Origin of the sequence: Streptomyces sp. CB02414 (genome assembly GCF_001905385.1) — a bacterium.
GTDB lineage: Bacteria > Actinomycetota > Actinomycetes > Streptomycetales > Streptomycetaceae > Streptomyces.
In genome coordinates this window covers 114,786-172,456 of sequence record NZ_LIPF01000009.1, presented here as the reverse complement: position 1 = coordinate 172,456, position 57,671 = coordinate 114,786, and the positions used below count along the sequence as shown (strand labels likewise).

53 protein-coding genes and 2 tRNA genes (2 of these 55 cut by a window edge) are annotated in these 57,671 nt (G+C 71.0%); 47 read left to right on the top strand and 8 right to left on the bottom strand.

Annotated elements, in window-relative coordinates:
- Positions 1-44, top strand: partial view of a hypothetical protein gene (locus AMK11_RS27940; RefSeq protein WP_073730850.1) — the end only. It extends 136 nt beyond the left edge of the window; 44 of the gene's 180 nt are visible here — the last part of the coding sequence; the start codon falls outside the window, past its left edge; its stop codon occupies positions 42-44.
- Positions 45-121: 77 nt separating this feature from the next.
- Here AMK11_RS27940 and AMK11_RS27935 read toward each other — a convergent pair whose 3' ends face one another.
- Complete coding sequence (locus AMK11_RS27935; protein ID WP_073730849.1) at positions 122-682, bottom strand: CGNR zinc finger domain-containing protein; 561 nt, start codon at positions 680-682, stop codon at positions 122-124.
- A 329-nt stretch (positions 683-1,011) separates the two neighbouring features.
- On the bottom strand, positions 1,012-1,425 hold the full coding sequence (locus AMK11_RS27930; RefSeq protein ID WP_004002642.1) for an SsgA family sporulation/cell division regulator: 414 nt from the start codon (positions 1,423-1,425) through the stop codon (positions 1,012-1,014).
- 191 nt (positions 1,426-1,616) lie between these two features.
- Here AMK11_RS27930 and AMK11_RS27925 point away from each other — a divergent pair, with 191 nt between their 5' ends.
- The 9 genes from AMK11_RS27925 (at position 1,617) to AMK11_RS27885 (ending at position 9,820) form a co-directional block, all read left to right on the top strand.
- Positions 1,617-2,072, top strand: coding sequence for a TIGR02611 family protein (locus AMK11_RS27925; RefSeq protein ID WP_073730848.1), 456 nt, complete (start codon positions 1,617-1,619; stop codon positions 2,070-2,072).
- Between the two features lie 79 nt (positions 2,073-2,151).
- Positions 2,152-2,223 (top strand) — tRNA-Val (locus tag AMK11_RS27920).
- A 355-nt stretch (positions 2,224-2,578) separates the two neighbouring features.
- Positions 2,579-3,868 carry an ABC transporter substrate-binding protein gene (locus tag AMK11_RS27915; protein ID WP_073730847.1) on the top strand — a complete coding sequence of 430 codons (1,290 nt, stop codon included), beginning with the start codon at positions 2,579-2,581 and terminating at the stop codon, positions 3,866-3,868.
- A complete protein-coding gene (locus tag AMK11_RS27910; protein WP_073730846.1) occupies positions 3,868-4,869 on the top strand; it encodes a carbohydrate ABC transporter permease in 1,002 nt (333 codons plus the stop codon). The genes AMK11_RS27915 and AMK11_RS27910 overlap by 1 nt, the downstream gene beginning before the upstream one ends.
- Entirely contained in the window at positions 4,866-5,756 is an 891-nt protein-coding gene (locus tag AMK11_RS27905) for a carbohydrate ABC transporter permease (RefSeq protein ID WP_073730845.1), read from the top strand. The genes AMK11_RS27910 and AMK11_RS27905 overlap by 4 nt, the downstream gene beginning before the upstream one ends.
- Before the next feature lie 12 nt (positions 5,757-5,768).
- Entirely contained in the window at positions 5,769-6,380 is a 612-nt protein-coding gene (locus AMK11_RS27900; RefSeq protein ID WP_073730844.1) for a hypothetical protein, read from the top strand.
- Positions 6,381-6,487: 107 nt separating this feature from the next.
- Complete coding sequence (locus AMK11_RS27895; RefSeq protein WP_073730843.1) at positions 6,488-9,223, top strand: exo-rhamnogalacturonan lyase family protein; 2,736 nt, start codon at positions 6,488-6,490, stop codon at positions 9,221-9,223.
- A gap of 39 nt (positions 9,224-9,262) precedes the next feature.
- Positions 9,263-9,709, top strand: coding sequence for an SRPBCC family protein (locus tag AMK11_RS27890; protein ID WP_073730842.1), 447 nt, complete (start codon positions 9,263-9,265; stop codon positions 9,707-9,709).
- A gap of 39 nt (positions 9,710-9,748) precedes the next feature.
- Positions 9,749-9,820 (top strand) — tRNA-Val (locus AMK11_RS27885).
- Between the two features lie 50 nt (positions 9,821-9,870).
- Here the strand turns inward: AMK11_RS27885 and AMK11_RS27880 are convergent.
- A complete protein-coding gene (locus tag AMK11_RS27880; RefSeq protein ID WP_073730841.1) occupies positions 9,871-10,596 on the bottom strand; it encodes a 3'-5' exonuclease in 726 nt (241 codons plus the stop codon).
- Between the two features lie 171 nt (positions 10,597-10,767).
- Here AMK11_RS27880 and AMK11_RS27875 point away from each other — a divergent pair, with 171 nt between their 5' ends.
- The 4 genes from AMK11_RS27875 to AMK11_RS27860 all read left to right on the top strand — a co-directional run bounded on the left by AMK11_RS27875 (position 10,768) and on the right by AMK11_RS27860 (position 15,313).
- Positions 10,768-11,334: a DUF4365 domain-containing protein gene (locus tag AMK11_RS27875; RefSeq protein ID WP_073730840.1), complete on the top strand. Its 567-nt coding sequence runs from the start codon at positions 10,768-10,770 to the stop codon at positions 11,332-11,334.
- Positions 11,331-12,605, top strand: coding sequence for a hypothetical protein (locus AMK11_RS27870; protein WP_073730839.1), 1,275 nt, complete (start codon positions 11,331-11,333; stop codon positions 12,603-12,605). The genes AMK11_RS27875 and AMK11_RS27870 overlap by 4 nt, the downstream gene beginning before the upstream one ends.
- Before the next feature lie 92 nt (positions 12,606-12,697).
- The gene (thrS, locus tag AMK11_RS27865) at positions 12,698-14,674 is read left to right on the top strand and encodes a threonine--tRNA ligase (RefSeq protein WP_073730838.1); all 1,977 of its coding nucleotides are present in this window, start codon (positions 12,698-12,700) and stop codon (positions 14,672-14,674) included.
- A 78-nt stretch (positions 14,675-14,752) separates the two neighbouring features.
- Positions 14,753-15,313, top strand: a complete 561-nt coding sequence (locus AMK11_RS27860; RefSeq protein WP_073730837.1) for an HIT family protein — start codon at positions 14,753-14,755, stop codon at positions 15,311-15,313.
- Positions 15,314-15,402: 89 nt separating this feature from the next.
- On the opposite strand, the gene AMK11_RS27855 is transcribed toward AMK11_RS27860, so the two are convergent.
- Both AMK11_RS27855 and AMK11_RS27850 read right to left on the bottom strand, forming a co-directional pair.
- A complete protein-coding gene (locus tag AMK11_RS27855; RefSeq protein ID WP_073730836.1) occupies positions 15,403-17,058 on the bottom strand; it encodes a hypothetical protein in 1,656 nt (551 codons plus the stop codon).
- A 229-nt stretch (positions 17,059-17,287) separates the two neighbouring features.
- Positions 17,288-19,486 (bottom strand): elongation factor G-like protein EF-G2, encoded by a 2,199-nt coding sequence (locus tag AMK11_RS27850; protein ID WP_073730835.1) that lies wholly within the window; start codon positions 19,484-19,486, stop codon positions 17,288-17,290.
- A gap of 262 nt (positions 19,487-19,748) precedes the next feature.
- Here AMK11_RS27850 and pgsA point away from each other — a divergent pair, with 262 nt between their 5' ends.
- The 15 genes from pgsA to relA all read left to right on the top strand — a co-directional run bounded on the left by pgsA (position 19,749) and on the right by relA (position 34,962).
- Entirely contained in the window at positions 19,749-20,417 is a 669-nt protein-coding gene (pgsA, locus tag AMK11_RS27845; RefSeq protein ID WP_073730834.1) for a phosphatidylinositol phosphate synthase, read from the top strand.
- Positions 20,414-21,343: a phosphatidylinositol mannoside acyltransferase gene (locus AMK11_RS27840; protein WP_073730833.1), complete on the top strand. Its 930-nt coding sequence runs from the start codon at positions 20,414-20,416 to the stop codon at positions 21,341-21,343. The genes pgsA and AMK11_RS27840 overlap by 4 nt, the downstream gene beginning before the upstream one ends.
- On the top strand, positions 21,340-22,503 hold the full coding sequence (locus tag AMK11_RS27835) for a glycosyltransferase family 4 protein (RefSeq protein WP_073730832.1): 1,164 nt from the start codon (positions 21,340-21,342) through the stop codon (positions 22,501-22,503). The genes AMK11_RS27840 and AMK11_RS27835 overlap by 4 nt, the downstream gene beginning before the upstream one ends.
- A 77-nt stretch (positions 22,504-22,580) precedes the next feature.
- A complete protein-coding gene (locus AMK11_RS27830; protein ID WP_073730831.1) occupies positions 22,581-23,123 on the top strand; it encodes a hypothetical protein in 543 nt (180 codons plus the stop codon).
- A gap of 112 nt (positions 23,124-23,235) precedes the next feature.
- A complete protein-coding gene (pdxS, locus tag AMK11_RS27825; protein WP_073730830.1) occupies positions 23,236-24,147 on the top strand; it encodes a pyridoxal 5'-phosphate synthase lyase subunit PdxS in 912 nt (303 codons plus the stop codon).
- A gap of 12 nt (positions 24,148-24,159) precedes the next feature.
- Complete coding sequence (pdxT, locus tag AMK11_RS27820) at positions 24,160-24,768, top strand: pyridoxal 5'-phosphate synthase glutaminase subunit PdxT (RefSeq protein WP_073730829.1); 609 nt, start codon at positions 24,160-24,162, stop codon at positions 24,766-24,768.
- A 47-nt stretch (positions 24,769-24,815) separates the two neighbouring features.
- Positions 24,816-25,568, top strand: coding sequence for a YebC/PmpR family DNA-binding transcriptional regulator (locus AMK11_RS27815; RefSeq protein WP_073730828.1), 753 nt, complete (start codon positions 24,816-24,818; stop codon positions 25,566-25,568).
- 104 nt (positions 25,569-25,672) lie between these two features.
- On the top strand, positions 25,673-26,230 hold the full coding sequence (ruvC, locus tag AMK11_RS27810; RefSeq protein WP_073731075.1) for a crossover junction endodeoxyribonuclease RuvC: 558 nt from the start codon (positions 25,673-25,675) through the stop codon (positions 26,228-26,230).
- Positions 26,227-26,832: a Holliday junction branch migration protein RuvA gene (gene ruvA / locus AMK11_RS27805; protein WP_073730827.1), complete on the top strand. Its 606-nt coding sequence runs from the start codon at positions 26,227-26,229 to the stop codon at positions 26,830-26,832. The genes ruvC and ruvA overlap by 4 nt, the downstream gene beginning before the upstream one ends.
- Positions 26,833-26,852: 20 nt before the next feature.
- A complete protein-coding gene (gene ruvB, locus AMK11_RS27800; protein ID WP_073730826.1) occupies positions 26,853-27,926 on the top strand; it encodes a Holliday junction branch migration DNA helicase RuvB in 1,074 nt (357 codons plus the stop codon).
- Positions 27,927-28,102: 176 nt separating this feature from the next.
- Positions 28,103-28,615 (top strand): preprotein translocase subunit YajC, encoded by a 513-nt coding sequence (yajC, locus tag AMK11_RS27795; protein WP_073730825.1) that lies wholly within the window; start codon positions 28,103-28,105, stop codon positions 28,613-28,615.
- Between the two features lie 133 nt (positions 28,616-28,748).
- Positions 28,749-30,563, top strand: coding sequence for a protein translocase subunit SecD (gene secD / locus AMK11_RS27790; protein WP_073730824.1), 1,815 nt, complete (start codon positions 28,749-28,751; stop codon positions 30,561-30,563).
- 1 nt (position 30,564) lies between these two features.
- On the top strand, positions 30,565-31,701 hold the full coding sequence (gene secF / locus AMK11_RS27785; RefSeq protein ID WP_073730823.1) for a protein translocase subunit SecF: 1,137 nt from the start codon (positions 30,565-30,567) through the stop codon (positions 31,699-31,701).
- A complete protein-coding gene (locus tag AMK11_RS27780) occupies positions 31,698-32,246 on the top strand; it encodes an adenine phosphoribosyltransferase (protein WP_073730822.1) in 549 nt (182 codons plus the stop codon). The genes secF and AMK11_RS27780 overlap by 4 nt, the downstream gene beginning before the upstream one ends.
- A 172-nt stretch (positions 32,247-32,418) precedes the next feature.
- Positions 32,419-34,962 carry a GTP pyrophosphokinase gene (gene relA / locus AMK11_RS27770; RefSeq protein ID WP_073730821.1) on the top strand — a complete coding sequence of 848 codons (2,544 nt, stop codon included), beginning with the start codon at positions 32,419-32,421 and terminating at the stop codon, positions 34,960-34,962.
- A 66-nt stretch (positions 34,963-35,028) separates the two neighbouring features.
- On the opposite strand, the gene AMK11_RS27765 is transcribed toward relA, so the two are convergent.
- Both AMK11_RS27765 and AMK11_RS27760 read right to left on the bottom strand, forming a co-directional pair.
- Positions 35,029-36,258, bottom strand: coding sequence for a DUF349 domain-containing protein (locus AMK11_RS27765; RefSeq protein ID WP_073730820.1), 1,230 nt, complete (start codon positions 36,256-36,258; stop codon positions 35,029-35,031).
- Between the two features lie 135 nt (positions 36,259-36,393).
- Entirely contained in the window at positions 36,394-37,227 is an 834-nt protein-coding gene (locus tag AMK11_RS27760; RefSeq protein ID WP_073730819.1) for a peptidylprolyl isomerase, read from the bottom strand.
- Between the two features lie 183 nt (positions 37,228-37,410).
- On the opposite strand from AMK11_RS27760, the gene AMK11_RS27755 reads away from it, so the two are divergent.
- The 5 genes from AMK11_RS27755 to rpsD all read left to right on the top strand — a co-directional run bounded on the left by AMK11_RS27755 (position 37,411) and on the right by rpsD (position 42,569).
- Entirely contained in the window at positions 37,411-38,118 is a 708-nt protein-coding gene (locus tag AMK11_RS27755; RefSeq protein ID WP_073730818.1) for an MBL fold metallo-hydrolase, read from the top strand.
- Positions 38,119-38,131: 13 nt separating this feature from the next.
- Positions 38,132-39,394, top strand: coding sequence for a histidine--tRNA ligase (hisS, locus tag AMK11_RS27750; protein WP_073730817.1), 1,263 nt, complete (start codon positions 38,132-38,134; stop codon positions 39,392-39,394).
- Positions 39,395-39,588: 194 nt separating this feature from the next.
- Complete coding sequence (locus AMK11_RS27745) at positions 39,589-40,251, top strand: vitamin K epoxide reductase family protein (RefSeq protein WP_073730816.1); 663 nt, start codon at positions 39,589-39,591, stop codon at positions 40,249-40,251.
- A gap of 56 nt (positions 40,252-40,307) precedes the next feature.
- A complete protein-coding gene (locus AMK11_RS27740) occupies positions 40,308-41,663 on the top strand; it encodes a replication-associated recombination protein A (protein ID WP_073730815.1) in 1,356 nt (451 codons plus the stop codon).
- Positions 41,664-41,954: 291 nt separating this feature from the next.
- Entirely contained in the window at positions 41,955-42,569 is a 615-nt protein-coding gene (gene rpsD / locus AMK11_RS27735; RefSeq protein WP_030185023.1) for a 30S ribosomal protein S4, read from the top strand.
- A 32-nt stretch (positions 42,570-42,601) separates the two neighbouring features.
- Here the strand turns inward: rpsD and AMK11_RS27730 are convergent, their stop codons facing one another.
- Complete coding sequence (locus AMK11_RS27730; RefSeq protein ID WP_073730814.1) at positions 42,602-44,791, bottom strand: ATP-binding protein; 2,190 nt, start codon at positions 44,789-44,791, stop codon at positions 42,602-42,604.
- Positions 44,792-44,963: 172 nt separating this feature from the next.
- Here AMK11_RS27730 and AMK11_RS27725 point away from each other — a divergent pair, with 172 nt between their 5' ends.
- From AMK11_RS27725 to nusB, 13 genes are all read left to right on the top strand, one after another.
- Positions 44,964-45,407, top strand: coding sequence for a DUF948 domain-containing protein (locus AMK11_RS27725; protein WP_073730813.1), 444 nt, complete (start codon positions 44,964-44,966; stop codon positions 45,405-45,407).
- A 7-nt stretch (positions 45,408-45,414) separates the two neighbouring features.
- Positions 45,415-45,771 carry a hypothetical protein gene (locus tag AMK11_RS27720; protein WP_073730812.1) on the top strand — a complete coding sequence of 119 codons (357 nt, stop codon included), beginning with the start codon at positions 45,415-45,417 and terminating at the stop codon, positions 45,769-45,771.
- On the top strand, positions 45,771-48,440 hold the full coding sequence (gene alaS / locus AMK11_RS27715; protein ID WP_073730811.1) for an alanine--tRNA ligase: 2,670 nt from the start codon (positions 45,771-45,773) through the stop codon (positions 48,438-48,440). Before AMK11_RS27720 ends, alaS begins: the two co-directional genes overlap by 1 nt.
- A gap of 89 nt (positions 48,441-48,529) precedes the next feature.
- Entirely contained in the window at positions 48,530-48,994 is a 465-nt protein-coding gene (gene ruvX / locus AMK11_RS27710; RefSeq protein ID WP_198941484.1) for a Holliday junction resolvase RuvX, read from the top strand.
- 125 nt (positions 48,995-49,119) lie between these two features.
- Positions 49,120-50,865, top strand: a complete 1,746-nt coding sequence (mltG, locus tag AMK11_RS27700) for an endolytic transglycosylase MltG (protein ID WP_073730810.1) — start codon at positions 49,120-49,122, stop codon at positions 50,863-50,865.
- Positions 50,865-51,689, top strand: coding sequence for a shikimate dehydrogenase (locus AMK11_RS27695; RefSeq protein WP_073731072.1), 825 nt, complete (start codon positions 50,865-50,867; stop codon positions 51,687-51,689). Before mltG ends, AMK11_RS27695 begins: the two co-directional genes overlap by 1 nt.
- A 187-nt stretch (positions 51,690-51,876) precedes the next feature.
- Positions 51,877-53,061, top strand: coding sequence for a chorismate synthase (aroC, locus tag AMK11_RS27690; protein WP_073730809.1), 1,185 nt, complete (start codon positions 51,877-51,879; stop codon positions 53,059-53,061).
- A complete protein-coding gene (locus AMK11_RS27685) occupies positions 53,058-53,573 on the top strand; it encodes a shikimate kinase (RefSeq protein ID WP_079187737.1) in 516 nt (171 codons plus the stop codon). The genes aroC and AMK11_RS27685 overlap by 4 nt, the downstream gene beginning before the upstream one ends.
- Entirely contained in the window at positions 53,570-54,661 is a 1,092-nt protein-coding gene (gene aroB / locus AMK11_RS27680) for a 3-dehydroquinate synthase (RefSeq protein WP_073730808.1), read from the top strand. The genes AMK11_RS27685 and aroB overlap by 4 nt, the downstream gene beginning before the upstream one ends.
- Before the next feature lie 167 nt (positions 54,662-54,828).
- Entirely contained in the window at positions 54,829-55,695 is an 867-nt protein-coding gene (locus AMK11_RS27675; RefSeq protein ID WP_073730807.1) for a Pro-rich N-terminal domain-containing protein, read from the top strand.
- A 165-nt stretch (positions 55,696-55,860) separates the two neighbouring features.
- Entirely contained in the window at positions 55,861-56,967 is a 1,107-nt protein-coding gene (locus AMK11_RS27670; protein WP_073730806.1) for an aminopeptidase P family protein, read from the top strand.
- A gap of 68 nt (positions 56,968-57,035) precedes the next feature.
- Complete coding sequence (efp, locus tag AMK11_RS27665) at positions 57,036-57,602, top strand: elongation factor P (protein ID WP_073730805.1); 567 nt, start codon at positions 57,036-57,038, stop codon at positions 57,600-57,602.
- Between the two features lie 2 nt (positions 57,603-57,604).
- A protein-coding gene (nusB, locus tag AMK11_RS27660; protein ID WP_073730804.1) for a transcription antitermination factor NusB crosses the window boundary here: on the top strand, positions 57,605-57,671 show its 5' portion. The gene runs 362 nt beyond the window's last position; only the first 67 of its 429 coding nucleotides appear in the window; it begins with the start codon at positions 57,605-57,607; the stop codon falls past the right edge of the window.

Genomic DNA, 57,671 nt, shown 5'->3' with positions numbered 1-57,671 from the left:
GTCTGCTGCTCATGGCTTCGTTGCACGATCTGCTGTTGCTGTGAGCCGTACCCGCGCTCCCCGGCGCCACCCGCCGGGGGCCGCGTCGCCACCGCTGTGTGCCCGGTGTCGCAGGCGGACGTCAGCCGGCCGCCTCCTTGCGCCGTGCCCGGTACGCGGCCACGTGCAAGCGATTTCCGCACGTGCGGCTGTCGCAGTACCGCCGCGAGCGGTTCCGCGAGAGGTCGACGAAGGCGCGTCGGCAGTCCGGGGCCTCGCACCGCCGCAGCCGCTCCTGCTCCCCGGCGACCACGAAGAAGGCCAGCGCCATCCCGCAGTCCGCGGCGAGGTGGTCGGCGACGGAGGCGCCCGGCGCGAAGTAGTGGATGTGCCAGTCGTACCCGTCGTGGTCGGTGAGCCGCGGTGTGGTGCCGGCGGCGGCGACCAGGTCGTTGATCAGGCCGGCGGCGGCCAAGGCGTCGGGTGCCGCGAAAACGGCCGCGAACCGGCCGCGGATCTTGCGCACCGCCGACAGGTCGAGCTCCGAGAGCACGCCGACGTCGCTGATTTCGTGCGTTCCCACAAATTCCTGGAGGGCCGCGACATCCGGCAGCCCGTCCGGCGCCGAATCGTCCTCCGGCACGGTGTTCACCAGATCCACCACGGTGTCGAGGGCACACCGGGTGTCGTGGGTGATCAGCACATCTCGCTCCCTGGCCTGGGGTCGGGCGGGCGCCCGCCGATGCTGGCCGATGGTAGTGGCTTCCACGAAGGGGGTACCGGCTCCGATGTGCCGGGCCCGGCCGAGGAACGCCCGTACCGCCGTCGGATGCCCGTACAACGGCCGCCGACCGCCCCCCGTTCCCGCAGGGACCCGCAGGGACCAAGGGGCGGCCCCGCGGCCGCACACGCACCGGCGCCGCCCCCGCGGAGGACCGCGGCGACGACGCCGGTGTGTGCCGTTATGCGGTTGTCCGGGCCCGTGCCGTCACCCCGAGTCGACGGCGACGGGCGGCTTCACGGAGCATCGCCCTAGCTTTCCGCCAGGATGTGCGACAGCTCCTGATCGAGATCGAAGTGCCGGTGTTCCGTGCCGGGCGGCACGGCGGCGTCTGTGCGCTTCAGGAAGGACTCCAGGGCCCGCGCCGGGGCCTCGAGCAGTGCCTCGCCCTCCGGGGAGCTCAGGGCGATGCACACGACCCCCTGGCCATGACTCCGGGACGGCCAGACACGGACGTCGCCGGTGCCGGTGGGGCGGTGGAGGCCTTCGGCGAGGAGGTCGCGGGCGAACACCCACTCGACGGTCTCCTCGGCTCCGGTGTGGAAGGTGGCGTGCACGGCGTAGGGGTCGGCCGTGTCGTACCGCAGGCCTGCGGGGACAGGCAGGGAGGACTCGCTCGACACAACGAGGCGCAGGTGCAGCTCGCAGCTGACCGTGGTGTTCATAAGCGCCAGGGCCTTTCGCTCAGTGTGCGCTCGGGGATTCGCACGTCGGCGAAATCGACATGCCACCTACGGTGCCGTTGTAAACCCCTCTGAGTGTTTTGCGTGCGTTTAGGTAACTCTTCCGGCCGAGTGGCCGTTCGGGTCCTGCGCCCATTCCGGTGACAGGTTTCGCTCCGGTAGTGTTTGGCCGTATGAACACGGGGAGTAACAAGCCCGGCGAGGCCGCCGTGGCGGAAGACCGTACGGGGACGGACGACGAGGCGGCGCCCGCGCAGGCGCTCGGTTCGCGTGCTCCGGACTTCATCAAGGCGCGCCGCGCCCTGCACCTGAGCTGGCAGGTCGGTGTCTTCATCGTCGGGCTGGCGGTCGTCGCGGCCGGCGCCGCCATGCTGGTGCTGCCCGGGCCGGGCTGGGTCGTGATCTTCGGCGGCATGGCGATCTGGGCTACTGAGTTCGTCTGGGCGCAGCTCGTCCTGCGCTGGACCAAGCGCAAGGTCACCGAGGCGGCCCAGCGGGCCCTCGACCCCAAGGTGCGGCGCCGGAACATCATCCTGACCTCCGTCGGCCTGGTGATCGTGGCCGCGCTGGCGGGGATCTACCTGTGGAAGTTCGGCCTCCAGCTGCCCTGGAAGATCGAGGACCAGTGATCCGCGGCGGGGGTGCGGCGACCCGGCCCCCGCTGGTCACGGGCACCCCCTGACATGGGGTAATGTTCTTCCTGCGTCCGGGCGATTAGCTCAGTGGGAGAGCGCTTCGTTCACACCGAAGAGGTCACTGGTTCGAACCCAGTATCGCCCACCGGATCATCAGGCGGCCCGGCTCACGATCGTGAGCCGGGCCGCCTGCGTGTGTGGGTGCGTCCGGGCGCCCGGGCATTCCGCTTCCACCCGCCGTCACTCAACCGTGACCTGCCGTGCCGCCGGCCGCGGCGGGCCCGCCCGCGTTCGGCCCCTCGGTCACGCGGCGTCGACCAGGGAGTTCTTCCCGGCTGCCGGCAGGTGGCCGCTCAGGGGGCGGTCCGGTCGCCGAGGGGCGGCGCCCGGCAATTCCTGTCCGAATCATTGACGCGCCCCGGGGCCCTCCGTACCTTGTGCCAGCAAGCGCTTACTTGAAACGATTCATGAGGCGGACGCGACGTCGCGGGGAGGCTCGTATGCAGCAGGGCGGGAATGTGGAGAGGCGGACGATCCTCAAGGCGGCGGGGGCCTCGCTGGCCGTCGCGGGGCTGGGGGCGACGGCCACCGCGTGCGGCGGCGGCAGCGGATCCGGGGACGGAACGGTGACGATTCGTTACTCCTGGTGGGGTGCCGAGGACCGGGCGGAACGCATCAACAAGACCATCGCGCTCTTCGAGAAGAAGTACCCGAAGATCAAGGTGAAGACCGACTTCCAGCCGTACACCGACTTCTGGAAGAAGTTCAACACCCAGGCGTCCGGCGGGAATCCTCCGGACGTCTTCCAGAATGCCATCGGATTTCTCCGGAAATACGACGCCAAGAATGTACTGCTCGACCTGAGCGAACAGGTGAAGGCCGGCAATCTCTCCATGGACGGCTTCCGGGCGGGCCTGGAGAAGTTCGGCGAGATCGACGGCAAGCTCCTCGGCGTGCCCGTCGGTTCGAACTCGATGGCGCTCGTCATCGACAAGCCCGTCTACACCCGGGCCGGCGTCAAGCCCGAACAGGGCTGGACGTGGGACGACTTCGACAAGGCGATGACGAGCGTCCGGGACCGGACGGGCCGGGCCGGCGACAGCGGCATGTACGGCGTCATGTACCTCTACGACCTGTACCTGCGTCAGAACGGCAAGGCCTTCTTCACCGAGGACGGACTCGGCTTCACCGAGGCCGACCTGACCACCTGGTGGACCAAGGCGGAGAAGGGCGTGAAGTCCGGCCTGTTCGCCGACCCGAAGAAGGTCGCCCAGATCAAGCCCAAGTCGGCGCTCTCCGCCGAACTCGCCGGCAGCGAGTTCACCTGGGACAACTTCACCGTCCGCTACACCTCCGAGGGCAAGAGCGAGTACGGCCTCGCGCCCATCCCCACCACGGACGGCAAGCGCACCGGCCAGTACCTCGGCTCGCTGATGCTCAGCGGCTACAAGCGCACCGAGCACCCGAAGGAAGTCGCCCAGTTCATCGACTTCATGGTCCACGACCCCGAGGTCGCCAAGATCATGGGCTACGACCGCGGGGTGCCGACGACGCAGGTCCAGTACGACGCGTACCGGCCCACCGACCCGGTCAACAAGGCGATCGCCGCATACGAGCAGTCCCTCGTCGACGCGGGCGTCCTGGAGACCATCACCCCGCACCCCAACGGCGCCGACATCTGCGAGGCCGCCTTCCTGCGCATCGCCGAGGAGATGGCACTCGGTGAGCGCTCGGTCGAGGACGCGGTCAAGCAGTTCTTCTCCGAGTCGAAGACGGCTCTCGCCGGCTGATGGGAAGCGCCGTGACACACGCCCCCGCCGTGGAGGACCCGGTCAAGGACTCCGAGCCGCGGCACGGTCCGGCGAAGTCCCCGCGCCCCGCCGAACTCAAGCGGCGGGGCCGCCGGGAGAACCTGGCCGGCTACCTCTTCATGTCCCCCTGGATCGCCGGATTCCTGCTGCTGACGGCCGGACCGATGGCCGCCTCGCTCTACTTCGCGTTCACCGACTACAACCTGTTCGACGCGCCCCGGTGGATCGGCCTGGACAACTTCTCCGAGATGTTCGGCGATCCGCGCTGGCGCCACTCGGTCCAGGTCACGCTCTGGTACGTCGTCGTCGGCACGCCGATCAAGCTGATCGCCGCGCTCGGCGTGGCCCTGCTGCTGGCCCAGAAACGGCGCGGGCAGGCCTTCTACCGGGCCGCCTTCTACGCCCCGTCGCTGATCGGCGCGAGCGTGTCCGTCGCCATCGTGTGGAAGGCGATCTTCTCGGACGACGCGGTCGTCGACCGTACGCAGCAGTTCTTCGGGATCGACGCCGGCGGCTGGACCGGCGACCCGGACCTCATCATCTACAGCCTGGTGGCGCTCACCGTCTGGCAGTTCGGCGCCCCGATGGTCATCTTCCTGGCCGGCCTCAAGCAGGTGCCGCGCGAGCTGTACGAGGCGGCCGACGTGGACGGCGCGAGCAAGCTGCGGCAGTTCTGGAACATCACCCTGCCGATGATCTCCCCGGTCCTCTTCTTCAACGTCCTGCTGGAGACCATCCACTCGTTCCAGATCTTCAGCTCGGCCTACATCGTCGGCGGCGGCGCCGGCGGCAGTTCCTGCGGACCGGCCGACGGAACCATGGTCTACACCTGTTATCTGTACATCCAGGGCTTCGAGAACAGCCGCATGGGCCTGGCCTCCGCCATGGCGTGGATGCTGCTGGTCGCGGTCGCCCTGGTCACCGCGGTGCTGTTCTGGTCGCAGAAGCGCTGGGTGCACTACGAGGAGGGCGGCCGATGAGCACACAGGCCACCGACGTCACGCCGGTCCCGCCCGCCAAGGGCGCCCTGCGTCGCAGGCTGCCGGGCTCGCTCGCCTGGCACATCGGGTCGCTGGCGATCCTGGCGGTGATCCTCTACCCGGTGCTCTGGGTCATCGGCGGCTCCCTCAAGGAGAGCGGGGACATCGTCGGCAGCCTGGACCTGTTCCCGGCCGACCCGATCATCTCGAACTACACCGGCCTCGCCGACGGCATCGCCGACATCTCGATCTCCACCTTCTTCGTCAACTCACTGCTCCTCGCGGTGGGTTCGGTGATCGGGATCGTGGTGTCCTGCTCGCTGACCGCGTACGCCTTCGCGAAGATCCGGTTCGCCGGGCGCAACCTGCTCTTCACGTTGATGATCGGCACGCTCCTGCTGCCGTACCACGTGCTCCTCATCCCGCAGTACGTGCTCTTCCGCAACATGGACATGATCAACACGTACACCCCGCTGCTGCTGGGCAAGTACTTGGCCACGGAGGCGTTCTTCGTCTTCTTGATGGTGCAGTTCATGCGGAACCTGCCCAAGGAGCTGGACGAGGCGGCGCGTCTGGACGGCTGCGGGCACTTCCGCATCTACTGGTCGATCGTGCTGCCGCTGTGCCGCCCGGCCCTGATCACCAGCGCGATCTTCACCTTCATCAACTCGTGGAACGACTTCATGGGCCCGCTGATCTACCTCAACGAGCCCAGCAAGTACACCGTCTCCCTCGGCCTGAAGATGTTCGTGGACCAGGAAGGGCTGGCCAACTACGGCGGCATGATCGCCATGTCGCTCGTCGCCCTGCTGCCCGTCCTCGCCTTCTTCCTGGCCTTCCAGCGCTATCTGATCGACGGCATGGCCACGTCCGGCCTGAAGGGCTGAGGTGAACCGATCATGACCGAGGTGCGTGCGAAGGCCCGTGCGGAGCGGGCGGGGGAGCGGGGCGAGTCGCGGTTCGCCGAGGGGTTCGCGCTGTTCGCCGAGTGCCTGCTCACCGGCGTGTGGATCGCCGTGGCCTCGCTGCCGCTGGTCACCTACCCGGCCGCGTTCGCGGCGGGGGCGCGGCACCTCGGGCGCCGGCTCGCCCATGAGCGCGGTGGCTGGCGGGAGTTCACCGCCGACTTCCGGTCGGCGGTGCGCCGCGGGTGGCTCGTCGGGGTCGCCGGATGGGCCGCCCTGGCCGCGGTGTGGGTGGACGTGCATGCCGTGCGCAGCGGGTTGCCGGGCGGTCCGTTCGTGGGCGCCGTCGGGGTGTTCGCCCTGATCGGCGCCACCGTGGCCGGGCTGCGCGCGGCGGCGGCATGGCGCCCCGGCGCCTCCTGGCGTGCGCTGCTCGCGCGGGCCGGCCGGCGCACCGTGCTCGACCCGGCCGGTTCCTTCCTGATCGTCGGCGGGCTGGCCGTGGTGGTCTGCTCCGCCTGGTTCAGCGCGCCGCTGGCGGTCGCCGTCCTGGGCGCCGTCGCGGCGGCGGCCGTCGCCGTGGAGGAGCGCTACCGGCGCCGCTGACGGCCCTGCCTCCTGAAGGCCGGCGCTTCGGCGCCGAGCCTCTACCTGTCATGCCCTTGACATCTAAACCACCCCTCCGCATCCGCACGGAACGGAAAGGAAAGGCCATGTCCCCCATCCCCCGCAGGTCCCTCCTCAAGGCGGCCGCCGTCGCCGGAGCCGCCGCACAGTTCAGCTGGGCCCTCGGCGCCAAGGGCGCCCAGGCCGCCCCCGCCGCCGAGACGGCCGACGACAGCCCCGTCACCCTGACCTGGCTGGAGGACGGCGGCCTCGGCGCCGCCCCCGGCTCCACCGTCGGGGTCCCCTGGCCCAAGGGCACCTACCAGGAGGACCAGACCTTCGCCGTCACGGACGCGGACGGCAAGGCCGTACCCACCCAGTCCTGGCCCCTCGCCTACTGGCCGGACGGCTCCCTGAAGTGGACCGCCCACGCCGTCGGCTCCGGCAACGGCAAGCTCACCCTCACCGCCGGTGCCCCCGCCGCCCCCGCCAAGAAGGTCACCGTCGACCAGCGGGGCGGCACCATCGACATATCGACCGGTGTCATCACCGCCAGAATCGGCACGTCGGGATCGACCCTCGTCAAGTCCGTCACCAGAGGCTCCACCGAGATCGCGAAGAACGGCCGCCTCGTCCTCCTGCGCCAGCCCGAGATCGAGGACGGTGACCAGGGCACGGTGAAGTACGAGCGCTTCGACGGCGCCATCGACGAGGTGAAGGTCGAACAGGAGGGACCGGTCCGCGCCGTCGTCCGCATCGACGGGAAACACCGCAAGGGCCACCGCGGCTGGCTCCCCTTCTCCATCCGCCTGTACTTCTACGCGGGCGCCGACTCCTTCCGCATGGTGCACACCATCACCTTCGACGGGAAGCAGGAAGCCGGGAAGGCGAGCGGCGACTTCATCCGCGGCCTCGGCGTCCGCTTCACCGTCCCGATGCGCGACGAGTCCTACGACCGTCACATCCGCATCGGCGGCGAGGGCACCGGCCTGCTGCGCGAGGCGGTCAAGGGCATCACCGGCCTCCGCCGCGACCCGGGCGCCGCCGTGCAGGCGGCCCAGTTCGCCGGTGAGAAGCTGCCCGACCCCGCCACCTGGGACCAGCGCGTCACCACCCGGCTCCAGTACATCCCCGAGTGGGGCGACTACACCCTCTCCCAGCTCTCCGCCGACGGCTTCACCCTGCGCAAGCGCACCAAGAAGGGCCACGGCTGGATCGGCGCCGGCGGCGGACGGCGCGCCTCCGGTGTCGGCTACGTCGGCGGTGTGAGCGGCGGCCTCTCCTTCGGCCTGCGCGACTTCTGGGAGAAGCACCCCGCCCAGCTCGACATCCGCGACGCGCAGACCGACGAGGCCGAGGTCACCCTCTGGCTCTGGTCGCCCGAGGCCCAGCCCATGGACCTGCGCTTCTACCACGACGGCATGGGCCAGGACACCTACGAGGAGCAGCTGGAGGGCCTCAACATCACCTACGAGGACTACGAACCCGGCTTCGGCACCCCCTACGGCATCGCCCGCACCTCCGAGCTGCTCTTCTGGGCCAACGCCGCCACCCCGAGCGCCGAGAAACTCGCCGGACAGATCGAGGCCGTACGCGTCCTGCCGCAGCTCGCCGCCCCGCCCGAGCAGCTCATCAAGGCCGGCGTCTTCGGCCCCGGCCTCTACTCGAAGCCCGACCGCTCCACCCCCGCCAAGGCGAAGATCGAGGACCACCTCGACTTCCTCTTCACCTACTACAAGGACCAGGTGGAGCAGCGTCGCTGGTACGGCTTCTGGGACTACGGCGACATCATGCACACCTACGACGCCGCCCGGCACCAGTGGCGCTACGACATCGGCGGCTACGCCTGGGACAACTCCGAACTCTCCCCGGACCTCTGGCTCTGGTACGCCTACCTGCGCTCCGGCCGCGCCGACATCTTCCGCTTCGCCGAGGCCATGACCCGGCACACCGGCGAGGTCGACGTCTACCACCTCGGCGAATGGGCCGGCCTCGGCACCCGCCACGGCGTCCAGCACTACGCCGACAGCGCCAAGCAGCAGCGGATCGCCAACACCACCTACCGGCGCTTCTACTACTTCCTCACCGCCGACGAACGCGTCGGCGACCTCATGCACGCCAACGTCGACTCCGACGAGACCTTCCTCGCCCTGGACCCGCTCCGCAAGATCCGCACCGAGCCCTACACCCCCGACCGCAACGCCCTGTCGGTCGGATTCGGCACCGACTGGAGCGGCCTGGTCTCGGCGTGGCTGACCGAGTGGGAACGCAAGGGCCCCAAGTGGGAGAAGGCCAAGGCCCGCGTGCTGTCCACGATGGAGACCATCGCCGCCCAGCCCAACGGCTTCGTGCAGGGCAGCGGCCTCTACGACCTCGACACCGGCCGGTTCGCGATCGCCGGCACCCCGAAGGTCGAGGTCTCCCACCTGTCGGCCGTCTTCGGCCTGAACGAACTGTGCGCCGAACTCATCGACCTCGTCGACATGCCGGAGTTCAGCGAGGCGTACTACGACTACTGCCGCTACTTCAATGCCTCCAAGACCGAACAGGCGGCCCGCTACGGCAGCAATTTCGGCAGCCTCATCCTCTTCCAGGGCCACTCGCGCCTCGATGCCTACGCGGCCGTACAGACCGGGGACGACAAGCTCGCCGCCCGCGCCTGGCAGAAGTTCTACGACTCCGACGGCTACAAGGAGTCGGCGCCCTGGAAGACCGAGAAGGTGAGCGGCCCGACCGCTCTGGTGCCCGGCAGCGAGGCGACCTGGGTCGCCACCAACGACACCGCGCTCTACGGCCTCGCCGCCATCGAGAACCTGGCACTTCTGGGGGACCGGATGCCGTAGCCGGCCCCTGACGGGCGCGGGTGCGGGCACACTTCCCGGGTGGACTGGAACCATTACCGATTCCGCAGCCTGTGGACCCTGCCCGCGCCCGCCCCGGCGGTCTACCGGGAACTGGAACGGCTCGAGGACTACCCCCGCTGGTGGCCCCAGACCCGCGAGGTCACCCGCCTCGACGACACCACCGCCGTCCTGAGGGTCCGCTCACTGCTCCCGTACGACCTGACCACGACCCTGCGCGAGGGCAGGCGCGACCCGGCGGCGGGCGTGCTGGAGGTCGAGATGAGCGGCGACCTGGAGGGCTGGGCACGCTGGACGGTCACCGAGCACGGCTCGGGCACCCTCGCCCGCTACGACCAGGAGGTCGTCGTGCGCAAGCCGCTCCTGCGCCGCCTCGCGGTGCCGGGGCGGCCCCTGTTCCGGGCCAACCACCGGCTGATGATGCGGGCGGGACGGCGCGGGCTGGCCGCCCACCTGGAAGCGGTTTGAAGGAAGCCCGCCAGGACCTGTATTGTTCAGTGCGTTCCCGGGCGATTAGCTCAGTGGGAGAGCGCTTCGTTCACACCGAAGAGGTCACTGGTTCGAACCCAGTATCGCCCACCGGGAAAAGCCGGTCCGTCGCAAGCGGACCGGCTTTCTCATGTACTCACTCACGCCGCCGCCCGCAGGTCCGGCCGCAGCGGCCAGGCCGGGTCGACCGCCTCCTCGGTCCCGTTGAGCGCGAACCACGCCTGCAGACCCCGCGCCTGCCCCGCGTGCCACACCGCCTGCAGCGTGTGCAGCTCCGCGGCGGACAGACGCTCCAGCCGCGACGGGAAGCGGCGGCCCACCGCCCGTACGACCTCCAGCGCCGCCAGTGCGTCGGCCGCCGCGTCGTGCGCGCCGGCCAGCTCGACGCCGTAGTGCGCGCACAGGTCGGTCAGGGTGCGGCGGCCCTTGCGGTACCGGTCGAAGTGCTTGTCGAGCACCCTCGGGTCCAGCACGTGCAGCGACCTCTGATCCAGCCAGCGCCCTAGTGACGACGCACGGTGCCGGCGCAACTCCCGGTCCAGCAGCGTCAGGTCGAACGGGGCGTTCATCACCACCAGCGGGCGTCCGGCGCGTGCCTGTTCGCTCAGCGCCTCGGCTATCTCCCACATCACCGGCGCCGGCCACCTGCCGTGCCGGTGCAGATGCTCCTCGGTCAGCCCGTGCACCGCCGTCGCCGCCTCGGGCACCGGCACACCCGGGTTCACCAGCCACCGGGTGACCCGCGCCCTGAGCCCGGGGGCGTCCTGGACGACGAGGGCAGCCGACACGATCCGGTCGGTCTCGACGTCCACACCCGTCGTCTCCGTGTCGAAGGCGGCCAGCGGCCCCTCGAACCAGCACGTCATAGGGCACTCAACTCCTCGTCCCAGTACGGCAGCTGACGCGCCGTCTTCTGTCCCGGTTCGGTGATACCCGGGCTGTTTGCGCCGTACGCCGGAAGGACACAACAGGAGTGAGGGTCTTTGCAGTTCACAGGCCCGCAGCGGGGATACACCAGTTCTGGAAGGCTGTTGGTCATGGCCATAGCGCAGCCCGAACGGGGCGGGCTGCTGCCCGAGCGCACCGCGCCCACACGGGGCTCCCTCGCCACCACCGCCTGCATGGAGACCTTGCAGGTCGGCTACCTCCACGCGGTCGCCGCCGCGGCGGGCTGCTCGCTCTCCCAGCCCTTCCCGGACAACGGCATCGACTGGCACGTCAGCCACAGCGCCCCCGGGCACACGGTCGACGACGAGGTCACCATCAAGGTGCAGCTCAAGGCGACGTACCAGATACCGCCGAGCCCACCCGGCCGCTTCTTCTCCTTCACCCTCGACAACGATCACCTGGCGAAGCTCGCCCGCACCCCGGTCTCGGTGCACAAGATCCTCGTCGTGATGATCGTCCCCCGGTCCCGGGACCAGTGGCTGCGCGCCGGCCACGACCGGCTCGACCTCAGGCACTGCTGCTACTGGACCAACCTCGCCGGACACCCGGTCACCGGCCGGCGACGCACCACCGTGCGGATACCGACCGCGCGGATCTTCGACGACCGGGCGCTGTGCGAGATCATGACGCGGGTCGGGACGGGAGGGAAACCATGACGCACCGCCCGACCGGAGAGCCCCTGCGCGCCGTGCGGCCCCACCCGGCCGACGCCAGTGCCTGGTACGACGGCCGGCCGCCCGAGCCCGGTACCGTCGATCCGGCGGTGCTGACCGCCCTGCTCCACCGGCACGGCTGGCGGCGGCGCGGCGGCGCACCCGGCCGCTACGGCCGCTGGACCCCACCGGGGCCGGGCGCCGGCGCCACCAGTCTGCTGGTTCCCGTCAGCCGTGCCTTCCCCGACAGCGACGACCTGCTCGCCGAAGCCCTGCTCGCCCTCTCCCGCAGCGGCACCCCCGCCGCCCGCGAGATCCTGGTCTCCCTCGCCGTGCCCAGCGACGAGATCCGCTGGGGCCGCGACGTACCGGCGGCCGGGCCCGGTGACGCCGCGTCGTGGCCCGCCGAGGAGCAGTTGCGCTCCGCCGCCCGCCGGATGCTGCTCGCCGGAGCACTCGCCACGCGCGCACGTGCCGGCTACTACGGCGCCCGGCACCGGCGCTCCGCCGCCGAGGTCCTGGAGAACGTCCTGGTCGGTGCCGCCCCCGGCGGACGCCGCCTCACGGCGTTCGTGCCCGTCACCACCGGCCGCCCGCTCGCCGTACGCCTCCACCAGGCCCTGCACGCCGCCCGCGAGGCCGTCGACTACCGGCGGGCCACCGGCGGCATGGAGGCCTTCGACGCGGCCGTGGCGGCCGGCGTCAGCCACGAACTCACCGACGCGCTCGTCGCCCTGGTCCGCGGCACCCAGGGCGCCCGCGTCGGCATCGACTGGGCACCGGCCGCGGGCGTCCCCGAGGGCTGCGCCTCCCTCTCCGAACCCGTCGAGTTCTCGCCCGGCGACCTGCCCGCCCTGCGCGAGGCCGCCGCCCGCTACCTGCGCGCCGAGCCCTCCGTGCCGGTGCGGCTCACCGGCACCGTCGTCCGCATGCGCCGACCGGGGCCGCGCGGCGCGGGCACCGTACGGCTGCGGGTGCTGGCCGGGGCGGAGGTGCCGCACGTGCGGATCACCCTGGACGAGGAGGCCTACCGGATAGCCGGGCACGCCCACCTCCTCGGGCTGCCGGTGCGGGTGCTGGGCCGCCTGGAGAGCCGGGGCGGCTTCCGGCGGCTCACCGGGGCCTGCGAGATAGCCCCCGTGCCCGTCGACGACGCGGAACGGGACCGGCTGCTGAAGGCGGTGCAGGAGCACGTCGAGGTGGCCGCCTTCTTCGAGGAGACCTGCGGCGGGGACGGCGACGACGGGGAGGACGGCGGCGACCGCGGATACTGATTTCGCGGTGGGCGGGCCCCGGTCGGTACGATCGCCCCTATGCGTGCGCTCCGGTATGGCGCCGCAGCCCCACCTTCAGTCAGGAGAGACCGGTGTCAGACGTCCGTGTGATCATCCAACGCGATTCGGAGCAGGAAGAACGCGTGGTGACGACGGGCACTACGGCCGCCGAGCTCTTCGCCGGCCAGCGCTCGATCATCGCGGCGCGGGTGGCCGGTGAGCTCAAGGACCTCGCCTACGAGGTCAAGGACGGCGAGACCGTCGAGGGCGTCGAGATCTCCTCCGAGGACGGCCTGAACATCCTGCGTCACTCCACCGCGCACGTCATGGCGCAGGCCGTGCAGGAGCTGTTCCCCGAGGCCAAGCTGGGCATCGGCCCGCCCGTCAAGGACGGCTTCTACTACGACTTCGACGTCGAGAAGCCCTTCCACCCCGATGACCTCAAGGCCATCGAGAAGAAGATGCAGGAGATCCAGAAGCGCGGCCAGCGCTTCTCGCGCCGCGTCGTCACCGACGACGAGGCCCGCGAGGAGCTCGCCGACGAGCCGTACAAGCTGGAACTGATCGGCCTCAAGGGCTCCGCCTCGCACGACGACGGCGCGGACGTCGAGGTCGGCGCCGGCGAGCTGACGATCTACGACAACCTCGACGCCAAGACCGGCGACCTGTGCTGGAAGGACCTCTGCCGGGGCCCCCACCTGCCCACCACCCGCAATATCCCGGCGTTCAAGCTGATGCGCAACGCCGCCGCCTACTGGCGCGGCAGCGAGAAGAACCCCATGCTCCAGCGCATCTACGGCACCGCCTGGCCGACCAAGGACGAGCTGAAGGCGCACCTGGAGTTCCTCGCCGAGGCCGAGAAGCGCGACCACCGCAAGCTGGGCAGCGAGCTCGACCTGTTCTCGATCCCGGAGCAGATCGGCTCCGGCCTCGCCGTCTTCCACCCCAAGGGCGGCATCATCCGCCGGGTCATGGAGGACTACTCGCGGCGCCGCCACGAGGAAGAGGGCTACGAGTTCGTCTACACCCCGCACGCGACGAAGGGGAAGCTCTTCGAGACCTCGGGCCACCTGGACTGGTACGCCGACGGCATGTACCCGCCCATGCAGCTCGACGAGGGCGTGGACTACTACCTCAAGCCCATGAACTGCCCGATGCACAACCTGATCTTCGACGCGCGGGGCCGTTCCTACCGTGAACTGCCGCTGCGCCTGTTCGAGTTCGGCACGGTGTACCGGTACGAGAAGTCGGGCGTCGTGCACGGCCTGACCCGCGCCCGGGGCTTCACCCAGGACGACGCGCACATCTACTGCACCCGCGAGCAGATGTCCGAGGAGCTCGACAAGACGCTCACCTTCGTCCTGAACCTGCTGCGCGACTACGGCCTGACCGACTTCTACCTGGAGCTCTCCACCAAGGACCCGGAGAAGTTCGTCGGCTCGGACGAGGCGTGGGAAGAGGCCACCGAGACGCTGCGCCAGGTCGCCGAGAAGCAGAACCTGGAGCTCGTGGCGGACCCGGGCGGCGCCGCCTTCTACGGTCCGAAGATCTCCGTCCAGGCCAAGGACGCCATCGGCCGCACCTGGCAGATGTCGACCATCCAGCTCGACTTCAACCTGCCCGAGCGCTTCGACCTGGAGTACACGGCGGCGGACGGCACCAAGACCCGGCCGGTCATGATCCACCGCGCCCTGTTCGGCTCCATCGAGCGCTTCTTCGCGGTGCTCCTGGAGCACTACGCGGGCGCCTTCCCGGCCTGGCTGGCGCCCGTCCAGGCGATCGGCATCCCGATCGGCGACGCGCACGTCGAGTACCTGGAGGAGTTCGCCGCGACGGCCCGCAAGCAGGGCCTGCGCGTCGAGGTCGACTCCTCCTCCGACCGCATGCAGAAGAAGATCAGGAACGCCCAGAAGCAGAAGGTGCCCTTCATGGTCATCGCGGGCGACGAGGACATGGCGAACGGAGCCGTCTCCTTCCGCTACCGCGACGGCTCCCAGGAGAACGGCATCCCCGTCGACGAGGCCATCGCGAAGATCGCGAAGGTCGTCGAGGAGCGGGCGCAGGTCTGAGCGACCACCGCGGAGGGCCCCCGGGGGGATCCCGGGGGCCTTTCCCTGTCACCGCACGCGACGCCATATGCTGCACGCATGACGAGTGAGCCCGAGCAGCAGATCGGAGTCGGGACGCAGGACGCGTTCCAGCGCCTGTGGACGCCCCACCGGATGGCCTACATCCAGGGCGAGAACAAGCCGAGCGGCCCCGGCGCCGACGACGGCTGCCCCTTCTGCTCGATCCCGGCCAAGTCCGACGAGGACGGGCTGATCGTCCGGCGCGGTGAGCACGTGTACGCGGTGCTCAACCTGTACCCGTACAACGGCGGCCACCTGATGACCGTGCCCTACCGCCACGTCGCCGACTACACCGAGCTGAACGCCGTGGAGACCGCGGAGCTCGCCGAGCTGACCAAGCAGGCGATGACGGCGCTGCGCACCGCCTCCGGCGCCCACGGCTTCAACATCGGCATGAACCAGGGCACGGTGGCCGGCGCGGGCATCGCCGCCCACCTCCACCAGCACATCGTGCCCCGCTGGGGCGGCGACACGAACTTCATGCCGGTCGTCGGCCACACGAAGGTGCTGCCCCAGCTCCTGGGCGACACCCGCAAGATGCTGGCGGAAGCCTGGCCCTCCAGCCCGTCCGGCGTTTGAGGACGAGGCCGTCCAGGCCGAAGCGGGGTCCGGGGACGGCGGCCCCCAGAGACGTCCGCCCCGGAAACCCCCGCCCGACCGCCGGAGGCCTACGCGTCGTAGACGTCCGCCTTCTTGGGCACCGCCTCCTGCACCGCCCCGCTCAGACCGCCCGCGCGGGCACCGAACTTCTCCGTGTCCACGCCGTTCTCCTTCAGCACCTTGATCGCCGCCGTGTGCACCGCCCGCAGGACCGGCGTGGCCGCGCGCAGCGCGTCGTCGGCCATGAAGCGGTGCCGCCACGGCCGGTCCGCCCAGGCGTGCCGCACACCGAAGGGCTCGGGCAGCGTGAGCTTGCCGCCCAGCCAGTACAGCAGCGGGGGATACCAGGTCAGCGGCGCCCGTGCGGCCAGCCGCACCACCTCGTCGGTGTCCACCAGCGGGAGCTTCACCGTGCGGGTCTCCCAGAACTTGACCGACTTCTGGACCGTCTTCTCCTTGGCCGCGGGCTTGCTCGTGAACAGGGAGTGCACCGGCCCGAGGGCGTGCCCGGTGACCTCGATGCGCAGCGTCTCGTGCAGCACCGTCACCGTGATCAGCATGGAGATGACCAACTGGCCGTCCCACAGGGTCCACTGGACGCCCAGGTAGTGCCGGTCGCCCGCGCCGAACTGCTGCTTGTCGCAGATCTCCTGTATCGCGTGCTGCTTGACCTGGTACGCCTCGACGTCGGTGCCCTCGGGCCGGGACACCGAGTCGGCGTTCTCCCCGATCGGGGTCACGATCCAGTGCCGTACGGTCGGCTTGGGGAAGCCGCCGGTGTGCAGCGGGCCCCGTTCCAGCATGCGCAGCCGGTCGTGGATGGCCTTGATGACGTCCCAGCTGCGGAACGGGTTGATCTCCCGGTCCGGGTCGACGGGGACCAGTTCCTCGGCGAGCTGCCAGCTGCCCCAGCGGGTGCCCATGCCGAGGATTCCCTTGGGACCGGCGTAGAAGACGGAATTCGACTGCTGCTCGGCGCTGAGGCGGGCCAGCGACTGCCGGAGCTCCTCGGCGGCCGTCTCGCCGGGGCTGCTCGGCACCGCCTCGGGCACCTTGGCACCCACGCCCGCGCCGGACAGGAGGCCGCTCCAGCGCTCCCGGAGGTCCCGCGCCGTGCGCTCGCAGATCCGCTTGGCCCAGAACCAGCCGATCACCGGGGCGACGACGCAGGCGCGCGCGTACCAGGCCCAGAAGCCGCTGAAGGGCATCTTGAGCAGGAACAGCACGGCGAGGACGGCCATCGCGACGAGCAGCGCGGTGGCGAGCGCGCCGGCCCGCTTGTCCTCGCGCCGGGCGACGGTGGTGCGGATCTGGAAGACCAGGAGCCAGATCAGCAGCCCGGGCAGGAACAGCACTCCGCACAGCACCATGACGGCACTGAGCCAGTTGTCCCGTTCCCTGCGAATGCGGTGCGCCGCGAGGCTGTGCTCCACGACCACCTGCGGCTGCGTCCCGAAGGACTGGATGAGCGGGGCCCGCTTGGGGCCCAGCATCCGGTCGATGATCGCCCGTGAGTACGCCTCGCCCAGGTTCGGCCGGAAGAGCTTGATCCGGGGCTTGCCCACGGCCGACTTGTGCCACTCGCTGTCGGCCTTGAGTATCTCCTCGGCCTCGCTGTCCCGGTAGGCGGCCGAGGCCAGCGCGAACGTGGCCGTCTGCCCGCCGTCGTCCGTACGCGGCACCTGCGGTCCGAAGAAGTCCGCGTAACCGCCGTCAACGGTCATTCCCGCCCCCGATCGCCACCACTGTCGCTCCTGCGGCCTTCCCGACTTCCCTGCCCCGCACACCTGTTGATCAGGTCATCAGCGTATCCGCAGGCACCGACATGCGTCACCGGACGGCCAAAGGCGCCCCCGCACGCGCTGGTCGGCGCAGGAGCGCGCCCTCGTGCGCCGGGGGGAGCGCGTCCGGCGCGGGGGAGGGGACGGGGAGCCCCGCGCCGGTCCGACAGCGCTACGACGCGGCCCGCAGTTCCTCCCGCAGGCGCTCCGCGACCTGCTGCGGCATCGGTTCGTGCCGTGCGTAGCGGCGGTCGAAGCGCGCGGTGCCGTGCGAGAGGGAGCGCAGGTCCACCGCGTACCGGCCGATCTCCATCTCGGGCACCTCGGCCCGGATCACGGTCCGCCCGCCGCTGGTCTGCTCGGTGCCGAGCACCTTGCCGCGCCGCCCCGACAGGTCGCTCATCACGGCGCCCACGTAGTCGTCGCCGACCAGCACGCTCACCTCGGCGACCGGCTCCAGCAGATGGATGCGGGCCTCGGCCGCGGCCTCCCGCAGCGCCAGCGCGCCCGCCGTCTGGAACGCGGCGTCGGACGAGTCCACGGAGTGCGCCTTGCCGTCCAGCAGCGTTACCCGCACGTCGATCAGCGGATGGCCCGCGGCGACACCCTTGGCGGCCTGTGCCCGCACGCCCTTCTCGACGGACGGGATGAACTGCCGGGGCACGGCGCCGCCGACCACCTTGTCCACGAACTCGATGCCCGAGCCGCCCGGCAGCGGCTCCACCTCGATCTCGCAGATGGCGTACTGCCCGTGCCCGCCGGACTGCTTGACGTGCCGTCCCCGCCCGGCCGCCCTGCCGCCGAACGTCTCCCGCAGCGAGACCCGGTGGGGTACGACGTCGACCTGGACGCCGTAGCGGCTGCGCAGCCGTTCCAGGGCGACGTCGGCGTGGGCCTCGCCCAGGCACCACAGGACCACCTGGTGGGTGTCCTGGTTCTGCTCCAGGCGCATCGTCGGGTCCTCGGCGACCAGCCGCGCCAGGCCCTGGGAGAGTTTGTCCTCGTCGGGCTTGCTGTGCGCCTGGATGGCGAGCGGCAGCAGCGGGTCGGGCATCTCCCACGGGGCCATCAGCAGCGGGTCGTCCTTGGCCGAGATCGTGTCCCCGGTCTCCGCGCGGCTCAGCTTGGCCACGCACGCCAGGTCGCCCGCGATCACGTGCGGGACCGGCCGCTGCTGCTTGCCGAACGGCGTGGACAGGGCGCCGATCCGCTCGTCGACGTCGTGGTCCTCGTGGCCCCGGTCGGCCAGTCCGTGCCCGGAGACGTGCACCGTCTGGTCGGCGCGCAGGGTGCCGGAGAACACCCGGACCAGCGAGATCCGCCCCACGTACGGGTCGGAGGACGTCTTGACGACCTCCGCGACCAGCGACTCGCCGGGGTCGCACATCCGCAGCTCGCGCGGCACACCGTCGGGCGTGGTGACCCGTGGCGCGGCGCGCTCCAGGGGCGTCGGGAAGCCCCGGGTGACCAGCTCCAGCAGCTCCACCGTGCCGAGCCCCTGCCGGGCGCCCTCGGCGGCGGGGGCGGCGGCCAGGACGGGGAAGAACACCCCGCGCGCCACGGCCCGCTCCAGGTCCTCGATGAGCGTCTTGACGTCGACCTGCTCGCCGCCGAGGTAGCGCTCCATGAGGGTCTCGTCCTCGCTCTCCGAGATGATCCCCTCGATCAGCAGGGAACGGGCCTCGTCGATCCGCGGCAGCTGCTCCTCGCCCGGCTCGGACTCCACGCGCTCGCCCGAGGCGTAGTCGAACAGCTTCCGCGTCAGGAGTCCGGTGAGCCCCGTCACGGGCGCGTGCCCGTCGGGCGCCGGCGGTCCGTGCAGCGGCAGGTACAGCGGCAGCACGGCGTCGGGGTCGTCGCCGCCGAAGGCCTCCGCGCAGATCCGGGTCATCTCCTCGAAGTCCGCGCGGGCGGCCTCCAGGTGCGTGATCACGATGGCGCGGGGCATGCCGACGGCGGCGCACTCGTCCCAGACCATGCGCGTCGAGCCGTCCACCCCGTCGGAGGCCGAGACGACGAAGAGGGCCGCGTCCGCCGCGCGCAGACCGGCCCTCAGCTCACCGACGAAGTCGGCGTACCCGGGAGTGTCCAGGAGGTTGACCTTGATGCCGTCCCATTCGACCGGCACCAGGGAGAGCTGTACGGAGCGCTGCTGCCGGTGCTCCATCTCGTCGTAGTCCGAGACGCAGCCGCCGTCCTCCACGCGGCCCGCCCGGTTCAGTGCCCCCGCGGTCAGCGCGAGGGCTTCCACCAGAGTCGTCTTGCCCGCTCCGGAGTGGCCGACCAGCACCACATTCCGTACGGACGTGGGGTGGTCGGCCGCCGTTGCCCTGCCGGCGGCTCCGGGGTGGGTGTGTGCCTTGTCGCCCATGTCCTTGCCTCCCGTGCACGGTGAGGTCACTGTGGGCGCGGACACGCGGGACCGCGTGCACTGGCGGCTCCGGCGACGCCCGCGGTCCTTCGAGCTTTCCACTCCCGTCACGCCGCGTCCATACGAACGACGGGACCCCGCCGCCCACCGGCCGCCCACCAGCGGGTCCGGGTGCCCGTCCGTCGCACGCGCGCGTGCGTGACTACGATGGGCCAGCCGGTGGCCAGCAGGGGCCGCGGCCACACCGACCGTCGGGAAGGCCATGCTGAACAAGTACGCGCGTGCATTTTTTACGCGTGTCCTCACACCGTTCGCCGCGTTTCTCATCCGCCGGGGCGTCAGCCCGGACACGGTCACGCTGATCGGCACCGCGGGTGTGGTCGCGGGAGCGCTGGTCTTCTACCCCATGGGCGAGTTCTTCTGGGGCACGGTCGTGATCACGCTCTTCGTCTTCTCCGACCTGGTCGACGGCAACATGGCCCGCCAGCTCGGCCGCTCCAGCCGCTGGGGCGCGTTCCTGGACTCCACGCTGGACCGGGTCGCCGACGGCGCGATCTTCGGCGGCTTCGCCCTCTGGTACGCGGGCGCGGGCGACAACATCGCGCTGTGCGCCGTGTCCATCTTCTGCCTGGCGAGCGGCCAGGTGGTGTCGTACACCAAGGCGCGCGGAGAGTCGATCGGGCTGCCGGTCGCCGTCAACGGCCTGGTCGAGCGGGCCGAGCGCCTGGTCGTCTCGCTGGTCGCCGCCGGGTTCGCGGGCCTGCACAAGTTCGGCGTGCCCGGCATCCAGTACCTGCTGCCCGTCGCCCTGTGGATCGTCGCCGTCGGCAGCCTGGTCACGCTGGTCCAGCGCGTCGTCACGGTCCGCCGCGAGGCCGCCGAGGCCGACGCCGCCGCGCAGGAGGACCAGGGCACCGAGGCGGCGAAGTGAGCGCTCAGGACCGGCTGGCCGACGCCCTGTACGGCGCCGGCTGGAGCACCGTCAAGAAGTTGCCCGAGCCCGTCGCCGTGCGCCTGGGCCGCACCATCGCGGACGTCGCCTGGAAGCAGCGCGGCACGGGGGTGCGGCGGCTGGAGGGCAACTACGCGCGCGTGGTGCCCGAGGCGGGCCCCGAGCGGCTCGCCGCGCTCTCCCGCGCGGGCATGCGGTCCTACCTGCGCTACTGGATGGAGTCCTTCCGTCTCCCGGCGTGGAGCACCGAGCGCGTCAAGGCGGGCTTCGCTCCCAAGGACCTGCACCACCTCACCGACGGCATGGACGCGGGCAAGGGCGTCGTCCTCGCCCTGCCGCACCTGGCCAACTGGGACCTGGCCGGCGCCTGGGTCACCACCCGACTCGGCATCCCCTTCACGACGGTCGCCGAGCGCCTCAAGCCGGAGACCCTGTACGACCGCTTCGTCGCCTACCGCGAAGGGCTCGGCATGGAGGTCCTGCCGCACAGCGGCGGCACCGCCTTCGGCACGCTGGCCCGGCGGCTGCGCGACGGCGGCCTGGTCTGCCTGGTCGCCGACCGCGACCTGTCCGCCTCCGGCGTGGAGGTCGACTTCTTCGGCGAGACGGCCCGCATGCCCGCCGGTCCCGCCCTGCTCGCCCAGCAGACCGGCGCACGGCTCCTGCCCGTGACGCTCTGGTACGACGACTCGCCCGTGATGCAGGGCCGGGTGCATCCGCCGGTCGAGGTCCCCGAGTCAGGTACCCGGGCCGAGAAGACGTCTGTCATGACACAGGCGCTGGCCGACGCCTTCGCCACGGGAATCGCCGAGCACCCGGAGGACTGGCACATGCTGCAGCGCTTGTGGCTGAAGGATCTCGACCCGGCCAAGGCACCCGGGGCGCGTGAGCGGGGCGACCGGTGAGGATCGGCATCGTCTGCCCGTACTCCTGGGACGTGCCGGGCGGCGTCCAGTTCCACATCCGGGACCTGGCCGAGTACTTCATCCGTCTCGGCCACGAGGTGTCCGTCCTCGCCCCGGCCGACGACGACACCCCGCTGCCCCCGTACGTCGTCTCGGCCGGCCGCGCGGTGCCGGTGCCGTACAACGGCTCGGTGGCCCGCCTCAACTTCGGTTTCCTGTCGGCGGCCCGGGTACGGCGCTGGCTGCACGACGGCGGCTTCGACGTCATCCACATCCACGAGCCGACCTCGCCCTCGCTCGGCCTGCTCACCTGCTGGGCCGCGCAGGGCCCGATCGTGGCCACCTTCCACACGTCCAACCCGCGCTCCCGCGCGATGATCGCCGCGTATTCGATCCTCCAGGCCGCCCTGGAGAAGATCAGCGCCCGGATCGCGGTGAGCGAGTACGCCCGCCGCACCCTCGTCGAGCACCTCGGCGGGGACGCGGTCGTCATCCCCAACGGCGTCGACGTCGACTTCTTCGCCGACGCCGAGCCCAAGCCCGAGTGGCAGGGGGACACCATCGGCTTCGTCGGGCGCATCGACGAGCCCCGCAAGGGGCTGCCGGTGCTCATGCGGGCCCTGCCGAAGATCCTCGCCGCCCGCCCGCAGGCCCGGCTGCTGGTCGCCGGACGCGGCGACGAGAAGGAGGCGGTGGCCTCCCTGCCCGCCGAGCTGCGCTCCCGGGTGGAGTTCCTCGGCATGGTCAGCGACGAGGACAAGGCCCGCTTCCTGCGCAGCGTCGACCTCTACGTCGCCCCCAACACCGGCGGCGAGAGCTTCGGCATCATCCTCGTCGAGGCGATGTCGGCCGGCGCCCCCGTGCTCGCCTCGGACCTCGACGCCTTCGCGCAGGTCCTCGACCAGGGGGCGGCCGGTGAACTGTTCCCCAACGAGGACGCCGACGCGCTGGCCGACGCGGCCGTGCGGCTGCTGGCGGACCCGGAGCGCCGGGCGGCGCTGCGCGAGCGCGGCAGCGCCCACGTACGGCGCTTCGACTGGTCCACGGTCGGCGCGGACATCCTGTCCGTCTACGAGACGGTGACGGCGGGCGCGGCGGCCGTGGCGACGGACGACCGGGCGACGGGCCTGCGCGCCCGCTTCGGACTGGCGAGGGACTGAGCGCGGGGCCCCTCGGCGAGGCCCTGGAGGGACGTCGGAATTCCCGGCCCGTCCGGGGTTGACTAGGGTTGCGGCCCGTGACCGCAACTCTCATCTGGATCCTGGTCGTCCTCGTGGCCGTCGGCCTCTACCTCAGCTGGACGGCCGGCCGCCTGGACCGCCTGCACGCCCGGATCGACGCCGCGCGTGCCGCCCTCGACGCGCAGCTGCTGCGCAGGGCGTCCGTGGCCCAGGAACTGGCCACTTCGGGCGTCCTCGATCCGGCCGCCTCCATCGTCCTGTACGAGGCGGCGCACGCCGCCCGGCAGGCGGAGGAGGAGCAGCGGGAGGTCGCCGAGAGCGAGCTGAGCCAGGCGCTGCGCGCGGTGTTCGCCGATCCGCAGCAGGTGGACGCCCTGCGCGAGGCGCCCGGGGGAGTGGAGGCGGCCCACGAGCTGGCCGAGGCCGTGCGACGCGTCCCGATGGCCCGGCGCTTCCACAACGACGCGGTGGGGGCCGCGCGCCGGCTGCGCGAGCACCGCAAGGTCCGCTGGTTCCGCCTCGCTGGGCACGCACCCTTCCCGCTGGCCTTCGAGATGGACGACGAGTCGCCGGCCGCCCTGGTCGAGCGGGCCGCGTAACGCGCCCCGGCGCCGAAAACGATCCACCGCCTTCCCATTGGCCCTTGCTGTGGCCTGGTCCGCTCACGTTTCCTCGTTGCTGCAGAAACCCCCTTCCCTCAGCGAGGTACCCGTGTCCAGCACGCTCTCCGAAAACCAGACCCCCGAGACCGGCACCGCCCGCGTGAAGCGCGGCATGGCCGAGCAGCTCAAGGGCGGCGTGATCATGGACGTCGTCACGCCCGAGCAGGCGAAGATCGCCGAGGACGCGGGCGCCGTCGCGGTCATGGCCCTGGAGCGCGTCCCCGCCGACATCCGCAAGGACGGCGGCGTGGCCCGGATGTCCGACCCGGACATGATCGAGGGCATCATCGAGGCCGTCTCCATCCCGGTGATGGCCAAGTCCCGCATCGGCCACTTCGTCGAGGCCCAGGTGCTGCAGTCCCTCGGCGTCGACTACATCGACGAGTCCGAGGTCCTCACCCCGGCCGACGAGGTCAACCACAGCGACAAGTTCGCCTTCACCACCCCCTTCGTCTGCGGCGCCACCAACCTCGGTGAGGCCCTGCGCCGCATCGCCGAGGGTGCCGCGATGATCCGCTCCAAGGGCGAGGCCGGCACCGGCAACGTCGTCGAGGCCGTCCGCCACCTGCGCCAGATCAAGAACGAGATCGCCCGCCTGCGCGGCTACGACAACAACGAGCTGTACGCCGCCGCCAAGGAGCTGCGCGCCCCGTACGAGCTGGTCAAGGAGGTCTCCGAGCTGGGCAAGCTGCCGGTCGTGCTCTTCTCCGCCGGAGGTGTCGCCACCCCCGCCGACGCCGCGCTCATGCGCCAGCTCGGCGCCGAGGGCGTCTTCGTCGGCTCCGGCATCTTCAAGTCCGGCGACCCGGCCAAGCGCGCCGCGGCCATCGTGAAGGCGACCACCTTCTACGACGACCCGAAGATCGTCGCGGACGCCTCCCGCAACCTCGGCGAGGCCATGGTCGGCATCAACTGCGACACCCTGCCCGAGACCGAGCGCTACGCCAACCGCGGCTGGTAAGGCACCGATCCCATGAGTGACACCCCCGTCATCGGCGTCCTGGCCCTCCAGGGCGACGTACGGGAGCACCTCGTCGCCCTGGCCGCGGCCGACGCCGTGGCCAGGCCGGTGAGGCGCCCCGAAGAACTCGCCGAGGTCGACGGCCTGGTCGTCCCCGGCGGCGAGTCCACCACCATCTCCAAACTGGCCGTCCTCTTCGGAGTGATGGAGCCCCTCCGCGCGCGCGTGCGGGACGGCATGCCCGTCTACGGCACCTGCGCCGGCATGATCATGCTGGCCGACAAGATCCTCGACCCGCGCTCCGGGCAGGAGACGGCCGGCGGCATCGACATGATCGTGCGCCGCAACGCCTTCGGGCGGCAGAACGAGTCCTTCGAGGCGGCCGTCGACGTCAAGGGCGTCGGGGGCGAGCCGGTGGAGGGCGTCTTCATCCGCGCCCCGTGGGTCGAGTCCGTGGGCGCCTCGGTCGAGGTGCTCGCCGAGCACGACGGCCACATCGTCGCCGTCCGCCAGGGCAACGCGCTCGCCACGTCGTTCCACCCGGAGCTGACCGGCGACCACCGCGTGCACCGCCTCTTCGCCGACATGGTGCGCGCGAACGGGGCCCCGGAGTCCTTGTAGGATTCCTCCGTTCGTACAAAGACGGGTTACGCGAAGGAGACAGGCAGATGTCCGGCCACTCTAAATGGGCCACGACGAAGCACAAGAAGGCCGTCATCGATGCCAAGCGCGGCAAGCTCTTCGCGAAGCTGATCAAGAACATCGAAGTCGCGGCCCGCATGGGCGGTGCCGACATCGACGGCAACCCGACGCTGTACGACGCCATCCAGAAGGCGAAGAAGCAGTCGGTCCCGAACAAGAACATCGACTCCGCCGTCAAGCGCGGCGCCGGCCTCGAAGCCGGCGGCGCCGACTACGAGACGATCATGTACGAGGGTTACGGTCCGAACGGCGTCGCGGTGCTCATCGAGTGCCTCACCGACAACCGCAACCGCGCCGCCTCCGACGTCCGCGTCGCCATGACCCGCAACGGCGGCTCCATGGCCGACCCCGGCTCGGTGTCGTACCTGTTCAACCGCAAGGGCGTCGTGATCGTCCCCAAGGGCGAGCTGGGCGAGGACGACGTCCTCGGTGCCGTCCTCGACGCGGGCGCCGAAGAGGTCAACGACCTCGGCGAGTCCTTCGAGGTGCTCAGCGAGGCCACCGACCTGGTCGCCGTCCGCACGGCCCTCCAGGACGCCGGCATCGACTACGAGTCCGCCGACGCCAACTTCGTCCCGACCATGCAGGTCGAGCTGGACGAGGACGGCGCCCGGAAGATCTTCAAGCTGATCGACGCCCTGGAGGACAGCGACGACGTGCAGAACGTCTTCGCCAACTTCGACGTGAGCGACGAGGTCATGGAGAAGGTCGACGCGTAACGCGTCCACTGGCTCAGCGGGCCGACGGGACACACCCCGTCGGCCCGCAGCTTTGTCAGTGCCACCCGATAGCCTGCACAAACAGGTGATCGATGGGAGGGGCCGTGCGCGTACTGGGGGTGGACCCCGGCCTGACCCGGTGCGGGGTCGGGGTCGTCGAGGGAGTGGCGGGCAGACCGCTCACCATGGTCGGCGTGGGCGTCGTCCGCACGCCGCCGGACGCGGACCTCGGCCACCGCCTCGTCGCCGTCGAGCAGGGCATCGACCAGTGGCTCGACGAGCACCGGCCGGAGTTCGTCGCCGTGGAGCGCGTCTTCAGCCAGCACAACGTCCGCACCGTCATGGGCACCGCCCAGGCCAGCGCCGTGGCGATCCTGTGCGCCTCCCGCCGCGGCATCCCCGTCGCCCTGCACACCCCGAGCGAGGTCAAGGCCGCCGTCACCGGCAGCGGCCGCGCGGACAAGGCGCAGGTCGGCGCCATGGTCACCCGTCTGCTGCGGCTCGCCGCGCCCCCGAAGCCGGCCGACGCCGCGGACGCCCTCGCCCTCGCCATCTGCCACATCTGGCGCGCCCCCGCGCAGAACCGGCTCCAGCAGGCCGTGGCGCTGCACGCGTCCCGTGCCCCCCGCACCCCGCACGTCCCGAAAGGCCGTACGACATGATCGCCTTCGTCAGCGGCACCGTCGCCGCCCTCGCCCCCGACGCCGCGGTGGTCGAGGTCGGCGGCGTCGGCATGGCCGTCCAGTGCACGCCGAACACGCTCTCCACGCTCCGCCTGGGCAAGCCCGCCAAGCTCGCCACCTCCCTCGTCGTGCGCGAGGACTCGCTCACCCTCTACGGCTTCGCCGACGACGACGAGCGCCAGGTCTTCGAGCTCCTGCAGACCGCCAGCGGCGTGGGCCCCCGCCTGGCGCAGGCGATGCTGGCCGTGCACAGCCCCGACGCCCTGCGCAGGGCGGTGTCGACCGGCGACGAGAAGGCGCTCACCGCCGTCCCCGGCATCGGCAAGAAGGGGGCCCAGAAGCTGCTGCTGGAGCTGAAGGACCGCCTCGGCGAACCGGTCGGCGCCCCCGCCGTCGGCGCCCCGGTCAGCACCGGCTGGCGCGACCAGCTGCACGCCGCCCTGATCGGCCTCGGGTACGCCACCCGCGAGGCCGACGAGGCCGTCACCGCCGTGACGCCCCAGGCGGAGGCCGCCGGGGGCACGCCCCAGGTGGGACAGCTGCTGAAGGCGGCCCTCCAGACGCTCAACCGCGCCCGCTAGCCGGCTAGGAGACTCACACCGTGAACTGGGACGACGACACGACCGGCACCGAAGCCGCCGACCGGCTGGTGGGCCCGGCCGCCGACGGCGAGGACCAGGCCGTCGAGGCCGCCCTGCGCCCCAAGGACCTGGGCGAGTTCATCGGCCAGGAAAAGGTCCGCGAGCAGCTCGACCTCGTCCTGCGCGCCGCCCGCGCGCGCGGGGCGACCGCCGACCACGTCCTGCTCTCGGGGGCGCCGGGCCTCGGCAAGACCACCCTTTCGATGATCATCGCGGCCGAGATGGGCGCCCCCATCCGCATCACCTCCGGCCCCGCCATCCAGCACGCCGGCGACCTCGCGGCGATCCTCTCCTCCCTCCAAGAGGGCGAGGTCCTCTTCCTCGACGAGATCCACCGCATGTCGCGGCCCGCCGAGGAGATGCTCTACATGGCGATGGAGGACTTCCGCGTCGACGTCATCGTCGGCAAGGGACCGGGCGCCACCGCCATCCCCCTGGAGCTGCCCCCCTTCACCCTCGTCGGCGCGACCACGCGCGCCGGGCTGCTGCCGCCCCCGCTGCGCGACCGCTTCGGCTTCACCGCCCACATGGAGTTCTACGGACCGGCCGAACTGGAACGGGTCGTCCACCGCTCCGCCGGCCTGCTCGACGTCGAGATCGACCCGGCCGGCGCCGCCGAGATCGCCGGCCGCTCCCGCGGCACCCCCCGCATCGCCAACCGCCTGCTGCGCCGGGTCCGCGACTACGCCCAGGTCAAGGCCGACGGCCTGATCACCCAGGAGATCGCCGCCGCCGCCCTCGCGGTCTACGAGGTCGACGCCCGGGGCCTGGACCGGCTGGACCGGGGCGTGCTGGAGGCGCTGCTCAAGCTGTTCGGCGGCGGCCCGGTCGGCCTGTCCACGCTCGCCGTCGCCGTGGGGGAGGAGCGTGAGACAGTGGAAGAGGTCGCCGAACCGTTCCTCGTACGGGAGGGCCTGCTGGCCCGCACCCCGCGCGGACGGGTGGCGACCCCGGCAGCATGGGCGCATCTCGGCCTCACCCCGCCGCGTGCGCAGAGTTCCGGAAACGGACAACAGGACTTGTTCGGGACGTGACGGCACCGTCACGAAGAGGACATTCGCCGGAGCAGGAACCCCGGTGCCATGCTGAGCGTTGTTCCATGCGCGCGGACTCGCTTAGACTCCGCCGATGCCGCCCTTGTCGGCGGCGCACACACCCCCAACCATCAGGCCGCTCACCAATTGCGGTCGTGTGAAGGAAGTACCGACCCGTGAGTCTCGTGACCCTCCTCCCGTTCATCGTGCTCATCGGGGCCATGTTCCTGATGACCCGGTCGGCGAAGAAGAAGCAGCAGCAGGCCGTCGACATGCGGAACCAGATGCAGCCCGGTTCCGGTGTCCGCACCATCGGGGGCATGTACGCCACGGTCAAGGAGGTCAACGACGACACGGTCCTCCTCGACGCCGGCCCGGGTGTGGAGCTGCTCTTCGCCAAGAACTCCATCGGTGCCGTCCTCACGGACGAGGAGTACAACCGCATCGTCCACGGCATCGAGCACGACCTGAAGTCCGACTCCGACATCGTCCCGGACGATGCCTCCTCCCTCACCGGGACCGACGCCTCCGCCGACGACGCTGACGCCTCCGGCGACAAGTCCGTCGACCTCGGCAAGAAGGACGCCGACGACACGCCGGCCGACGAGCCGACGGCCGACGCCACGTCCGCCGAGGCCAAGACCGACGAGCAGGCGAAGAAGTCCGACGGCGGTTCCGAGGCGAAGTAAGCCGTGCTCCGGGGTGCGCGGACCGTTCCCGCGCACCCCGTGCGATGCGCGGCTCGCACGGATCCCGACACCATGTGATGGCCGCCGGTGACGCCTACCCGGCGCGACGCGGCCCGAGAGGGAGTACGCAAAGGTGGTAGCACCTAAAAAGGGAAAGAATGCGAGCGCTCAGAGTAGGCCCGGGCGCTCGCTGGCCCTGATTCTGATCGCCATCGTGGCGCTCACCGGAGGCATGTTCGCCTCCGGACACACGACTCCGCGTCTCGGTATCGACCTCGCCGGCGGCACGAGCATCACGCTCCGTGCGGTCCCGGAAGAGGGCCAGGAGTCCGCGATCAACAAGACCAACATGGCAACCGCGGTCGAGATCATGGAGCGCCGTGTCAATGGTCTGGGTGTTTCCGAAGCCGAGGTCCAGACCCAGGGCGACCGGAACATCATCGTCAACATCCCCAAGGGAACGAACTCCAAGGAAGCCCGGGAGCAGGTCGGCACCACCGCCAAGCTCTACTTCCGCCCCGTCGTAGCCACGGAGCTGTCCGGCCCCGGCGCGACCGGCAGCCCCTCGCCGAGCGCCACCGGCAACGCCTCCGGCGAGCCGACGGACAAGGCGACGGACAAGGCGACGGACGGCGCGGCCGAGGACAAGGCCACCGACGGCGGCAAGGCGAGCGACACGCCGTCCGACGCCGCGTCGGCGAGCGCCAGTCCCCAGGGCCGCGCCGCCAGCGACGCCCTCAAGGCCGACCCGAGCCCCTCCGCCTCCGCCAAGGCGTCCGACGGCGCCTCCCCCTCCCCGAGCACCAGCGCCTCCGGCGACGACGCGGCCGCCAAGCTCCAGGAGCAGTACGCGAAGCTGGACTGCACCGACGCGGGCGCCCGCGCCAAGGCCGGTGAGGGTTCCAAGCCCGGCGACTCGATGGTCGCCTGCGGTCAGAACGCGCAGGGCCAGTGGCAGAAGTACATCCTCGGCCCCGCCGCGGTCGACGGCACGGACGTCGACGAGTCCGAAGCCGTACTGAACACCCAGACCGGCGCCGGCTGGACCGTGACGATGAAGTTCACGGACGAGGGCGCCAAGAAGTTCGCCGACATCACCGGCAAGCTCGCCCAGAACCAGTCCCCGCAGAACCAGTTCGCCATCGTCCTGGACAACGAGGTCGTCTCCGACCCCTACGTCAGCCAGGCGCTCACCGGCGGCAGCGCGGAGATCTCCGGCAACTTCGACCAGGAGGAGGCCGAGGGCCTCGCCAACATGCTCTCCTACGGTGCCCTGCCGCTGACCTTCAAGGAGGACAGCGTCACCACCGTCACCGCCGCGCTCGGCGGTGATCAGCTCAAGGCCGGTCTGATCGCCGGTGCGATCGGCCTCGCCCTGGTCATCATCTACCTGCTGGTGTACTACCGCGGCCTGTCGTTCATCGCCATCGCCTCGCTCTTCGTCTCCGCGGGGCTCACGTACGTGATCATGTCGCTGCTCGGCCCGGCCATCGGCTTCGCGCTGAACCTGCCGGCCGTCTGCGGCGCCATCGTCGCGATCGGCATCACGGCGGACTCGTTCATCGTGTACTTCGAACGCGTCCGCGACGAGATCCGGGAGGGCCGCTCGCTGCGACCCGCCGTCGAGCGGGCCTGGCCGCGCGCCCGGCGCACCATCCTGGTCTCCGACTTCGTCTCCTTCCTCGCCGCCGCGGTCCTGTTCGTCGTCACCGTCGGCAAGGTCCAGGGCTTCGCGTTCACGCTCGGCCTGACCACCCTGCTCGACGTGGTGGTGGTGTTCCTCTTCACCAAGCCGCTGCTGACACTGATGGCCCGCCGCAAGTTCTTCGCGAGCGGCCACAAGTGGTCCGGCCTCGACCCGAAGAGCCTGGGCGCCAAGCCGCCGCTGCGCCGCACCCGCCGTCCCGCGCGCCCCGTCGCCGGCCCCGTCGACCCGAAGGAGGCGTGAGATGGGAAAGCTCGGCAACCTCGGCGCCCGACTCCACCACGGCGAGGTCGGCTACGACTTCGTCAAGAACCGCAAGCTCTGGTACGGCATCTCGATCCTGATCACCATCACGGCGATCGTCGGCCTGGCGGTGCGCGGTCTGCACATGGGCATCGAGTTCCAGGGCGGCGCGGTCTTCACCACCCCGAAGAACGTGAGTGCCTCGGTCTCCCAGGCCGAGACCTACGCGGAAGAGGCCTCGGGCCACGACGCGATCGTCCAGAAGCTCGGCGACGGCAGCCTCCGCATCCAGATCTCCGGCACCGACACCGAGGCCTCGGACCAGATCAAGGAAGAGCTCTCCAAGGACCTCGACGTCCCGGCGGCGAAGATCGCCGCCGACCTGGTCGGCCCCAGCTGGGGTGACCAGATCGCCAACAAGGCGTGGCAGGGCCTCGGGATCTTCATGGTCCTCGTGGTCATCTACCTGGCCATCGCCTTCGAGTGGCGCATGGCACTGGCCGCGTTCGTCGCGCTGGTCCACGACATCACCATCACCGTCGGCATCTACGCCCTCGTCGGCTTCGAGGTCACGCCCGGCACGGTGATCGGTCTGCTCACGATCCTCGGTTACTCGCTCTACGACACGGTCGTCGTCTTCGACAGTCTCAAGGAACAGACGAGAGACATCACCAAACAGACCCGCTGGACGTACGGCGAGATCGCCAACCGCTCGATCAACAGCACCCTGGTCCGCTCCATCAACACCACGGTGGTCGCGCTGCTGCCGGTGGCGGGCCTGCTGTTCATCGGTGGCGGTGTCCTCGGGGCCGGCATGCTCAACGACATCTCCCTGTCGCTGTTCGTGGGCCTCGCGGCCGGCGCGTACTCGTCGATTTTCATCGCCACGCCGCTCGTCGCCGACCTCAAGGAGGCCGAGCCGCAGATGAAGTCCCTCAAGAAGCGTGTCCTCGCCAAGCGCGCCCAGGCCGCGGCCAAGGGCGAGCCGGTGGAGTCCGACGCCGACGAGCGATACGCCGACGAAGCGGCCGACGAGGCCGACGAGCCCGACGAGGCGGCCCCCGCCGTCGTCGGCCCGCGCAACCAGCCCGCCTCCCGCGCCCGGGGCCGCGGCCGACCCTCGGGGAAGCGCCGATGACCGAGACGACCGACCTCACGGAGCTGCTGCTCAGCCGCATCCGGGACGTGGTGGACTACCCGGAGCCGGGCGTGATGTTCAAGGACATCACCCCGCTCCTGGCGGACCCGGCGGCCTTCGCCGCGCTCACCGACGCGCTCGCCGGGGTGGCCCGGGACACCGGAGCCACCAAGGTCGTCGGCCTGGAGGCCCGGGGCTTCATCCTGGGCGCCCCCGTGGCGCTGCGGGCGGGCCTCGGCTTCATCCCCGTACGCAAGGCGGGCAAGCTCCCCGGAGCAACCCTCAGCCAGGCCTACGACCTGGAGTACGGCTCCGCCGAGATCGAGGTGCACGCCGAGGACCTGAGCGCGGGCGACCGTGTGCTGGTCGTCGACGACGTCCTCGCCACCGGCGGCACCGCCGAGGCCTCGCTGGAGCTCATCCGCCGGGCCGGCGCCGAGGTCTGTGGCCTCGCCGTCCTCATGGAGCTGGGTTTCCTCAACGGCCGGGCCCGACTGGAGCCGGCCCTGGCCGCAGCGCCGCTGAAGGCGTTGCTCACCGTCTGAGCGCACCTGCCGCGCACCTGGGGCGGGCCCGGAGGAATCCGGCGCCCGCCCCAGGCGTTTCACGGGTTGACGGCCCTCACATCGGCCTGAAGGCGATCCTGGGGTGCGGGATCGCTACCATGGGGACTCCGGAGCCTGACCGGGGGACCCGGATCGCGCACGAGGAGTCCTCTTGCCAGACGAGGCCCAGCCACTGACCGCCGCAAAGCCCGAGTCTTCCTCGGCGCCCGCGGCGAAGCCCGCGCCGAGCGCGCCCCAGGCGAAGAACGACACCCGCGGGCCGATCCAGCACGCCCCGTCCGCGCCCGTCGACAAGCCGGCCGAGCAGCAGCCGCGTCCCAAGCCCATGCCGCCCGAGCGCGAACGCAACGCGCCCGTGGTCCGCACCCCCGCCGGGCAGCCCGCCCGCTCCGGCTCCTCCAACCGCGTCCGCGCCCGCCTCGCCCGCCTCGGCGTGCAGCGCGCCAACCCGTACAACCCGGTCCTGGAGCCGCTGCTGCGGATAGTGCGCAGCAACGACCCCAAGATCGAGACGGCCACCCTGCGCCAGATCGAGCGCGCCTACCAGGTAGCCGAGCGCTGGCACCGCGGCCAGAAGCGCAAGAGCGGCGACCCGTACATCACCCACCCGCTCGCCGTCACCACCATCCTCGCCGAGCTGGGCATGGACCCGGCCACGCTCATGGCGGGCCTGCTCCACGACACCGTCGAGGACACCGAGTACGGCCTGGAGGACCTGCGCCGCGACTTCGGCGACGTGGTCACCCTCCTCGTCGACGGCGTCACCAAGCTCGACAAGGTCAAGTTCGGCGAGGCCGCCCAGGCCGAGACCGTGCGCAAGATGGTCGTCGCCATGGCCAAGGACCCGCGCGTCCTGGTCATCAAGCTCGCCGACCGCCTGCACAACATGCGCACCATGCGCTACCTCAAGCGCGAGAAGCAGGAGAAGAAGGCGCGCGAGACCCTGGAGATCTACGCGCCGCTCGCCCACCGCCTGGGCATGAACACCATCAAGTGGGAGCTGGAGGACCTCGCCTTCGCGATCCTCTACCCCAAGATGTACGACGAAATCGTGCGCCTGGTGGCCGAGCGCGCCCCCAAGCGCGACGAGTACCTCGCCATCGTCACCGACGAGGTCCAGCAGGACCTGCGCGCGGCCCGCATCAAGGCGACCGTCACCGGCCGCCCCAAGCACTACTACAGCGTCTACCAGAAGATGATCGTCCGCGGCCGTGACTTCGCGGAGATCTACGACCTGGTGGGCATCCGCGTCCTCGTGGACACCGTCCGCGACTGCTACGCGGCGCTCGGCACGGTCCACGCCCGCTGGAACCCGGTTCCGGGGCGGTTCAAGGACTACATCGCGATGCCCAAGTTCAACATGTACCAGTCGCTGCACACGACGGTCATCGGGCCCAACGGCAAGCCGGTCGAGCTGCAGATCCGCACCTTCGACATGCACCGCCGCGCGGAGTACGGCATCGCCGCGCACTGGAAGTACAAGCAGGAGGCCGTCGCCGGCGCCTCCAAGGTCCGCTCCGACGCGCCCAAGTCCGCCGGCAAGGGCAAGGACGACCACCTCAACGACATGGCGTGGCTGCGCCAGCTCCTCGACTGGCAGAAGGAGACCGAGGACCCCGGCGAGTTCCTGGAGTCCCTGCGCTTCGACCTCTCCCGCAACGAGGTCTTCGTCTTCACGCCCAAGGGCGACGTCATAGCGCTCCCGGCCGGGGCCACCCCCGTGGACTTCGCCTACGCCGTCCACACCGAGGTCGGCCACCGGACCATAGGGGCGCGCGTCAACGGCCGTCTCGTCCCGCTGGAGTCCACCCTCGACAACGGCGACCTGGTGGAGGTCTTCACCTCCAAGGCGGCCGGCGCGGGCCCCTCCCGCGACTGGCTCGGCTTCGTCAAGTCGCCGCGCGCCCGCAACAAGATCCGGGCCTGGTTCTCCAAGGAGCGCCGCGACGAGGCGATCGAGCAGGGCAAGGACTCCATCGTCCGCGCGATGCGCAAGCAGAACCTGCCGATCCAGCGCATCCTGACCGGCGACTCCCTGGTCACCCTGGCGCACGAGATGCGCTACTCGGACATCTCCGCGCTGTACGCGGCGATCGGCGAGGGCCATGTCTCCGCGCAGAACATCGTGCAGAAGCTGGTCCAGGCGCTCGGCGGCGAGGAGGCGGCCACCGAGGAGATCGACGAGTCGGTCCCGCCGGCCCGCGGCCGCGGCCGCAAGCGCCGGACCAATGCGGACCCGGGCGTCGTCGTCAAGGGCGTCGAGGACGTGTGGGTCAAGCTGGCCCGCTGCTGCACTCCCGTCCCCGGCGACCCGATTATCGGCTTCGTCACCCGCGGCAGCGGCGTCTCCGTCCACCGCAGCGACTGCGTGAACGTGGACTCGCTCTCCCGCGAGCCCGAGCGCATCCTCGAGGTCGAGTGGGCGCCCACCCAGTCCTCCGTCTTCCTGGTCGCCATCCAGGTCGAGGCCCTGGACCGCTCCCGGCTCCTCTCGGACGTCACCCGCGTGCTGTCCGACCAGCACGTCAACATCCTCTCCGCGGCCGTCCAGACCTCCCGCGACCGCGTGGCCACCTCCCGCTTCACCTTCGAGATGGGCGACCCGAAGCACCTGGGCCACGTCCTGAAGGCCGTACGCGGCGTGGAGGGCGTCTACGACGTCTACCGGGTCACATCGGCGCGCAGGCCGTCGTAGGCCGCGACAGACACGGCAGAGGGGCTTCCGTACGCGTCGTACGGAAGCCCCTCTCTCGTGAACCCGTCAGCCGCCGAACTCGTGCAGCCCCTTCAGCGCCTGGTCCAGCAGTGCCTGCCGGCCCGCCAGCTCACGCTCCAGCTTGTCGGCCTTGGCGTTGTTGCCCTGGGCGCGGGCCTGCTCGATCTGACCCCGGAGCTTGTCGACGGCGGCCTGGAGCTGACCGGTCAGACCCTCGGCACGCGCGCGTGCCTCCGGGTTCGTCCGGCGCCACTCGGCCTCCTCGGCCTCCTGGAGCGCCCGCTCCACGGCGTGCATCCGGCCCTCGACCTTGGGCCGGGCGTCGCGCGGCACGTGGCCGATGGCCTCCCAGCGCTCGTTCACCGAGCGGAACGCGGCGCGGGCCGCCTTCAGGTCGGTGACCGGCAGGAGCTTCTCGGCCTCCTCGGCCAGCTCCTCCTTGAGCTTGAGGTTCTCCGCCTGCTCGGCGTCGCGCTCGGCGAAGACCGAGCTGCGGGCGGCGAAGAACACGTCCTGGGCGCCGCGGAAGCGGTTCCACAGGTCGTCCTCGTGCTCGCGCTGCGCGCGGCCCGCGGCCTTCCACTCGGACATCAGGTCGCGGTAGCGCGCGGCCGTCGGTCCCCAGTCCGTCGAGTTCGACAGCGCCTCCGCCTCGGAGACCAGCCGTTCCTTGGTCTGGCGGGCCTCCTCGCGCTGGGCGTCCAGCTGGGCGAAGTGCTGCTTGCGCCGCTTGGAGAACGCCGACCGCGCGTGCGAGAAGCGGTGCCACAGCTCGTCGTCGGACTTGCGGTCCAGCCGCGGCAGACCCTTCCAGGTGTCCACCAGGGACCGCAGCCGCTCACCGGCCGACCGCCACTGGTCGGACCGGGCCAGCTCCTCTGCCTCCGCGACCAGCGCCTCCTTGGCGGCACGGGCCTCGTCGGACTGCTTCGCCCGCTGGACCTTCCGCTCCTCGCGGCGCTTGTCCACCAGCTCGACGAGCTTGTCCAGCCGGGTCCGCAGGGCGTCCAGGTCGCCCACCGCGTGGTGCGCGTCGACCTGCTCCCGCAGGTGGTCGATGGCGGTCTGGGCGTCCTTCGCCGACAGGTCGGTGGTCTTCACGCGCTTCTCGAGGAGGCCGATCTCGACAACCAGGCCTTCGTACTTGCGCTCGAAATAGGCCAGCGCCTCCTCGGGGGAGCCCGCCTGCCAGGAACCGACGACCTTCTCGCCGTCGGCCGTACGCACGTACACGGTCCCCGTCTCGTCGACGCGGCCCCACGGGTCGCTGCTCACAGCGCCTCCTCCACATGATGCCTGCGGAGGGCTTCGCTACCCCCGGGCATCGTCCACAGTTTCGTCACGGCCAACATAGGCGACCGGCGGGGGGCCTGTCCGCATCCCGCGCGACCGAACTTTCGCTGATGAGGGTCAGGATTTCGTGACGGTGGCCTTGTCGATGACGACCGTCGCGTTGGGCGCGGTGTTGCCGGTCGTCGGGTCCGCGGGCTGCGATCCCGCGGAGGCGATCTTCTTCAGCACCGTCATGCCCTCGTCCGAGATCGTGCCGAACGGGGTGTAGCTGGGCGGCAGCGGGCTGTTCTGGTACACGAGGAAGAACTGGCTGCCGCCGGAGTCCGGCTGGCCGGTGTTCGCCATCGCCACCGTGCCCGCCGGGTACATGTTGTCCTTGAGGCTCTTGTCCTTCAGGTTCTCGTCCGGGATGTTGTAGCCGGGGCCGCCGTTGCCCTGGGCGGTGGGGTCGCCGCACTGGAGCACGTAGATGCCCTCGGTGGTGAGCCGGTGGCACTTGGTGTGGTCGAAGTAGCCCTTGCCCGCCAGGAAGTTGAACGAGTTGACGGTGTGCGGGGCCGCCTTCGCCTTCAGCGCGATGTCGATGTCGCCGCAGGTCGTCTCCAGCTTCATCGTGTACTTCGCCGACTTGTCGATGGTCATCGCAGGTTCCTTCTCCCAGGTCTGCGTCTTGACCTTGCCCTCGGCCGGCTTGTCGCACGGGTCCGGCGCCTTGCTCGGCGCGGAGGCGCTCGGGGTCACCTCCGCGCTCGCGTTCGTCTTGCTGTCGTCGTCCTTCAGGACCACGCCGGTCGTGTACAGCGCGACACTGCCGATCAGGATCACGCCGAGCACCGACGCGATCGCGGCGTTGCGCGTACGCGCCTTGCGCCGCGCGGACGTGCGCCGCTGCTGCTGCCGCAAGAACTTCTCCCGGGCGAGCTGACGCCGCCGCTGCTCCTGGCTGACCACCGGGTTCTCTCCTCATGCGTCTTCGTGTGCCGACCGGTACGCGTGGGTGCGATGAGCCGACCGTGGGCGTGTAGCCCCGTACCGTATATGGGTTCGCTGAGGAATCGGCACCGCCGGTAGGCTCTGACCATGGGCGCGACCCGTTCGCAAGCCCGCCCGTACCGACCCAAACGAAGGACGATCGTGCTCATTGCCGGGTTCCCCGCCGGAGCATGGGGGACGAACTGTTATCTCGTCGCCCCGGCCGCCGGTGAGGAGTGCGTGATCATCGACCCGGGCCACCAGGCCGCCCCCGGAGTCGAGGAAGCGATCCAGAAGCATCGGCTCAAGCCCGTCGCCGTCGTCCTCACCCACGGCCACATCGACCACGTGGCCTCGGTCGTCCCGGTGTGCGGCGCGCACGACGTGCCCGCCTGGATCCACCCCGAGGACCGCTACATGATGAGCGACCCCGAGAAGGGGATCGGCCGCACCATCGGCATGCCGCTCATGGGCGAGCTGACCGTCGGGGAGCCGGACGACGTCAAGGAGCTGACCGACGGCGCGCGGCTGGAGCTGGCCGGCCTGAAGCTGTCGGTCGCGCACGCGCCGGGCCATACCAAGGGGTCGGTGACCTTCGGCCTGCCCGAGGCGGCGGACATCCCGCCGGTCATGTTCTCGGGCGACCTGCTGTTCGCCGGCTCCATCGGACGCACCGACTTCCCCGGTGGCTCCATGGACGACATGCTCGAGTCCCTGGCACGCGTGTGCCTGCCGCTCGACGACTCGACCGTGGTGCTGTCCGGACACGGCCCCCAGACGACCATCGGCCAGGAACGCGCCACCAATCCCTACCTGCGGCAGGTGGCGGCCGGCCAGGGAGCCCCCGGGGCTCCCCGACGAGGAATGTGACGAGAGACCTTCCGTGAGCACCTTCAAGGCCCCCAAGGGCACGTACGACCTGCTGCCGCCCGACTCCGCCAAGTTCCTGGCGGTCCGCGAGGCGATCGCCGCCCCGCTGCGCAACTCCGGCTACGGCTACATCGAGACGCCCGGCTTCGAGAACGTCGAGCTCTTCGCGCGCGGTGTCGGTGAGTCGACCGACATCGTGACCAAGGAGATGTACGTCTTCGAGACCAAGGGCGGCGACCGCCTCGCCCTGCGCCCGGAGACCACCGCCCCCGTGCTGCGCGCGGTCCTGGAGGCCAACCTGCACAAGGCGGGCAACCTGCCGGTCAAGGTCTGGTACTCCGGCTCGCAGTACCGCTACGAGCGCCCCCAGAAGGGCCGTTACCGCCACTTCTCCCAGGTCGGCGCCGAGGCGATCGGCGCGGAGGATCCGGCGCTCGACGCCGAACTGATCATCCTCGCCGACCAGTCGTACCGTGCGCTCGGCCTGCGGAACTTCCGCATCCTCCTCAACTCCCTGGGCGACAAGGAGTGCCGCCCGGTCTACCGCGCCGCGCTCCAGGACTTCCTGCGCGGCCTGGACCTGGACGAGGACACGCTGCGCCGCGCGGAGATCAACCCGCTGCGCGTCCTGGACGACAAGCGCCCGGAGGTCCAGAAGCAGCTCACCGACGCCCCGCTGCTGCGCGACTACCTGTGCGACGCCTGCAAGGCGTACCACGAGGAGGTCCGCGAACTGATCACGGCGGCCGGCGTCGTCTTCGAGGACGACCCGAAGCTGGTGCGCGGCCTGGACTACTACACCCGCACGACCTTCGAGTTCGTCCACGACGGCCTCGGCTCGCAGTCCGCGGTGGGCGGCGGCGGCCGCTACGACGGGCTGTCCGAGATGATCGGCGGCCCGTCCCTCCCGTCCGTGGGCTGGGCCCTCGGCGTCGACCGCACCGTCCTCGCCCTGGAGGCGGAGGGGATCGAACTGGACATCCCGTCCGCGACCTCCGTCTTCGCGGTCCCGCTGGGCGAGGAGGCCCGCCGGATCCTGTTCGCCAAGGTCACCGAGCTGCGCAAGAACGGCGTCGCCGCCGACTTCTCCTACGGCGGCAAGGGTCTCAAGGCCGCGATGAAGGCGGCCAACCGCTCCGGTGCCCGCTACACCCTGGTCCTGGGCGAGCGCGACCTGGCCGAGGGCGTCGTCCAGCTGAAGGACATGGAGTCCGGCGAGCAGACCGCGATCGGCGTCAACGAGATCGTCGCGGAGCTGGAGTCGCGGCTCGGCTAGCGGAACGGCACCCTTCAGGGGCACGCGCATTCGCTCGCGCGTGCCCCTGGGGAACGGGTGGTGGCCGGAACGCACCGCTCAGGGGTGATCGCCGATCCGTTCATAGGTTCATCGAACGGTGGTCATACAGGTCCGTGCGGCACAATGGCCCCTGCCCGAAGCAGGTCCGACCCTCCAGTGACGGAATCGGCGTGATGAGCAAGACGACAGTGAAGGACGTCTCCACCGTGGCAGAGTCCGCGCCGGACCCCGGCACCCGCACCCCGCGCGCCGAGGGCGGCAGCCGCGCCCTCGCACTGCTGCTGGTGATCACGGGCGCGGCCGGTCTGCTCGCTGCCTGGGTCATCACGATCGACAAGCAGAAGATCCTTGAGGCCAAGGTCGCCGGCACCACCTTCACGCCCGGCTGCAGCCTCAACCCGGTCGTCTCCTGCGGCAACATCATGGAGAGCGACCAGGCCTCCGTCTTCGGCTTCCCCAACCCGATGCTCGGCCTCGTCGCCTACGGCATGGTCGTCTGCGTCGGCATGAGCCTGCTCGGCCGCGCCCGTTTCCCGCGCTGGTACTGGCTCACCTTCAACGCCGGCATGCTCTTCGGCGTGGGCTTCTGCACCTGGCTGCAGTTCCAGTCCCTGTACCGGATCAACTCGCTGTGCCTGTGGTGCTGCCTGGCCTGGGTCGCCACGATCATCATGTTCTGGTACGTGACGTCCTTCAACGTCCGCAAGGGCTTCCTGCCCGCGCCGGGCTGGCTCAAGAGCTTCTTCGGCGAGTTCACCTGGGTCCTGCCGGTGCTGCACATCGGGATCATCGGCATGATGGTCCTGACCCGCTGGTGGGACTTCTGGATCAGCTGACGGGCCGGGCCCACCGAGCCGTCTCGTTGTCAGTGCGGTGATTTAGGGTTCAGACCGTGGAGCCCGACCTGTTCACCGCCGCAGCAGAAGAACGCCAGGAGAAGGACCCGACCGGCAGCCCCCTCGCCGTGCGGATGCGTCCGCGCACCCTCGACGAGGTCGTCGGCCAGCAGCACCTGCTCAAGCCCGGTTCCCCCCTGCGCCGACTGGTCGGCGAGGGCGGCTCTGGCCCCGCCGGGCCCTCCTCGGTCATCCTCTGGGGACCGCCCGGCACCGGAAAGACCACGCTGGCGTACGTCGTCTCCAAGGCCACCAACAAGCGCTTCGTGGAGCTGTCGGCGATCACCGCGGGTGTCAAGGAGGTCCGTGCGGTCATCGACGGCGCCCGCCGCGCGGTCGGCGGGTACGGCAAGGAGACCGTCCTCTTCCTCGACGAGATCCACCGCTTCAGCAAGGCCCAGCAGGACTCCCTCCTCCCGGCCGTGGAGAACCGCTGGGTCACCCTCATCGCCGCCACCACGGAGAACCCGTATTTCTCGGTGATCTCCCCGCTGCTCTCCCGCTCCCTCCTCCTCACCCTCGAACCGCTCACCGACGACGACGTCCGGGGCCTGCTCCGCCGCGCCCTGACCGACGCACGCGGCCTGGGGGAGGCCGTCACGCTCCCCGAGGACACCGAGGACCACCTGCTGCGCATCGCCGGCGGCGACGCCCGCCGCGCGCTGACCGCGCTGGAGGCCGCCGCCGGGGCCGCGCTCGACCAGGGCGAGGCCGAGGTCACCCTGGCGACGCTGGAGGCGACCGTCGACCGGGCCGCGGTGAAGTACGACCGCGACGGCGACCAGCACTACGACGTCGCCAGCGCCCTGATCAAGTCCATCCGCGGCTCCGACGTGGACGCCGCCCTGCACTACCTGGCCCGGATGATCGAGGCCGGCGAGGACCCCCGCTTCATCGCCCGCCGCCTGATGATCTCCGCCAGCGAGGACATCGGCCTCGCCGACCCGAACGCCCTGCCGATCGCCGTGGCCGCCGCCCAGGCCGTCGCCATGATCGGCTTCCCCGAGGCCGCCCTCACCCTCAGCCACGCCACCATCGCCCTGGCTCTCGCCCCCAAGTCCAACGCCGCCACCACCGCCATCGGCGCCGCCCTCGACGACGTACGCAAGGGCCACGCCGGGCCGGTCCCGGCCCACCTGCGCGACAGCCACTACAAGGGCGCCGGAAAACTCGGACACGGCCAGGGCTACGTGTACCCGCACGACCTGCCGGAGGGCATCGCCGCCCAGCAGTACGCCCCGGACGAGCTGAAGGACCGCAGCTACTACACCCCGACCCGGCACGGCGCCGAGGCCAGATACGCGGACGCGGTGGAGTGGACCCGCGGGCACCTCGGTCGCAAGCGGTCCTGAGCAGCCTGTAGAATCGCCTGGAGTGCCGAGTCCCGTGCAGTCAGAACGGGACAACCGGCCGGAACCCTTCGGGGTTCCAGGAGCGTCGCGCACCGTCGAAGGTGTCGCGGGCAGCCCACCACCACCCGGAGCTCCGGGAGAGGCCGGTGGGCCACTCGCGTGCTGCACGTATGTGCCCAGACCAGGGGAGCGGCTGCCCGGCAGGTCCCACACGGGCCCGGCGGGTTTCCCCGGCTGCGGATTGCGACCTCCCTCAACCCTGACAAGCCGGAGAACTAGGAAAGAGACACAGTGGCGAACCAGTCCCGCCCCAAGGTCAAGAAGTCGCGTGCCCTCGGCATCGCGCTGACCCCGAAGGCCGTCAAGTACTTCGAGGCCCGCCCCTACCCGCCGGGTGAGCACGGCCGCGGCCGCAAGCAGAACTCGGACTACAAGGTCCGTCTGCTCGAGAAGCAGCGTCTGCGCGCGCAGTACGACCTCAGCGAGCGTCAGCTCGTCCGCGCCTACGAGCGTGCCTCCAAGACCAACATGAAGACCGGCGAGGCCCTGGTCATCGAGCTCGAGCGCCGTCTCGACGCGCTGGTCCTGCGTTCGGGCATCGCCCGCACGATCTACCAGGCCCGCCAGATGGTCGTCCACGGCCACATCCAGGTCAACGGCCAGAAGGTCGACAAGCCGTCCTTCCGCGTCCGTCCGGACGACGTCGTGCAGGTGCGCGAGCGCTCCAAGGAGAAGACCCTCTTCACGATCGCCCGTGAAGGTGGCTTCGCCCCCGACGGCGAGACTCCGCGCTACCTCCAGGTGAACCTCAAGGCCCTGGCGTTCCGCCTGGACCGTGAGCCGAACCGCAAGGAGATCCCGGTGATCTGCGACGAGCAGCTCGTCGTCGAGTACTACGCCCGCTGATCCCAGCCCCGGCGCAGTACACCCGCGGTACCTCAGCCCGCCGTCTCCCCGCCCTTCCGGGTGGGCGAGGCGGCGGGCTTCGCCGTCCCCGCGCCCGCAGCGGTACGGCGCCCGCTCCCGCGCGGCACGGGCAGCGGCACCGGCGCCGTCCCGGGCCGCCTGAGCGCCCGCGTCACCACCTCCCGGCGGCCGAGCCGCGCCCCGTGCCGTACGCACTCCTCGTAGCGCTCGTCGCCCAGCTGCTCCCGCGCCGCCGCCTCGCACAACTCGTGCGGCGCGTTGTAGTGCGCCGAGCCGAACAGCGGCAGCCCCACCGACGGCCACATCCGCCCCGCCCCGCCCTGCAGCACCGCCGCTTCCGCGGCGTCGCCCTCCACCACGGTGACCAGGGCCAGCAGCTCCACAGCCAGCACCGAGCCCAGCTGGTCCCGGAAGCGGTGCGCACCGCGCAGACAGTCGACCAGCAACTCGCGGGCCCGCGCCGGCTCGCTGTCGTTCCAGGCCGCGTAGGCCAGTACGTACAGGGCGTAGCCCCGGGCCCAGCGCTCCCCGTGGTCCTCGCACACCCGGCGCACGTCCTCGCACAGGCGCACCGCGTCCGGCAGATCGCCCTGGAACGCCAGGGCCATCGCCAGCTCCACCTGGCCCATCAGGACGTTGCTGTTGAGCTCGCCGATCTCCCGGTAGCGGTGCAGCGCCGAGCGCAACAGCGTCTCCGCGCGCGGCATGTCGTCCGTGACCAGCGCCAGACAACCGGTGCGGTGCTCCGCGTACGCCACCGCCGTCGGGTTGGCCGACCGCTCGGCCTCCTCCCGGCACTCCTGGAGCGCCGCGAGCGCGTGCGCGGTGTCGCCCTGGAGGACCGCCACATAGCCGAGCACCCACAGCGCCTTGAGCCGGGACTGCTCGCCCGCAGTGCCCTCCGTGTCCAGCCGCACCGCCTGCTCCAGCCACCGCCGCCCCTCCGACAGCCGTCCGCAGCCGACCCAGTGGAACCACAGGGCGCCCGCGAGGTACTGGCCCAGGTGCGCCTCGTCCGGCTCGGTCAGGGAGTGCTCCAGGGCCCCGCGCAGGTTCGGCAGCTCCGCCTCCACCCGCGCGACGACCTCCAGCTGGCGCGGCGAGAACCACTCCAGCTCGCACCAGGTAGCCAGGCCCACGAACCAGTCCCGGTGCCGGCGCCGCAGCCGCGCCGCGTCCCCCGTCGCCTCCAGCCAGTCGGCGCCGTAGGTCCGCACCGTGTCCAGCATCCGGTAGCGCACCCCGGCCGGGGTCTCCTCGCGGCCCAGCACCGACTGGGCGAGCAGCGCGGACAACACGTCCAGCACCTCTTCGGCGGGCAGCCCGTCGCCGCTGCACACGTATTCGGCCGCCTCCAGGTCGAACGAGCCCGTGAACACCGACAGCCGCGCCCACAGCAGCCGCTCCCCGGGCGTGCACAGCTCGTGGCTCCAGCCGATCGTCGTACGCAGGGTCCGGTGCCGGGGCAGCGCGGTGCGGTCCCCGCCGGTGAGCAGGCGGAACCGGTCGTCCAGCCGTTGCAGCATCTGCCGCGGGGACAGCGCGCCCAGCCGGCCCGCCGCCAGTTCGATGGCCAGCGGAATGCCGTCCAGGCGCCGGCACAGCTCGCGCACCTCGCCGTCGCCCTCGTCCGCGGGGGCGCCGTACCCGTGTCCCGCGTACCGCTGCCCGGCCCGGACCGCCAGCAGCTCCACCGCCTCCTCCGGGCGCAGCGGCGCCAACGGCAGCACCCGCTCACCGGCCACCGCCAAGGGCCTGCGGCCGACCGCCAGCACTCGCAGCCCGGGGGCACGGCCCAGCAGCTCGGCCACCAGTGAGGCGCACGCGTCCACCAGGTGCTCGACCCCGTCCAGGACCAGCAGCAGCTCCCGGTCGGCGAGGTGCGCCAGCAGCGTCTCGCGCGGCAGCCGGGTGGTGTGGTCGACCAGGCCCAGCGCCTCCACCACCGCGTAGTCGACGAACTCCTCGTCGCGCACCGGAGCCAGCTCCACCCGCCACACCCCGTCCCGGGGAGCGCACCGCGCGGCCGTCCGCACCGCCAGACGGGACTTTCCGACCCCGCCCGCCCCGGTCACCGTCACCAGCCGCCCCGAACCCAGCGCCCGGGCCAGCTCCGCGAGTTCCGCGGCTCTTCCCACGAAGGTGTCCAGTTCCAGTGGGAGGTTGCCGTGGGGGATGCGGTCGCGCCGAAGGTCTCGCATGAGACACGGAGCGTACTGAACCGTATTCACTCCGTACAATCGCTTCGCCCGACTCCCTCGTTCGCCCCGGGACGCGGACGGTAATCCGGTACGGAGCTCCACGCCCGGCGCGATAGGCTCGGTGCACGACTTTTTGATGTTCAGGCACGTCTTTCAGGGAGCGGGTGCGACAGTGTCCGGTGGCGAGGTGGCCGGGATCCTGGTGGCCGTCTTCTGGGCGATCCTGGTCTCCTTCCTCGCCGTGGCACTGGCGAGGCTGGCCCAGACGCTCAGGGCGACCACCAAGCTGGTGGCGGACGTGACCGACCAGGCCGTCCCGTTGCTGGCCGACGCCTCGTCGGCGGTGCGTTCCGCGCAGACCCAGATCGACCGCGTCGACGCGATCGCCTCGGACGTCCAGGAGGTCACGTCGAACGCCTCGGCGCTGTCCACCACCGTGGCCTCCACCTTCGGCGGCCCCCTGGTCAAGGTCGCCGCGTTCGGGTACGGCGTGCGCCGGGCACTCGGCGGCCGCAAGGAGGACGCGCCCGCGGGCCCGGCCAAGCAGCCGCGGCGCACCGTGATCGTCGGCCGTACGATCCCGGCCGCGCGGCGGACGAAGCGGAAGAAGGACTGATCCAGCGATGTTCCGCCGTACGTTCTGGTTCGGCACCGGTGTCGCCGCCGGTGTGTGGGCCACCACCAAGGTCAACCGGAAGCTCAAGCAGCTGACCCCGGAGAGCCTCGCCGCGACCGCGGCGAACAAGGCGCTGGACGCGGGCACCCGGATCAAGGACCGCGCGGTGGGCTTCGCCCTCGACGTCCGCGAGAACATGGCCCAGCGGGAGGCCGAACTGGACGACGCGCTCGGGCTGAACGCCCCCGTCGACCGTGAACTGCCCGCACTGCGGCACCACGCCGCAATCGAGAACCGCAACGACCCGAAGTCCGTCGTCGACGTGCAGACGACGTACTCGTACAACCGGAATGAGGACCACTGATGGAGTCGGCCGAGATTCGTCGCCGCTGGTTGAGCTTCTTCGAGGAGCGCGGTCACACCGTCGTCCCTTCGGCGTCGCTCATCGCGGACGACCCGACTCTGCTCCTCGTCCCGGCCGGCATGGTGCCGTTCAAGCCCTACTTCCTGGGTGAGGTCAAGCCGCCCTTCGACCGCGCCACCAGCGTGCAGAAGTGCGTGCGCACGCCGGACATCGAAGAGGTCGGCAAGACCACGCGCCACGGCACGTTCTTCCAGATGTGCGGCAACTTCTCCTTCGGCGACTACTTCAAGGAAGGCGCCATCAAGTACGCCTGGGAGCTGCTCACCAGCGCCCAGGACAAGGGCGGTTACGGCCTCGACCCCGAGCGCCTGTGGATCACCGTCTACCAGGACGACGACGAGGCCGAGCGCATCTGGCACGACGTCGTGGGCGTCCCGTCCGAGCGCATCCAGCGTCTGGGCAAGAAGGACAACTACTGGGACATGGGCGTCCCGGGTCCCTGCGGCCCCTGCTCCGAGATCAACTACGACCGCGGCCCCGAGTTCGGCGTCGAAGGCGGCCCGGCCGTCAACGACGAGCGGTACGTGGAGATCTGGAACCTCGTCTTCATGCAGTACGAGCGGGGCGAGGGCGCGGGCAAGGACTACCCGATCCTCGGGGATCTGCCGAGCCAGAACATCGACACCGGGCTCGGCCTGGAACGCCTCGCCATGATTCTGCAGGGCGTGCAGAACATGTACGAGATCGACACCTCCATGGCCGTCATCAAGAAGGCCACCGAGCTGACCGGCGTGGCCTACGGCGACGCCCAGGCCTCGGACGTCTCCCTGCGCGTGGTCACCGACCACATGCGCACCTCCGTCATGCTCATCGGCGACGGCGTCACCCCCGGCAACGAGGGCCGCGGCTACGTGCTGCGCCGCATCATGCGCCGCGCCATCCGCAACATGCGGCTGCTCGGCGCCACCGGTCCGGTCGTCAAGGACCTGATCGACGTCGTGATCGAGATGATGGGGCAGCAGTATCCCGAGCTGATCACGGACCGCGAGCGGATCGAGAAGGTCGCCCTCGCCGAGGAGAACGCCTTCCTGAAGACGCTGAAGGCCGGCACCAACATCCTCGACACCGCCGTGAGCGACACCAAGGCCTCCGGCGGCACCGTCCTCGCCGGCGACAAGGCGTTCCTGCTCCACGACACCTGGGGTTTCCCGATCGACCTCACCCTGGAGATGGCCGCCGAGCAGGGCCTGTCCGTGGACGAGGACGGCTTCCGGCGCCTGATGAAGGAGCAGCGGGAGCGCGCCAAGGCCGACGCCCAGGCCAAGAAGACCGGCCACGCCGGTGCCGGCGCCTACCGCGAGATCGCCGACCAGGCCGGTGCCACCGACTTCGTCGGCTACACGGACACCGAGAGCGAGTCCACGATCGTCGGCATCCTCGTCGACGGTGCCTCCTCCCCGGCCGCCACCGAGGGCGACGAGGTCGAGATCGTCCTCGACCGCACCCCGTTCTACGCCGAGGGCGGCGGCCAGATCGGCGACACCGGACGGATCAAGGTCGACACCGGTGCCGTCGTCGAGATCCGCGACTGCCAGAAGCCGGTCCCGGGCGTCTACGTCCACAAGGGCGTCGTCCAGGTCGGCGAGATCACCGTCGGCGCCAAGGCCCACGCCTCCATCGACGACCGGCGCCGCAAGGCCATCGCCCGCGCCCACTCGGCCACCCACCTGACCCACCAGGCGCTGCGCGACGCCCTCGGCCCGACGGCCGCCCAGGCCGGTTCCGAGAACCAGCCCGGCCGCTTCCGCTTCGACTTCGGCTCCCCGGCCGCCGTGCCCACGGCCGTGATGACCGACGTCGAGCAGAAGATCAACGAGGTGCTCGCCCGCGACCTCGACGTCCGCGCCGACGTGATGGGCATCGACGAGGCCAAGAAGCAGGGCGCCATCGCCGAGTTCGGCGAGAAGTACGGCGAGCGCGTGCGCGTCGTGACCATCGGCGACTTCTCCAAGGAGCTGTGCGGCGGCACCCACGTGCACAACACCGCCCAGCTCGGCCTGGTCAAGCTGCTCGGGGAGTCCTCCATCGGCTCCGGTGTGCGCCGCATCGAGGCCCTGGTCGGCGTGGACGCCTACAATTTCCTGGCCCGCGAGCACACGGTCGTCGCCCAGCTCCAGGAGCTGATCAAGGGCCGCCCGGAGGAGCTTCCGGAGAAGGTCTCCGCCATGCTCGGCAAGCTGAAGGACGCCGAGAAGGAGATCGAGAAGTTCCGCGCCGAGAAGGTCCTCCAGGCCGCCGCCGGTCTCGCCGAGTCCGCCAAGGACGTACGCGGCGTCGCCGTCGTCACCGGCCAGGTCCCGGACGGCACCACCGCCGACGACCTGCGCAAGCTCGTCCTCGACGTGCGCGGCCGCATCCAGGGCGGCCGGGCCGCGGTCGTCGCCCTGTTCACCACGGTGAACGGCAAGCCCCTCACGGTCATCGCCACCAACGACGCCGCCCGCGACCGCGGCCTCAAGGCCGGTGACCTGGTGCGCACCGCCGCCAAGACCCTCGGCGGCGGCGGTGGCGGCAAGCCGGACGTCGCCCAGGGCGGCGGCCAGAACCCGGCCGCCGTCGGCGAGGCCGTCGACGCCGTCGAGCGCCTCGTGGCGGACACCGCCAAGTGAGCGACGAGGCGAACGGCCGGAGGGGCGACGGCCGGATGGACCAGCGGGCGGACCGCCGGACGGATGATCCGACGGACGGCGGCCCGGTCATGCGCCGCGGCCGCCGCCTGGCCGTCGACGTCGGGGACGCCCGCATCGGGGTCGCCTCCTGCGACCCCGACGGGATCCTCGCCACCCCGGTGGAGACCGTCCCCGGGCGCGACGTCCCGGCGGCGCACCGCCGGCTGCGCGCGCTGGTCGAGGAGTACGGGCCGATCGAGGTCGTCGTCGGCCTCCCTCGCTCCCTCAAGGGGGGCGAGGGCCCGGCCGCGGCCAAGGTCAGGCGCTTCGCGCAGGAGATGGCACGGGGCATCGCGCCGGTCCCGGTCCGGCTCGTCGACGAGCGGATGACGACGGTGACGGCGACCCAGGGACTGCGTGCCTCGGGCGTGAAGTCGAAGAAGGGCCGGTCCGTCATCGACCAGGCCGCCGCTGTGATCATCCTCCAGCAGGCCCTGGAATCCGAACGGGTGTCAGGCAGGCCACCCGGCGAGGGCGTCGAAGTGGTCATCTGATCGCGATACGGTAACGTTCCGCGCGATGCGGAGGCATTCGAACAGCCACCGCACAGCAAGAGGCGGAACGGAAGCCGGCCCCCATGACAGGCCGCGCGCCCCCGCCTCGCGGCTCTAGGGGATCGATGACTGAGTATGGCCGGGGCCAAGGCCCCGAACCGTGGCATCCGGAGGACCCGTTGTACGGGGACGGCGGATGGGGCGGGCAGCAGGCCCACACGGGTCAGCAGCCCCCCTACGGCGGCCAGCCGCAGCAGTATCCGGAGCAGCCGCAGTCGCAGCAGCAGTACGGCGACTGGGGCAACGGCGGCCAGCCCGCGTACGGTCACCAGCCGCAGTACGACCAGTACGGGCAGCAGCACCCCGAGCCGCAGTACGACCAGTACGGCCGGCCGCAGTACGACCAGTCGCAGTATGACCAGCAGCAGTACGGCGACCAGCAGTACGGCGAGCAAGCGCACTCCCAGCACCAGCAGGGCTACGGCGACGGCGGCTGGGGCTCCGGCGCCCAGGCCCAGGCGCAGTACCCCGCCGACCCGTCGGACCCCTACGGCCAGCAGGCCGCCTACGGCCCGGACCAGCCGGACTACTACGGCACCCCGGAGGCCTATCCGCCGCCGGAACCGCCCACGCGCCGGCGCAGCGAGCCCGAACCGCAGCGCACCGACTGGGACCCGGGCCCCGACGAGGGCGAGCACGCCTTCTTCGCGGGCGGGGACGCGGAGGAGGACGACGACGAGCCCGCCGACAACGGCCGCGGCGAGCGCAGGGCCCGGGGCGGCGGGAAGCCCAAGAAGCGCCGCAACGGATGCGCGTGCCTGGTGGTCTGCCTGGTGCTCGGCGGCGGCGTCGCGGGTATCGGGTACTTCGGCTACCAGTTCTACCAGGAACGTTTCGGCGCGGCCCCCGACTACGCGGGCGACGGCAACGGCGAGCAGGTCACCGTCACCATCCCCAAGGGCGCCGGCGGCTCGACGATCGGCCAGGAGCTCAAACGCAAGGGCGTGGTGAAGAGCGTCGACGCCTTCATCGCCGCCCAGCAGAGCAACCCGCGCGGCAAGAGCATCCAGGACGGCGTCTACACGCTGCAGAAGGAGATGTCGGCCGAGAACGCCGTCGAACTCCTGCTCAATCCCAAGAGCCGCAGCAACCTGATCATCGCCGAGGGCAAGCGCAACGTCGACATCTACAAGATGATCGACAAGCAGCTCGGCGTGGACGAGGGCACCACGGCCAAGGTCGCCAAGACCGAGTGGAAGAGCCTCGGCCTGCCCGAATGGGCCATGAACCACAAGGACGTGAAGGACCCGCTGGAAGGGTTCCTCTACCCGTCCAGCTACTCGGCGGCCAAGGGCCAGAAGCCCGAGGAGGTGCTGAAGCAGATGGTGGCACGGGCCACCGAGAAGTACGACGAACTGGGACTGGAAGAGAAGGCCGAGGAACTCGACCTCGAAGGCCCGTGGCAGCTGCTGACCGTGGCGAGCCTCGTTCAGGCCGAGGGCAGGAGCCACGAGGACTTCCGCAAGATGGCCGAGGTCATCTACAACCGCCTCAAGCCCGGCAACACGCAGACCAACGGGATGCTCGAGTTCGACTCGACGTACAACTACGTCAAGAACCAGAGCAAGCTCGACCTGTCGCTCAGCAAGCTGCGCAGCTACGACAACCCGTACAACACCTACTACTACAAGGGCTTGCCGCCCGGACCGATCAGCAACCCCGGTGAGGAGGCGCTGAAGGGCGCGCTCGCCCCGACCGATGGCGGTTGGTACTACTTCATCTCGCTCGACGGCAAGACGAGTGAGTTCACCAAGACCAACAAGGAACACCAGAAGCTGGTCGACAAGTGGAACGCCTCGAGGAAGAACTGATGTCCGCACGCCGTCGAGCCGCCGTCCTGGGCTCCCCGATCGCCCACTCCCTGTCCCCGGTGCTGCACCGCGCCGCTTACACGGAGCTGGGCCTGGACGGCTGGACGTACGACCGCTTCGACGTCGACGAGGCGGCCCTGCCGGGCTTCTTCGAGAAGCTCGGCCCCGAGTGGGCCGGACTGTCGCTGACCATGCCGCTGAAGCGGGCGGTCATCCCGCTGCTCGACTCGGTCAGCGAGACCGCCGCCTCCGTGGACGCGGTCAACACCGTCGTCTTCACCGAGGACGGCCGGAAGACCGGCGACAACACGGATGTCCCGGGCATGATCGCCGCCCTGCGCGAGCACGGCATCGAGAAGACCGAGAGGGCCGCGATCCTCGGCGCCGGCGCCACCGCCTCCTCCGCGCTGGCCGCCCTGGCCCGGATCTGCACCGGCGAGATCACCGTCTACGTCCGCAGCGAGGCACGCGCCGCCGAGATGCGGGGCTGGGCCGAGCGCCTGGGGGCCGACGTGCGCATCGCCGACTGGGCGGACGCCGAGGAGGCGCTGCGCGCCCCGCTGGTCGTGGCCACCACCCCCGCCGGCACCACCGACGCCCTCGCCGCCGCGGTCCCGGAGATGCCGGCGACCCTCTTCGACGTGCTCTACGACCCGTGGCCCACCACGCTCGCCGCCCGCTGGTCCGCGTACGGCGGCGCCGTCGTCAGTGGCCTCGACCTGCTGCTGCACCAGGCGGTGCTCCAGGTGGAGCAGATGACCGGCCGGTCGCCGGCCCCGCTCGCGGCGATGCGCGCGGCCGGGGAACGTGCGCTCGCCGGCTGACCTTCCTCGCGGGGCGGGGGCCCGCCCGCGCTCTTGTCCGTCCAGCGGACCGGTTCCGGACCGTACCCGCGGACGTGGGAGGATCGGAGGTGGCGGGCCGGGGCCGCGCACCCGGTCGGGCCGTTGCCGTACGTGGTCAGGACGCGTACGCAAGGCATAACCGGGGCGCGAGCACTGAGGAGCACCGTTGAGCAGGTTGCGCTGGCTGACCGCGGGGGAGTCCCACGGTCCCGCACTCGTCGCGACGCTGGAGGGTCTGCCCGCCGGCGTGCCGATCACCACGGACATGGTGGCGGACCATCTGGCGAGGCGGCGGCTCGGCTACGGCCGCGGTGCGCGGATGAAGTTCGAGCGTGACGAGGTCACCTTCCTCGGCGGTGTCCGGCACGGACTCACCCTCGGTTCCCCAGTCGCGGTCATGGTGGGCAACACCGAGTGGCCGAAGTGGGAGCAGGTCATGGCGGCCGACCCGGTCGACCCGGAGGTACTGGCCGGTCTGGCCCGCAACGCGCCGCTGACCCGTCCGCGTCCCGGGCACGCCGACCTCGCCGGCATGCAGAAGTACGGCTTCGACGAGGCCCGCCCGATCCTGGAGCGCGCCTCCGCGCGGGAGACGGCCGCCCGGGTGGCGCTGGGCGCGGTGGCCCGGTCGTACCTCAAGGAGACGACCGGCGTCGAGATCGTCAGCCATGTGGTCGAGCTGGCCGCGGCCAAGGCCCCCCAGGGCGTGTACCCGACGCCGGCCGACGTCGAGAAGCTGGACGCCGACCCCGTGCGCTGCCTGGACGCCGACGCCTCGAAGGCGATGGTCGCCGAGATCGACCAGGCCCACAAGGACGGCGACACCCTCGGCGGCGTCGTCGAGATCCTCGCCTACGACGTGCCGGTGGGCCTCGGCTCGCACGTCCACTGGGACCGCAAGCTCGACGCACGGCTCGCGGGCGCGCTCATGGGCATCCAGGCGATCAAGGGCGTCGAGATCGGCGACGGCTTCGAGCTGGCCCGCGTGCCCGGCTCCCAGGCCCACGACGAGATCGTGAGGACGGAGGAGGGCATCCGCCGGGTCTCCGGCCGTTCCGGCGGCACCGAGGGCGGCCTCACCACCGGTGAGCTGCTGCGGGTGCGGGCCGCGATGAAGCCGATCGCCACCGTGCCGCGCGCCCTGAAGACCGTGGACGTCACCACCGGCGAGGCCACGCAGGCCCACCACCAGCGTTCCGACGTGTCCGCCGTGCCGGCCGCCGGCATCGTCGCCGAGGCGATGGTCGCCCTGGTCCTGGCGGACGCGGTGGCGGAGAAGTTCGGCGGCGACAGCGTGGCCGAGACCCGCCGCAACGTGCGGTCCTACCTCGACAACCTGGCGATCCGGTGAACGCGCCGCTGATCGTCCTGGTCGGCCCGATGGGGGTCGGCAAGTCCACCGTGGGGCAGCTGCTGGCGGAGCGCCTGGGCACGGGCTACCGGGACACGGACGCGGACATCGTCGCCGCGCAGGGCCGGGCCATCGCCGAGATCTTCGTCGACGAGGGCGAGGCCGCCTTCCGGGCCCTGGAGAAGGAGGCCGTGCGGACCGCGCTCGCCGGGCACGAGGGTGTCCTCGCCCTCGGCGGCGGCGCGATCCTGGACGCGGACACCCGCGCGCTGCTCGCGGGGCGGCGCGTCGTCTACCTCTCGATGGACGTCGAGGAGGCCGTCAGGCGCACCGGCCTGAACGCCGCGCGCCCGCTGCTCGCCGTCAACCCGCGCAAGCAGTGGCGCGAGCTGATGGAGGCCCGCCGTCACCTCTACGAGGAGGCCGCCACGGTCGTCGTGGCCACCGACGGCCGTACGCCCGAAGAAGTGGCCGAAGCCGCCCTGGACGCACTGGAGTTGAAAGAAGCATGAGCGAGGCAGTCACCCGGATCCAGGTCGGCGGCACCGCGGGATCCGACCCCTACGAGGTCCTGGTGGGCCGTCAGCTCCTCGGTGAGCTCGGCGGCCTGATCGGCGACAGGGCCAAGCGCGTCGCGGTCATCCACCCCGAGGCCCTCGCCGAGACCGGTGACGCGCTGCGCGCCGACCTCGCCGAGCAGGGCTACGAGGCGATCGCCATCCAGGTGCCCAACGCCGAGGAGGCCAAGACCGCCGAGGTCGCCGCCTACTGCTGGAAGGCGCTCGGCCAGTCCGGCTTCACCCGCACCGACGTCATCGTCGGCGTCGGCGGCGGCGCCAGCACCGACCTGGCCGGCTTCGTGGCCGCGACCTGGCTGCGCGGCGTGCGCTGGATCGCCGTACCCACCACCGTGCTGGCCATGGTGGACGCGGCCGTCGGCGGCAAGACCGGCATCAACACCGCCGAGGGCAAGAACCTCGTCGGCTCCTTCCACCCGCCGGCCGGCGTCCTGTGCGACCTGGCCGCGCTGGACTCGCTGCCGGTCAACGACTACGTCTCCGGACTCGCCGAGGTCATCAAGGCCGGCTTCATCGCCGACCCGGCGATCCTGGACCTGATCGAGGCCGACCCGCAGGCCGCGCGCACCCCGGCCGGACCGCACACCGCCGAGCTGATCGTGCGCTCCATCAAGGTCAAGGCGGAGGTCGTCTCCTCCGACCTGAAGGAAGCGGGCCTCAGGGAGATCCTCAACTACGGCCACACCCTCGGCCACGCCATCGAGAAGAACGAGCGCTACAAGTGGCGCCACGGCGCCGCCGTCTCCGTCGGCATGCACTTCGCCGCCGAACTGGGCCGCCTCGCGGGCCGCCTGGACGACGCCACCGCCGACCGGCACCGCAGCATCCTCGAAGCGGTCGGCCTGCCGCTGCACTACCGCTACGACCAGTGGCCCAAGCTCGTCGAGAACATGAAGGTCGACAAGAAGTCCCGCGGCGACCTGCTGCGCTTCATCGTCCTGGACGGCCTCGCCAAGCCCACCGTGCTGGAGGGCCCCGACCCGGCCGTCCTCCTCGCCGCCTACGGTGAGGTGGGCGAGTAGTACCCCGGCGTACCTTCCGTCCGATTCGCCTTGCGTGACGGGCACTTCACACCGCCCCCGGCCGTTCACCAAACGACGGCCGGGGGCGGTACCGTTCGGTAGCAGCGGGCGGGTCACCCCCTCCCGCCGTCAGCGCCCATCGCCTGTACGAGACGGAGTGGCACCGGATGCAGCATGCAGTGGGTTCTCCGCTGCCGCCGCCCCCTCAGCCGGGGCACGGACCGGCCGTCGGCTGGTCCCCGGCCGCACACCACCCGGGCCCGCACCAGCCGGCCGCCCCGGTACCGCCGCCCGCGGCGCCTGGATACCCCGCGCAGGCCCCGGGCCCGCACCAGGCTTCAGGCCCCCACCAGGCCGCCCCCGTACCACCCGCGCCGGACACCACCGGCACCACCGGCCACGTTCCGCTGCCGCCCGGCGCTCCCGTGGCCGTGCCCAGCGTCCCGCCGGCCGCGACGGCTCTGCCCGACCCCGCCTCGGCCACCCTCGCGGTACTGCTCATCGGCCCCGCGGGCGCGGGCAAGACCAGCGTCGCCAAGTACTGGGCGGACCACCGCCGGGTGCCCACCGCGCACATCAGTCTCGACGACGTCCGGGAATGGGTCCGCTCCGGCTTCGCCGACCCCCAGACCGGGTGGAACGAGAACAGCGAGGCGCAGTACCGCCTCGCCCGCCGCACCTGCGGTTTCTCCGCCCGGAACTTCCTCGCCAACGGCATCTCCTGCATCCTCGACGACGCGGTCTTCCCGGACCGCCCGGTCGTCGGCCTCGGCGGCTGGAAGCGGCACGTCGGACCCGGCCTGCTCCCGGTCGTCCTCCTGCCGGGCCTGGACATCGTCCTGGAACGCAACGCCGAACGCAGCGGCAACCGCCGCCTCACCGACGAGGAGGTCGCCCGCATCCACGGCCGCATGGCCGGCTGGTACGGCTCCGGCCTCCCGATCATCGACAACTCCCAGCTCGACGTACCGGAAACGGCAAGAGTCCTGAACGAGGTCCTGTCCCGCTCGATAGCAAGCCCGCCTGCCTGGTAGACGCGGGGGAGCGCGCCGACCAAGGGGCGCGGGGAACTGCGCGACCAGCCCCCTCTCGCCGGCAGACGCCCCACAACAACCGCCCCCACCCCGGTTGGCGCACCCGGCATGCCCACTCGGCCCTCCCGAGCGGCGCCCTCCGAGCGGAGCTCATACGCTCGGCTCATGTCACAGGTGTACGCGGCCCGCCGAACCCGCCTACGAGAACGCTGCAACGCGGGCGGCAGCGCGGCGGCGCTCGTCTCCCGGCCCGCCAACGTGCGCTACCTCGCGGGCACCGCCCCGCACGGCGCCGTGCTGCTCCTGGGCAAGAGCGAGGACCTCCTGGTCTGCTCGGCCCCACCGGACGACCGGCCGGCCGACGGAAGGCCCGACGACTCACTCCCGGTGCGCGCGCTGCCCGGCCCCGGCGGCGACGCGGCCGTCGCGGCCACCGGCCTCGCGGCGGCCCAGGGCGCCGAGTCCCTCGCCACCGAGGACCACCACCTCACCGTGGTCCGGCACCGCGCCATGCGCTCGGTCGCACCGCGCCTGCGCCTGACCGACCTCGGCCAGGCGGTCGAGCAGCTGAGGGTGGTCAAGGACGAGGAGGAGATCTCCTGCCTGCGCATCGGCGCCGAGATCGCCGACCAGGCCCTCGGTGAGCTGCTGGAGTCCATCCTGGTGGGCCGCACCGAGCGGCACCTCGCCCTGGAACTGGAACGCCGCCTGGTGGACCACGGCGCCGACGGCCCCGCCTTCCCGACGTCCGTCGGCACCGGCCCGAACTCGGGACGCCGCGGCCACCGCCCCACCGACCGGCGGGTGGAGGAGGGCGACTTCCTCTCCGTCTGCCTGGGCGCCACCTACCGCGGATACCGCTGCGAGATCGGCCGGACGTTCGTCATCGGGACCTCTCCGGCCGACTGGCAGATCGAGCTGTACGACCTGGTCTTCTCCGCCCAGCGGGCCGGCCGGGAAGCCCTCGCACCCGGCGCGGCCTGCCGGGACGTGGACCGGGCCGCCCGCCAGGCACTGGATTCCGCCGGGTACGCTGAGCACCTTCCCGCCCTCACCGGTCACGGGGTCGGACTCGAAATCGACGAGGACCCGCAGTTGGCCCCCGCGGCCATGGGTAAACTGGACGCTTGTGTGCCGGTCACCGTCGAACCGGGGGTTCACCTCCCGGGCCGGGGCGGGGTCCGGATCGATGACACGCTCGTCGTGCGCCCCGAGGCGGACGGCGGACCCGAGCTACTCACCATCACGACCAAGGAGCTGCTCGCGCTCTAGCCTTCGCGCTGTGCGCGTGCCTGCACCGGGGTCGTCCACGTCAGTCCAGTCCAGGAGATTCCGCAACCGTGGCTTCCACGAACGACCTCAAGAACGGCATGGTGCTCAAGCTCGAAGGCGGCCAGCTCTGGTCCGTCGTCGAGTTCCAGCACGTCAAGCCCGGCAAGGGCCCGGCCTTCGTGCGCACCAAGCTCAAGAACGTGCTTTCCGGCAAGGTCGTCGACAAGACCTTCAACGCCGGCGTCAAGGTCGAGACGGCCACTGTCGACAAGCGTGACATGCAGTTCTCGTACATGGACGGCGACTACTTCGTCTTCATGGACATGGAGACCTACGACCAGCTGCACATCGACCGCAAGGTCGTCGGCGACGCCGCCAACTTCCTGATCGAGGGCTTCGAGGCCACCGTCGCGCAGCACGAGGGCGAGGTGCTCTTCGTCGAGCTGCCGGCCGCCGTCGAGCTGGTCATCCAGGAGACCGAGCCGGGCGTCCAGGGCGACCGCTCCACCGGCGGCACCAAGCCCGCCACCCTGGAGACCGGTCACCAGATCAACGTCCCGCTCTTCATCACCACCGGTGAGAAGATCAAGGTCGACACCCGCGACAGCAGCTACCTCGGCCGGGTGAACAGCTAACCGTGGCTGCCCGCAACACGGCCCGCAAGCGCGCCTTCCAGATCCTCTTCGAGGGCGATCAGCGCGGCG

Excerpts from the sequence above, each read along its gene's own strand:
- secF (WP_073730823.1), top strand. The coding sequence starts at position 30,565 with ATGGGAAAGCTCGGCAACCTCGGCGCCCGACTCCACCACGGCGAGGTC.
- pdxT (WP_073730829.1), top strand. The coding sequence starts at position 24,160 with ATGAGTGACACCCCCGTCATCGGCGTCCTGGCCCTCCAGGGCGACGTA.
- AMK11_RS27860 (WP_073730837.1), top strand. The coding sequence starts at position 14,753 with ATGACGAGTGAGCCCGAGCAGCAGATCGGAGTCGGGACGCAGGACGCG.
- AMK11_RS27915 (WP_073730847.1), top strand. The coding sequence starts at position 2,579 with ATGCAGCAGGGCGGGAATGTGGAGAGGCGGACGATCCTCAAGGCGGCG.
- ruvX (WP_198941484.1), top strand. The coding sequence starts at position 48,530 with ATGCGCCGCGGCCGCCGCCTGGCCGTCGACGTCGGGGACGCCCGCATC.
- pgsA (WP_073730834.1), top strand. The coding sequence starts at position 19,749 with ATGCTGAACAAGTACGCGCGTGCATTTTTTACGCGTGTCCTCACACCG.
- AMK11_RS27925 (WP_073730848.1), top strand. The coding sequence starts at position 1,617 with ATGAACACGGGGAGTAACAAGCCCGGCGAGGCCGCCGTGGCGGAAGAC.
- AMK11_RS27730 (WP_073730814.1), bottom strand. The coding sequence starts at position 44,791 with ATGCGAGACCTTCGGCGCGACCGCATCCCCCACGGCAACCTCCCACTG.
- aroB (WP_073730808.1), top strand. The coding sequence starts at position 53,570 with ATGAGCGAGGCAGTCACCCGGATCCAGGTCGGCGGCACCGCGGGATCC.
- AMK11_RS27720 (WP_073730812.1), top strand. The coding sequence starts at position 45,415 with ATGTTCCGCCGTACGTTCTGGTTCGGCACCGGTGTCGCCGCCGGTGTG.
- AMK11_RS27880 (WP_073730841.1), bottom strand. The coding sequence starts at position 10,596 with ATGACGTGCTGGTTCGAGGGGCCGCTGGCCGCCTTCGACACGGAGACG.
- AMK11_RS27900 (WP_073730844.1), top strand. The coding sequence starts at position 5,769 with ATGACCGAGGTGCGTGCGAAGGCCCGTGCGGAGCGGGCGGGGGAGCGG.
- alaS (WP_073730811.1), top strand. The coding sequence starts at position 45,771 with ATGGAGTCGGCCGAGATTCGTCGCCGCTGGTTGAGCTTCTTCGAGGAG.
- AMK11_RS27675 (WP_073730807.1), top strand. The coding sequence starts at position 54,829 with ATGCAGCATGCAGTGGGTTCTCCGCTGCCGCCGCCCCCTCAGCCGGGG.
- AMK11_RS27850 (WP_073730835.1), bottom strand. The coding sequence starts at position 19,486 with ATGGGCGACAAGGCACACACCCACCCCGGAGCCGCCGGCAGGGCAACG.
- ruvA (WP_073730827.1), top strand. The coding sequence starts at position 26,227 with ATGATCGCCTTCGTCAGCGGCACCGTCGCCGCCCTCGCCCCCGACGCC.
- AMK11_RS27745 (WP_073730816.1), top strand. The coding sequence starts at position 39,589 with ATGAGCAAGACGACAGTGAAGGACGTCTCCACCGTGGCAGAGTCCGCG.
- mltG (WP_073730810.1), top strand. The coding sequence starts at position 49,120 with ATGACTGAGTATGGCCGGGGCCAAGGCCCCGAACCGTGGCATCCGGAG.
- AMK11_RS27895 (WP_073730843.1), top strand. The coding sequence starts at position 6,488 with ATGTCCCCCATCCCCCGCAGGTCCCTCCTCAAGGCGGCCGCCGTCGCC.
- AMK11_RS27875 (WP_073730840.1), top strand. The coding sequence starts at position 10,768 with ATGGCCATAGCGCAGCCCGAACGGGGCGGGCTGCTGCCCGAGCGCACC.
- AMK11_RS27910 (WP_073730846.1), top strand. The coding sequence starts at position 3,868 with ATGGGAAGCGCCGTGACACACGCCCCCGCCGTGGAGGACCCGGTCAAG.
- AMK11_RS27695 (WP_073731072.1), top strand. The coding sequence starts at position 50,865 with ATGTCCGCACGCCGTCGAGCCGCCGTCCTGGGCTCCCCGATCGCCCAC.
- AMK11_RS27930 (WP_004002642.1), bottom strand. The coding sequence starts at position 1,425 with ATGAACACCACGGTCAGCTGCGAGCTGCACCTGCGCCTCGTTGTGTCG.
- AMK11_RS27780 (WP_073730822.1), top strand. The coding sequence starts at position 31,698 with ATGACCGAGACGACCGACCTCACGGAGCTGCTGCTCAGCCGCATCCGG.
- AMK11_RS27670 (WP_073730806.1), top strand. The coding sequence starts at position 55,861 with ATGTCACAGGTGTACGCGGCCCGCCGAACCCGCCTACGAGAACGCTGC.
- AMK11_RS27855 (WP_073730836.1), bottom strand. The coding sequence starts at position 17,058 with ATGACCGTTGACGGCGGTTACGCGGACTTCTTCGGACCGCAGGTGCCG.
- AMK11_RS27870 (WP_073730839.1), top strand. The coding sequence starts at position 11,331 with ATGACGCACCGCCCGACCGGAGAGCCCCTGCGCGCCGTGCGGCCCCAC.
- AMK11_RS27905 (WP_073730845.1), top strand. The coding sequence starts at position 4,866 with ATGAGCACACAGGCCACCGACGTCACGCCGGTCCCGCCCGCCAAGGGC.
- AMK11_RS27815 (WP_073730828.1), top strand. The coding sequence starts at position 24,816 with ATGTCCGGCCACTCTAAATGGGCCACGACGAAGCACAAGAAGGCCGTC.